Raw genomic sequence first — 57240 nt, 5'->3', positions numbered from 1 at the left:
GGAAAGCATAAATTTAATTGTTTTATTGGAAAAGATGGAACGCGTAAGGCGCTCCTATTTAAAAGTTTTGTAGAGTAGGAGGATCCATATGAAGCATGAAGTATCTCCCGTGTCATTAATGGGATTAGAAGATTTTGCAGGAAAGCGAAATGAAGCAGGTAAAGCACATATTGATACTGTTTCAGATATTTCGATTGAACTTGGTGTAAAGCTTGGAAAGTCATCTATTACGCTCGGGGATGTGAAGCAGTTAAAAGTTGGCGATGTTCTGGAAGTAGAGAAAAACTTAGGACATAAAGTAGATGTGTATTTAAGTAATATGAAAGTCGGCATTGGTGAAGCAATTGTAATGGACGAGAAATTCGGTATTATCATTTCTGAAATTGAAGCTGATAAGAAACAAGCGGCGCTTATGAAAGCGCAAAGTCAAATGCAAGATAAAGAGTAGAGGAGGAGTCATATGTCGTATATGACGACCTTATTTCAAGTCGTTTTATTGTTTGGTGCGCTCGGTTACGGTGCATATTATATGACGAAAAAGACGCGCAAACAGCAGTTTTTTAAGCAGGGTGAAAATGGCCATATTCAAGTAAAAGACGGCGTGTATTTAAATCATCAAACGAGTGCCTTTTTATTTGAAGTGGACGGAAAGCAAGTGTTCACTGTTATTAGTAATAACGGTGTGCAGTCTGTGCAATTAACCGGAACAGGAAATCAGTTTCAACAAGCACTAGAAGACGCGGTGAAGACTGAAACGAAAAAAGTAGAGGATCCATCATGAGAATAAAGAAACAGTTATCATTATTAGCCGTTATTTTCGTATTTTCTATCGTTTTTTCAATTATTTTTGTAAATCCAGCGTATGCGGCCCCGAACGGTTTTATTAATTTTGAAAATGGAAAAGAGTTTACGAGTAATTCAAGTGTACAACTATTTGCGCTCGTTACCCTTTTATCATTATCTTCTTCTATCGTTCTATTATTTACACATTTTACTTATTTTATGATCGTTCTTGGGATTACACGTCAAGGACTTGGGGTAATGAATTTACCGCCAAACCAAGTGCTTGTTGGACTTGCATTATTTTTATCACTCTTTACGATGCAGCCTGTACTTGGGCAACTGAAGAGCGATGTGTGGGATCCGATGACGAAAGAGAAAATAACAGTAAGTCAAGCTGCGGAAACGACAGCTCCTATTATGAAAGAATATATGTCGAAGCATACGTATAAGCATGATTTAAAAATGATGCTGAAAGTACGCGGAGAACAGTTGCCGAAAGATTTAAAGGATCTTTCATTATTTACGCTTGTGCCATCCTTTACGTTAACGCAAATTCAAAAAGGTTTACTTACAGGGATGTTCATTTATTTAGCGTTTGTTTTTATAGATTTAATTATTAGTACGCTTTTAATGTACCTCGGGATGATGATGGTACCGCCGATGATTTTAAGTTTACCATTTAAAATACTCGTTTTCGTATATTTAGGTGGATATACAAAAATCGTCGATATTATGTTTAAGACGGTCGCCTGAAGCGTTTGATGCTATGTGATAGGAGTCATATAAATGAATACGTCACCAATTATAGATATTTTCCAAACCTTTTTTTATAAAGGGGTTATGATTTTAATGCCGATTGCCGTTGTAAGTCTGATTGTCGTTATTATTATCGCGGTTATTATGGCAATGATGCAAATTCAAGAGCAAACGCTGACGTTTTTACCGAAAATGGCGAGTATTGTGCTCGTTATTATCATTTTAGGTCCGTGGATGTTCCAAGAGTTAACGATGCTTATTTTAGATTTATTTGATAAAATCCCATCGCTATTGCGTTCGTACTAAGATAGGTGAACTGAAATGAATATGGAATTATGGGCGGCGACGTTTTTTGCGTTTTGTCGCATTACTTCATTTTTATATTTTCTACCGTTTTTCTCAGGTCGATCAATTCCGGCGATGGCAAAGGTTACATTTGGACTCGCTCTTTCGATTACAGTGGCCGATCAAGTGGATGTCTCTCACGTAAAGACAGTTTGGGATGTAGCAGCTTATGCAGCAACGCAAATTGTAATTGGTTTATCACTTTCAAAAATTGTAGAAATGCTGTGGAACATTCCGAAAATGGCAGGGCATATTTTAGACTTTGATATCGGTTTATCACAAGCAAGTTTGTTTGATGTAAATGCAGGCTCACAGTCTACTTTACTATCAACCATTTTTGATATATTTTTTCTCATTATTTTCATTTCACTTGGCGGCATTAATTATTTCGTTGCCACGATTTTAAAGTCGTTTCAATATACAGAGGCGATTTCAAAATTGCTGACGACTAGTTTTTTAGATAGTCTACTCGCAACGTTATTATTTGCGATAACATCAGCGGTTGAAATTGCTTTGCCACTTATGGGCAGTCTATTCATTATTAATTTCGTCCTTATTTTAATCGCAAAAAATGCACCGCAATTAAACGTTTTTATGAATGCGTACGTAATTAAAATTACGTGTGGGATTTTGTTTATTGCGATGAGTGTACCGATGCTCGGTTATGTGTTTAAAAATATGACAGACGTATTACTGGAAGAGTATACGAAACTATTTAACTTTTTCTTAACGAAGTAGGGGGACGCGCATGGCAAAGGATAATAAAACAGAAAAGGCCACCCCGCAGAAGCGTAAAAAATCGCGTGAAGAAGGGAATATCGCCCGGAGTAAAGATTTAAATAATTTATTTTCCATTCTCGTATTAGCAGTTGTCGTTTACTTTTTCGGAGATTGGCTAGGGTTTGAGATTGCGAATTCCGTAGCGGTGCTGTTTGATCAAATTGGAAAAAATACAGATTCGACTGAGTATTTTTATTTAATGGGGATGTTACTACTAAAAGTATCAGCTCCGATATTAATACTCGTATACGCTTTTCATTTATTCAATTATATGATTCAAGTCGGCTTCCTATTTTCTTCTAAAGTCATTAAACCGAAAGCATCACGTATTAATCCAAAAAACTATTTTACGAGACTGTTTAGTCGTAAAAGTTTAGTAGATATTTTGAAATCATTATTTTATATGGGATTAATCGGTTACGTTGCTTACGTTCTTTTTAAAAAGAATTTAGAGAAAATCGTGAGCATGATTGGATTTAATTGGACTGCGTCACTTACTGAAATTATAAGTCAAATTAAATTTATCTTTTTAGCAATTTTAATTATTTTAATCGTTCTTTCTATTATTGATTTCATTTATCAAAGATGGGAGTACGAGCAAGATATTAAGATGAAAAAAGAAGAAGTAAAAAGGGAGCATAAAGATAATGAAGGGGACCCGCAAGTAAAGGGGAAACGAAAAAACTTTATGCATGCCATCTTGCAAGGGACAATCGCGAAGAAGATGGATGGTGCAACGTTTATTGTGAACAACCCGACGCATATTTCAGTGGTGCTTCGTTACAATAAACAAGTTGATGCGGCGCCTATTGTCGTTGCAAAAGGGGAAGATGAGCTCGCATTATATATACGAACACTTGCCCGTGAACAAGAAATACCAATGGTGGAAAACCGTCCGCTCGCTCGTTCTTTATATTATCAAGTCGAGGAAGATGAGACGATTCCAGAAGATTTATATGTAGCTGTAATTGAAGTTATGCGCTATTTAATTCAAACGAATGAACTTGAAGTATAATAGCGCGTTTGGAGGGGATCTCTTTGTTTAAGATGGATTCTGCAAGAACCTATTTTTCTATCTTTTTAGCAGCGTCATTCGTTGTGGCGCTCTTAATTCCACTTCCACCATTTATACTTGATATCGTTATTGTTTTTCTACTAAGTATGTCAGTGCTTATTTATATGCGAGCTACAAGTATTAACGAGTGGGATGAGTTAAAGTCATTTCCGACGATGTTGTTATTAATCGGGATTTTCCGCGTATCGATTAACGTTTCGACGACGCGAGCGATTTTGACAGATGGAAATGCCGGTCATGTTATTGAAGAGTTCGGCCAGTTCGTAATTGGCGGAAACTTATTAATTGGTATCGTTATTTTTACAGTATTAATCATATTCCAGTTTATCGTTGCAAACGGTGCATCTCGTACAGCTGAAGTAGCAGCTCGTTTTACACTTGATTCTTTACCAGGGAAACAAATGTCTATCGATGCTGATTTAAACCAGCGTATTATTTCAGAAAAAGATGCACAGGCAAAACGTAAAAAGTTAAATATGGAAACAGAGTTTTACGGAGCGATGGATGGTGCCGGGAAGTTCATTAAAGGGGACGTTATTTTCGGGATTGTCATTTTATTCGTAAACATTATTTTCGGTTTAATTGTTGGAATGATGCAGCAAGGAATGAGCTTTGCAGATGCGGCTCTTCATTATACACAGTTAACTGTCGGTGACGGAATCGTAAACCAAATCGGTTCGTTAATGCTTGCAATTTCAACAGGTATTATCGTAACGCGTGTATTTGACGGTTCACCGGATACAGTAACAGAAGGTATCTTTAAAGAGTTATTAGCGCATGAAGTCGTTGTTTATGCACTCGGTGGTTTATTTATCGCAATGGGTATTTTTACTCCGTTACCGTTTCTACCGTTCGCTCTCGTTGGTGGAACAATTATCTTCTTAGGCATTCGTAATAAAAATCGAATAAAGAAAGAAAAAGAAGACGAGCTTCAAAAAGAAATAGAAATGATTCAAGGCGAAGATGAGCAACTGCAACAAGTGGAAGATTCATTCGGAGTATTTACGGATAAATATCCGATTATTGTAGAACTTGGTTTAGATTTAGCTGCACTTGTAAAGCAAAAAATTAACGGGGAAACAGCTCGTGATAAAGTTGTTCTTATGAGGAAGTCGATTATTACTGACCTCGGTATTAACGTTCCTGGAATTAACTTTAAAGATAATACGAGTTTTAGGCCACGCGGACGTTACATTATTCGTATTAAAGGTGCGAAGGCGGCTGAAGGTGTTTTAAAATCAGGTTATTTATTAGCACTGAAAACACCGAACGTAATGGCTGATTTAGATGCAGAGCCAGCGAAAGATCCAATTTTCGGTGAAGATGGATATTGGATTTTAGAGCATATGGTACAAGATGCACAAATGAAAGGCTATCAAGTGTTAGAGCCACTTAGCATATTAATTACACATTTAGATGTTGTCGTTAGACGTAATCTTCATGAATTAATTCAGCGTCAACATGTGAAAGATCTAATTAACTCGCTTGAAAATGATAATGGCGTTCTCTTAGAAGAGATTAAGAAGAAAGAAATTGATTTATCACTCGTTCAAAATGTTATTAAACAGCTTCTAAAAGAAGGTATTTCTATTCGTGATTTACCAACAATTATTGAAGGTATTATTGACGGAAAAGAAATTTATCAAAACCATGTTGATGGTGTGACATCATTTGTTCGTGAATGTATTTCAAAAGTTATTTGTGAAAATGCGAAAAATCCAGACGGGAAAATTTATGCAGCGCTCTTCTCTGATTCAATCGAGTTAGATGCAGATGTTGTGAATAATCCATATCAAGGTTACTTATTAAACTGGGATTTAGATTTAGAAACACGTGTCGTTGAGCAAGTGCAACGCGTCTTTAAGCAAGCACGTTTAATGGGAAGAGAGCCAGTGTTATTAACACGTAGAAAAGATTTTAGATTTGCGATTGTAAGACTGCTAGAACGTTATCAAGTGGAAGCACAAGTACTGTGTATTAGCGAATTAGCACCAGAAATCGTTGTAGATCAAATTGCCTATATTGAATAGTAGGGGGTGAAGTAATGGAAAGTACAGAAAAGAAAGAAGCGTTAATGCGAATAAAAGCAGCTTCGAAAAATGAATTGTATCGAAAGTTATTTGACCAATATGGTACAGATTATTATTACGTTGTCGATGAAAGTGTAAAACGAAATATACCGTTTTTTTGGAAAAAGGATTATGAAATGTTAGTTGCTTTTCCAGAAGAAAAACAGGAAGAAGTGAATGAAGGTACAGCTCAATTTCATGAACAGTTAATGGATGTTGTGAATGATCCTTCAGAACAAATTGTGAAGGTGAATGGAATTCAATCAGTACTGCACAATTTAGAAAACGTAACGACTTCTATGTCATATGCGGCGATGCAAACAGGAAATAGTGAAGAATGGGCAAGAAAAAAAGAGAAACTATTAAAGCTGTTTGAAAAAGGAATCGTCGTTGTGAAACAGACGGAAGAAACGAAAGTAACGAAAAAGAAAAAAGTTGTGAAACAAGTCGTTTCGGTAAAGAAAGAAGAAGTAGTTCCAAAGAAAGAAAATCAAGAATCTGTACCGTTTATTATTCAAAAAGTAATTCGGATGCTAGAACAAAACGATGTGGAACAATATTTCATTTATGCATATGCTGAAAAGTTAAAAATAAAGTTTGAAAATGCAACGATGATTACGGAAGAAGAGGTTATCAGGTACATATTGGAAGATATGAAATCTCATTTCAATACGGAAAACGTCTTTGAAAAAGAAGTACAAACAATTGCATTAATAGGTCCAACTGGTGTTGGTAAAACGACGACACTTGCGAAAATGGCATGGCAATTTCACGGTAAGAAAAAAACAGTTGGTTTTATAACGACAGATCATTCTCGCATAGGGACAGTGCAGCAATTGCAAGATAACGTAAAGACAATTGGATCTGAAGTAATTGCTGTGCGTGATGAAGCTGCAATGACAAGAGCGCTTACGTATTTTAAAGAAGAAGCGCGCGTCGATTATATTTTAATTGATACAGCCGGAAAAAATTATCGTACGACAGAAACAGTGGAAGAAATGATTGAAACGATGGGACAAGTAGAGCCAGATTATATTTGTTTAACGTTATCAGCTTCGATGAAAAGTAAAGATATGATTGAAATCATTACAAACTTTAAAGATATTCATATAGATGGTATTGTGTTTACAAAATTTGATGAAACAGCAAGTAGTGGTGAATTGTTGAAAATTCCAGCAGTATCATCAGCTCCTATTGTATTAATGACAGATGGCCAAGACATAAGGAAAAATATACATATCGCTACAGCTGAACATTTAGCGAAACAAATGTTACAAACATCGTAGAAAAGAGGTGAAGAATAAGGCGCTTGCCTTATTCAAACGAATATGAACGGTCTTTATATAGGTTCTATGGGTATGATGAACTACATGCAGCGAATTAATGTTCATTCGAATAACGTTGCAAATGCTCAAACGACAGGATTTAAAGCAGAAAATATGACGTCTAAAGTATTTGATGTACAAGACACATATCGCCGCGGAGATGGGGCGGTAACAAATATCGGTTCGGTCGATTATGCTGTAGTACCAGCTGCAACACATGTGAATTTAGTACAAGGAAATATACAAATGACAAATAGCGCTACAGATTTCTTTTTAGATGACGGCGCAGCCGGCACAACATCATTTTTCGTTACTTCTAAAAATGATGAAACGTTTTTAACGAGAGATGGTAGTTTCACATTAAATAGTGATCGTTATTTACAAACATCTTCAGGTGCTTTCGTAATGGGAGAGAATAATGAACGTATTCGTATTCCAGAAGGAGCAAAGGTCGCTGTACAAGCAGATGGTACATTGTATGATGAGGTAACACAAAATAATATTGCCCGCTTACAAACGAAAACCGTAGACGCAGAAACAAACGCTCGTCTTGTGCAAAGAGAAAACAAAAGTCTGACACTAGCAGAAGGAAACATCGCTGATTTGCCGAACGGAACAGGGATAGTAAAAAATCATATGCTAGAAAATTCAAATGTTGATATGACGAAAGAGATGGCCGATCTTATGACGGATCAAAAGATGATTCAAGCATCACAGCGCATTATGACTTCATTTGATAAAATTTATGAAAAAGAAGCGAATGAAATATTGAGATAAAGGACTTCCAAAAGTGGGAGTCTTTTTTTATCCCGCTATTTGCCGGGCTGCCCGTAAAAGTCCGATTGGTGAGGGCTGATTAAAGTTTCACTTTATTATTGCTTTTATTACAGTTACATCATAAAATGATAATGATTATCAATATCATTTCATCTGTTTTCATAAGAATGGAATTTCATAATGATAGCAACATTTGTTTAACTAGGTAAATTAAAAATAAGGGGAAGGTGTGTATGTATGTCTACAAAGAGACAACTTTGCATTGGATTATGTTTAATTTCTAGAAAGAAAGAGGAAGATAGTGTATTTGATTCAGGAATTAACGAACAAGTAGAGCTGGCGAAACAGGCAGAAAAGGCTAAGTTAGATTTTGTTTTTAAAGCAGATTATTTAGTGGCGCATCCGGATTTAATTGCTCGGAATAAAGGGAATGTAATTTTAGATCCGACATTATTATTTACCGCTATTGCCTACGCAACAGAAAAAATTGGAGTCGTTACAACCGCTTCAACTTCATTTTATCCACCATATATATTAGCGAGGCAATTACAATCTTTGAATTGGATTAGTAACGGCCGAGTAGGGTGGAATATTGTCACGTCTATTGACGGTGCTGAAAACTTTGGTGAGACAAGGATGCCACCATCTGAGGAACGATACACGAAAGCGGCCGAATGTACAGAGTTAGTAAGAAAACTTTGGAGGAGCCATCCTTATGAAGTTTTGAAAATAGATAATACTGAAGTTATTAGAGAGATGGCCAAGCCAATTGAACATAGCGGTGAATATTTTGAGGTAAAAGGTCCACTGAATATTCCGCAGCATATTTCAGGAGAGATGCCATTATTTCAAGCTGGTGCTTCAGAGTCTGGTCGGAACTTTGCTGCTTCTGTTGCGGATGCGATTTTCGCTGCAACGCCAGATGTGGAGTCAGGTATTGAACTTCGTCAAGATTTAAGAAGAAGAGCAGAAAAATATGGCCGTAATCAAGATGATATACGTGTATTGCCTGGTTTATATTTCTTTATAGGTGATACATATGAAGAAGCGCTAGAGATGCATAAGAAGGCTCATCAACACCTCACAAAAGAGAAGAGATATACGTTACTTGAAATGGTTCTCGGATTAGACGCTAGAGGGATTCCGCTAGAAAGTAAAATTACAGAAGAGATGCTGCCAAGTCAGGAGCGAACTGTTCGCAGTAAAACACATGCCGAATTATTACGGAACTTTATTATTAAAAACGAACCCACCGTTGAACAAATATTAGAACGACCAGAAGTTGTTGGTTCTGCTCACTGGGTTGCAATTGGTACACCAAAAGATGTATTTCAGCAAATTATGGAAAGGTTTGAAGGAGGAGCGTTAGATGGATTTATTGCTATTCCAGGAGGACCCCCAAAGTCACTAAATCTATTCTTTAGTGAAGTTATTCCTTTATTTGTGAAGACCGGTGTATTTAGAGAAGAGTATACGGGTTCTACTTTACGTGAACATCTGGAGGAGAACTTATCAAATACTTTGCAGTTAAAATAAGTAGAATAGTATGTAGAAAAAGCCTTTCGTAAGAAGGCTTTTTTATTTTTGGTATAAATTTCAGAAGTATCAATTGACTTTGTAGGTCTGATTTTTTATATTAGTAGGTATACTAATAACTACTAATATATATGTATCGTTTTGAGATGAGAGTTATATAGAATGTGAGGGATTACTGATGGATGAAATTATAAAGGAATTACAAAAGTTAGGTTTTTCCCAGTATGAATGTAAAGCGTATATTGGCCTATTGAAACATTCCCCAGTAACTGGATATGAAGTGAGTAAACAAACAGGGGTACCTCGTTCGATGATTTATGAAGTGCTCGGTAAATTAATGGATAAAGGAGCAGTGCATATCGTTCCGTCAGAACCTGTGAAATATGTACCAGTACCAGCTACCGAATTAATGAATCGAATGCGAAAAGATTTTGAGAAGTCCTTTGAATTTTTAGACGAGAAATTAAATTGTTTAGAGCAAGAACGACAAATAGATGTAATTTCGCATATTCGCTCAAACGATCGTGTTTTAAAAGAAATTTGCAATATAATTAATAGGGCAAAGGAAGAGTTATGGATTTCTGTATGGGAAGATCAAGTGCATGAAATTGAGCCATATATTCATCAAAAGGAAGCGGAAGGTGTACATATATTTTCAATCTTATTTGGAGCTCCAGAAACAAAAATAGGCGCGACGTTTCACCATAATTATATGACGCCCCACGTTGTTGAAAAGAGAATGGGTGGTCATTTAACTGTAATCGCGCGTGACGGGGAAGAAGTATTAATTGCGAACTTCTCAAATGATAGCACTTCATGGGCCGTTACAACGTACGATCCAGCTTTAGTTCTCGTTGCTACAGAGTATGTTCGGCACGATATTATGGTGGAAGAGATTACGAAGGAATTTGGAGCTGATAAATTAGATACGTTGTGGCGTGAAAATATAGATTTAGTTCATGTCGTAACAGGAAAACGAATTTTGGAAGGAATGGAGGATGATAGAGATGAGTAAAGCTCAGGCACATGTAGCTTTGCAGAGCGATGATACATTCCAGCAAGGAGTAAAAGATTGTTTACCAACTGTCTTTGGTTACTTGAGTATAGGTATAGCAGCTGGTGTGATTGCAAAAACAGCAGGTTTTTCTATCATTGAAATTGCATTTATGTCCACTTTAATTTATGCAGGTTCTGCCCAATTTATATTAGCTGGTATGTATGCAGCCGGTGCTCCTGCTTCCGCAATTATTTTCACTGTATTTTTTGTTAATTTACGCCATTTATTAATGAGCGCAGCGCTTGCACCGTACTTTACGAAAATTCCTCTATTTAAAAACTTAATCATCGGTTCGCAAATTACAGATGAAACTTTCGGCGTTGCAGTGCAGCATGCTGCGCAAAAAGGATATTTAGGTGAAAGATGGATGATCGGGCTAAATGTAACAGCGTATTTAAATTGGATTCTTGCTACTATTATTGGTGGGCTGTTTGGTGAGTGGATACCAGATCCACATACATACGGGATGGATTATGCATTACCAGCGATGTTTATCGGATTATTTGTTCTTCAGCTAATAAGTAGTAAACCAAAACTAGTAATTCATTTAAGTGTAGCAATTGTAGCGATTATTATCGCATACGTTTCACACTTATTTATGCCAGATAGTGTAGCGGTTATTATCGCAACATTACTAGCTGCGACGATTGGAGTGGTGATTGAAAAATGGAAATGAGATTAGATGTATTAGTACTTTTACTAGCAGCAGGAGCTGTCACGCTTGTACCACGTATTCTGCCTCTTCTCGTATTTAGCAAACTACAAATTCCAGACTGGGGTTTAAGATGGTTAAATTACATACCAATTGCGATATTAGCAGCCCTTTTAGCACAAGTATTATTTATGCATGAGACGATGCAGTGGGATTACCTTATCGCAGCAATTCCAACATTTCTGGTCGCAATTTATACGCGTAGCTTATTAGGTACAGTATTAACTGGAGTGATTGTGATTATTTTGTTACGTTTCTTTTTCTAAAAAGGATTCAGCTCATATTATAGCGAAAGATGTAATAACATAAATTGTATAGGGGTGGTGTTATGATACTTTTAACGATAGGAGCAATATTGTTAACGTTGTTTATTTTCTTTATTATCGGCTTCATTACATTTATGATGTTTGTTGATAAGGCGACACCTCAAATTTATTATACACCTTGTGAATCAGTGACAGTGAAAGCTAAAGGTAAAAATAGAAGGAAGAAAAGTTGAATGTTAGCTTTTCTTCCTTCTCCTATTACATCCCCGAAAGAACTAACAACAATAACCCAAATAAAAAACTAGTCAAGGAAAGAAAACTGATACATATCGAGAATACACGATTATTTCTCCATTCGCGCCAGAAAGCGATAAATCCTAAAATACAAAGGAAAAACCAAATGGGCAGGAATATGAATTGGCTAACTTTCTCAGGAAGTAACGTATAAAAAGTTGTTACATATAAAATCCAATTTGTAAAAAATAAAATACAAACGATAATAGATTGTAAGTGGGGGCGTTTGAAAAACTCCCCTTTTTTTACGGTTATAAAAATGATAGTTAGCGCTGTGAAAAAGGCAATGAATATGAAAAGAAGTAAGAGTAATGTAAGTGTCATTTAGAACTCCTTAATAAGGTTCTTGCAAGAAATGAATCTATTATATTGTATGCCTGCTTTGTAGAGTTCTCGCTATATTTTTCAGTGTACGGATTTAGAAATCCATGTTCACCGTGTAGTTGTTGTATTTCTAGTAAAGGATTGTTTTGTTGCTGCAATGTTTGAATTAAAGAGGATACTGAAAAATTAGATTCTTTTTCAGGGAAGATAAGTAAGGCAGCGCATGTTGGTTTCATATGAATATAGTCACGTATGCGGGAACCGTAACATCCGATAATAAAATCTAGTTTCGGATTGTTACTACATAGCCATGAGATGGTAGCTCCAACACTAAAGCCGATAAGTCCGATATGTGTGTAACTAGTAGAAAGATTAGTAATGAATTCTTCAATTTGCTTTTTTCCATCATCAAATCCAATATGAGTCACAAAATGATGGTATGATTTCTCTTCATCACTATAATGAAATGCATGTTGCGATTGTAGAAGGTTAGGACAGAATACATCTATATGAGATGAAGTGAAGTGGTGGGTAACGTGATGCATATGGTCGTTCATGCCATATATTTCATGAACAATAACGAGAGCTAATTTTTTCTTCATAGTTACAATGTACCTCTACGAAACTTAAATTCTTGCTCAACACGGCAGATGCGCAGGTGGAAGTTTTCATACCATTGCTCACGACCTCTTTTTTTCGCTTCTTTATGTAAGGCGTTCTTCTTCCAATTTTCAATTGCTTCAAGTGATTCCCAATAAGAAATTGTGATTCCAAGTCCTGAATGATCTCGTGCACTTTCTACATCTAAAAATCCAGGTTGCTGCTTTGCAAGTTCTTCCATTTTTTCGGCAACAGTACTATAATCTGTTGTATCATTTGATAAATTAGAAGTGAATATAACTGCATAATAATGGCTCATTTTTTGTGAAGTATTTTTCATATACATTCCCCCTTTAATAAATAGTTTAGCATGTAATAAAAAGAAAAGAAGCCATGGCTCTTTATTAATATTTCGTTCGTCCATTGTTATTAAAATGAAGTAAGAAGTTTCTATATTGATGTTCAGAATTTAATTGTTATTAAATCTTAAAATCTCTATATAAAAATGTATAAATTAGTAATTTATCACATATTTTGTTAACAAATCGCTTGATTTATATTAGAATAATATGTATAAAGTATATTTGTATAATATGTTAATAAACTTTATTGAAGGAGGTGACCTCTTTGCACAGTAGGATAAAAGAAAATAAAAAGGTATTAAACGTATGTGCAGTTGTTATGATTTTATTCTTGATATTATCTCAATTACAATTTTTAAGTCCAATTGATACGGCAACGGCAGCAGTTACGGATGAGCAAGGTTTTGATACACCAACCTATCAATCTATTCATAAAGGTGATATGTATTCTACCGGAAATGTGAATTTAGGTATTAAGGCCACTGAAGATCAGAAGAAAACGGCATTGTATTCCGATATTACGTATACTTACGGAACAACACCGAATGGTTATATACGTGAATTAATTGATGTGGATGATGATCCAACAACTACAAATTCATCTAAGGCATATATTCCTGTTCCAGAAGATGCTGAAATTGAATGGGCTGGATTATACTGGAGTTCTACACGTTACGAATTAACGCAACAACAGTATGCAGCACCAGTTAAGTTTACTACACCGGCAGGGAAGAACTTTCAAGTACAACCAACTAATACGTATTACGGAAGTGGCTTGCTTTATGGTTTCGGTATTGATGGTACTTATTATTCTAACTATGCAGATGTTACAAAGCTTTTACAGTCCTCTAATTCAAAAGGAGGAAGCTATACTTTAGCAAATATCCCTTATCCAAATACAAAACTTGCGTATAATTCTGGATATTATTCTTTTGCTGGTTGGTACATGTTAGTAATTACAAAAGATAAGTCAAAAACAAGAAAAGCGTTTACTGTTTATGATGGTGGATTGAAAAGAGCTACTGGATCTGGTGAAAAAGAATTCACCATGAAAAACTTTATGGCTTCAAAAACTGGAGATTTAGATCCGAAAGTTTCTGTTTTCGCTGTTCAAGGTGATAGATATTGGACAGGTGATAGACTGTTTGTCCACACAGATAACGCTTGGAAGGAAATTACTGATAAGCTGAATCCAGCAGGTAATATATTTAATTCCACTATTTCTGAATATGAGGAACATATGCGAGATAAGTATCCAGGTACATTTAACCCAGATTATAAAAATAATTTAGGGATTGATGCAGATTTAATTAAGCTACCGACAGGATATATTAAACCAAATCAAAAGGAAATACGTTTAAAAGCTGCTACATCTGGTGATGATTACGTACTAAATACATTGGCCTTTGCAGTAAATGCAACAGCGCCAGAGCTTGTAATCGATAAGGAAGTAATAGATGCAAAAGAAAAATATGAGCCAGGTGATGAAGTTACATATCGTTTACGGGTGAAAAACATTGAACCGAATTCGAGTTCTGTTGATACAAAAATTGCAGATGTTTTAGATTCGCGTCTAGAATTTGTATCAAATTCGGTGAAAATCATTTCTGGTCCGAATGCCGGAAATCAAGCAGAGCAGGTTGACTATGATGCAAAGACAAGAAAGTTAACAATAAGAATTGGTGAGGGAGCAAATGCTACGAAAGGTGGAATCTATACGGATAAAACACCTGAGACAACCGTTGAATTTAAAGCGAAATTAAGGGGAGAAAAGGTAGAAACAGAAGTCCCTAATATCGCTGTCGTTCAAGGGATTGATGAGTTAACAGGAAGTAAGGTTGAAGCCAACGATTCTAATAAAGTAGTAGTTAAAGTATTACCAGAACGAGAAGAGAAGCCTGGGAAGTTAGTTGCTACTAAACTAGCTAAAGATATAAACGGTGGTACGCTGAAAGTTGGCGACCGGTTAGAGTATACAATTCATGCTAAAAATAGTGTGCCAGATTCTATCTTAAAATCAGTTAAGATTACGGATAAACTTCCTGAAGGAGTAGAATATGTTCCGAACACGTTAAAGATAAACGGGAAGGAACAAACGGATGTTGAAGATGAAGATCATGCACATCTAAAAGATGGAACGATTTATGCTCATTTCGGCGACCTTAAAGGCGAGGAAGAGAAAGTAATCACGTTTGAAGTTGTTGTAAAACCGGAGATGGCAAATAAGAAAATCAAAAATATAGCAATTGTTGAGACGGATAGTTCGAAAGATAAGGAGAAGCCAGAAGTTGAAACACCGGTTGATCCGTTGTCTGGACAACTAGAATCGAAGAAAGAGATTATTGATATGAGGCAAGAAAAATTTCATGTCAATGATGAATTCGAGTATCAAATTAAAGTTCGAAATAAGGTGGAAAATGGGCTTATTAAAGATATGCGTCTAACGGATAAACTTCCTGAAGGTATAGAGTATATTGCTGGTAGTATGAAATTGAATGGGAATTTACTGACAGATGCAGTTGACGAAGATGAAGGATCGTATGGGGATAATACAATTAAAGTAAACTTTGGTGACGTACTTGATACAGAAGAAAGAATTGTAACTTTTAAAGTGAAAGTTACGCAAGACGCATTAAAAACGAAAGAAATCGAGAACATAGCGGTTGTTGAGGGGAAAACACCAGATAATGAAGATTTACCACCACAAAAACCGAATGTAAAAACAAATGTAGAAGCAAAGGAACCACAGGTAAGAAAGATGGTTTCGGACGCGGATGAAAAAGAAGTGGAAAAGGCAACATTACAAAGTTTAGGCGAAGAGTTTACATGGCATGTAAACTATAATTTTGGTAATGATGTTATGAACCTTGAAAAGGTTGTATTGCAGGATAATCTAGAAGATATTTTAACTATCAGACAAGTACAACTTGTAAACAGTGATGGAGAAGAAATAGAAGTTATACCGCAAATTGATGAACAGTTAAAGAAGGTAAGTATTGAGTTACCAAAGCGGGATGGAAATTATAAGTATCTTGTAAATCAATCTTATACAATGCACATTAATTCAAAGCTAAATGTTAATGTAAATGCAGATATACTAGCGAAATACAATGCAAAGAATGGCATTCCAAATAAAGCAGAGTTACTGTTTGACCAGAAGAAATACGTATCAAACGAAGTGTTTGTAGTACCGCCAGCATTAGAGAAATTTGAGATTGAAAAAGTAGATGCGAACAATGAAAATCTCAAATTGGAAGGCGCAGTATTTGAAGTGATTAGTAAAGATGGAAGCATAGTATGTAAATTAATAACCGATAAAGATGGTTTGGCAACTTCTATTCCATTAATAGCTGGCAAATATACATTAAAAGAAGTACAAGCACCAAAAGGATATATGCTGATGAGAGAGCCAGTAGAAATAGAAGTGAAGTCTGGAATCGATTCACAAAAAATAAGAGTAGTAAATAAGAAGAGTGAATTTGTTATTCCAGAGACTGGCGGAATAGGGACAATTATTTATTATGCAATTGGTGGAATATTGATGTTTGTTACATTATTCCTCTTTATTAGAAAGAGAAATAATGAGAGATAGAAATAACAAAAGCAATGCAAATGATAGGGAGTGGACAACAATGAAAAAGATTTTTAGTTTATTTTTAATCTGTATGTTAGCTTTTTCAACGTTATCTAACATGATTGTTAGTGCGGAATCTAGAAGTACAGGTACTTTAACGATTCACAAGTTTGAACAAAGTAAAGATTCTAAAACAACTACAGAAGGTAATGGGAAAGAAGGACAACCTGTTCCAGAAGATGCAAAACCTTTAGAAGGTGTAACTTTTGAAATTAAACGAATTAAGTCATTTGAAAAAATTTCAAATGATGGAACTGTTATAAAAGAAGAAGCAAAGCCAGTAAAAGACGCTGCAATTACAAAGGTAACAAATGCAAAAGGGGAAGCTGTTTTTACAGATCTTCCACTAGGACGTTATGAAGTAAAAGCTATTAAAGGTCCAGAACATATTGAATTGGATACGACTACTTTTATAGTTGATATTCCAATGACAAGTACAAACGGTAAAGAATTAAATTATGATGTTCATATTTATCCTAAAAATGAAACAAAACGTGGTTCAGTAGAATTCGTAAAGAAAGGTGAAGGAGGTAAAGTATTAAAAGATGCAGAGTTCCATTTATTCAAAAAGAATAAAGATGGAACAAGTACACAAGTTAAGACACCAAGCTCATTAGTGACAGGGGAAGATGGTAAAATTCGTGTTGATTCTCTAGAATATGGGGATTATTATTATTTTATTGAGCATAAGGCTCCAACAGATTATTTAACTAGTAAAGAGGAGCGTCCTTTCTCTATTAAGGAATCTGGTAAAGTAGTTAAGCTGGACGATATAAAGAACTATAAAGAACCTACTATTACTAAAAGTATAAATAATGGTTCAAAAGTAGCCGGAATTAATAAAGAAACAGATTATACGTATGATATTAAAACGTTACTTCCAGAAGATATTAAATCATATAAAAAATATGTCGTAACAGATATTTTAGATGATCGTTTGGAAATAAATGGTCAACCGATTGTTATGGTTGACGGAAAGAAAGTTGAAGAAGGTAGTGTAAAAGTAGTTGTAGAAGGCCAAAAAGTAACAGCTACGATTGAAGATTTTTCAAAAATAAATGGAAAAGAGCTTCATTTACAAATTACTGCACAAATTAAAGGTGATGCTCAACCTGGAATGAAAATTCCGAACAAAGCAGTACTTGATTTTGTAAACAAAGATGATATTTCATCAGAAAAAGACGGAAAACCATCTAATGAAGTAGTAGTTACACCGACAGTAGGGAATATTAAAATTGAAAAAGTTGATGGTAAAGATAAGGCACTTAAATTAGAAGGTGCGAAGTTCCAATTACAAGATAAAAAAGGTAATGTTATAAAAATTAATGGGAAAGAAATGACCGATGTAACGGATGCAAATGGTATTATTACATGGAGTGAAATACCGTACGGTGAATACCAAATTGTTGAAACAGAAGCACCAAAGTATAAAGATAAAGACGGTGCAGTCGAGCACTATCAAAAGTTAAGAGATCCGATTGATATTACAATTGATGAAAAACATCAAAAAGTAGAGCTGCAAGTTGAAAATAATAAGAGTGGTTGGATTATTCCAGCAACAGGTGGAATGGGAACAATTTTCTTCACAGTAGTTGGTCTTTTATTAATGGCGGTAGCAGCATTTATTTTCTTTAGAAAGAAACCTGTTAAGAATGCTTAATTGATTCTTTATATAATTGAGTTTAGAAAAGAGGAAAGGCATATTGCTTTCCTCTTTTCCACATTTTATCCGTAGTGAAAGAGGATGTTATGAAAAGAAATATTATTTTTGGAAGTATTTTTTTACTAGGATTAAGTATATTTCTATATCCGACTGTAAGTAATTGGTTTGCAACGAGAACGCATTATTCAGAAGTAAGTATGTATGATGAAGCAGTGAAGAAGTTGGAGAAAGAAGAGATTAATCGTAAAGAAACAGAAGCACAAGAATACAATAAGAAGGTTCAAAATACGACGCAAACATTTTCGGATCAGTTTCATGAAAATGGTGCGGAGAAAAAAAGTTCTCATGTAGACATGCTAAATATTGGCGATGTTATAGGATATATCGAAATTCCGAAAATAGATGTGAACCTTCCCATTTATCAAGGAACGACGGAAGAAGTGCTGAGCCGTGGCATTGGACAATTAAATGAATCCTCATTACCAGTAGGTGGAGAAAATACACATACAGTTTTAACGGGACATCGAGGTTTACCTTCAGCACTTATGTTTACTCATTTAGACAAAATTGAAAAGAAAGATATGTTTTATATTCATTCGTTAGATAAAGTACTTGCTTATAAGGTAGATCAAATAAAAATCGTATTACCAAATGAAACAGAAGATTTATTAGTTGCACAAGGGCAAGATTATGCAACATTAATTACGTGTACCCCTTATGGAGTGAACACGCACAGGCTACTAGTGAGAGGGCATCGAGTTCCCTATGATACGGTAGAAAAAGAAATGATTACAAAACCTTTCATTTTAGAAAATTGGATGATTATTATTCCTATTGTTATTATTTGTATCATCCTTTTAATAATCTATTTGAAAAAGAGAAAATAGTATGTATTGTGTGGTGAGTGTGTGAGAAGGGGATTAATAAGTTTAGTATTGTTCTTTGCAGGTTTATCTCTATTTCTATATCCATTGGTTGCTAATTATATAAATAATTATGTATATAAAACAAGGGTAATAAGTTATGAACAAAGGGTTGGTGATTTAAAAGTAGAAGATGTAAATGAGAAGTTTCAGAAGATGGAAACATATAATAGTTTGCTAGGAAGAACTACTTTCAAAATGAGTGATCCATTTGTTCAGGGTGCTGAAGTAAATAAGGAATCGTTATATTTTATAAATCAAGATGAGATATTTGGTACGATTTCCATCCCAAAAATAAATGAGGAGTTGCCAATTTATTTAGGGGCGAGTCAAGAAAAATTAAGTAAAGGGATAGGACAAATTGAAGGGACTTCATTACCAATTGGCGGGAAAGATACACATGCTGTTTTAGCAGGGCATCGAGGTTATCACGGGGCAACGATGTTTCGCCATCTTGATAGGTTAAGTGATGGAGACTTATTCTATGTAAAGGTATTTGGAAAGCTACAAGTGTATAAAGTAATTGGCCGTGAGATTATTGATCCAAATCAAGTTGAAAAATTAAATGTGGTAAAAGGAAAAGATAAAGTTACATTGCTTACGTGTGAACCATATACATCAAGTAAATATCGTTTGTTAATATATGGAGAGAGAGTAGAAACGGACAAAAATGAGATGGAACGACAAAACAAAAGTATAGTAGAAGTTAGGGGTAAGGAAACGAAAGATTTATTTGAGAAACTGGCTTTTGGCATAGTAGGCTTTACTGTTATTTGTATTGGGCTGTACGGTTTACTAAAAAGGAAAAAATAGTGATGAAATATATATAATAAAAGAAAAATGCCACTTCAAAAAAATTGAAGTGGCATTTCTTATATTTCCTCTAAGCTATTAACTGGAACAGTTAATTCGCGTCCTGGGTTTTTCACTTCATATATGCGGGCGGTTTCATTGCTTTCGTCGACGTGTTGAATCATAACAGGCATGCCTTGAAAACTAACATTAGCTTGCTCCGCGGACACAGAAAGCTCTTTTGCACGTTGAATATTCATTTATATTCCTCCCATCATTATTATCTTTGCTAAAAAAGAGGAATAATATACCATTTCGAGACATTCTTAAAATTTTTGTATTATTTGTAATGTTTCTTTAATAAATGAAGAGAAGATGGAATCAGGATAGCCATCTATCGCTTGAACTGCTTCTTTTGCTTCTTTCAGAGCAGCTGGTTTATCTTGAAGTTCTATATAGCAAAGGGCACGATAAGATCCAGCTGTTAATAGCCATGATTGATCAAGTGGATGACTCATATAATCCGGTATGATAGCACGATCTAATACTTCTAAAGCTTCCTTGTAATGTTTTAAACCATACAAAGATTTTCCTTTTTCAAGATAATACAGTCCATCGTCTTGGAAAATTGGATCATTTTTTAGTTTTTCTCGAAATTGTTCTAGATGTTCTAATGCGATTGTATATTCATTCGTAACAGTGTTATAGTAATAAGCTTTTAATATATGTATATTTGCAGCTGATAAAGTATCTTCTGTAAAAATGGCAAATTGCTCCGATTTTTTTATGTAATATAAATATCGTTCTTTATCAGTTGTAATGATTTTTTGATAAGATAAAATACGATAAAATTCATCTGTTTTATAATACACTTGATGTTTTTTTGAAAAGGCAAGTGCATCTAAAATGACTCCCTCACATTTTCTATAATCGCCAAAAGCGAGTAAAATAATTGCTTCTTTTAAGGATAATTGTATATGTGTAATAAGATCCATTTCTAAATTCTTCGATTTATAGTCATCACGAATTTTGGTAATCAGCTGTAAACATTCTTTATATTTTTTACGCTTGAAGAGCATATAGTAAAACAGTAGTTTCGTTTCAGTACTTTCTCGATATAAAGTATATTTTTCAAATATAGAAACAGCTGTTTCAACGTAATATTCAATATTATAATCGTTCACAATAGCCGCTCCAGTTATGAACTGTTTATATAAACGTGCTGTATTTAAAGTAGAAGGTAAATCTTTTTGAACGATAGGTAGTAAAGTCTCATATACTTCATCACATTTATTCTTTATGAGTCGCTCCATTTTTTGAATGAGTTTTACAATTTCTACATCATCTTCTTCTAATAAAAAACTCGTTTCACATTCAAGTTTTTCAGCAATATATTGTAATGTTTTCATGGAAGGTGTAGCTTTTCCATTTTCAATTTGACTAAGCATACTTTTGGTTAGTTCTGAACCTGCTAGTTCGGTTTGCGTAAGCTTTTTTTCTTTTCGTAATGCTTTAATTTTTTCTCCGAGAGTAGTCATATTGTAGCTCCTTTATGAATGAAAAGTTAAATACAATTTAACTTTTTGTTGTAAAAGTTGGAAAGTTGATTATATAATAAGTTTAACACAATTTAACTTTTAAAGGGAGAGTGTCATCATGGGGGATATAAGTATAAGACAAAATGATTCAAGAATGAAGGTTGCAACGAGAAATATTATTTTAATGATGATTGGAAAAATGGCGTCTTTGTTAGGGGCGGGTATTTATACGTTTGCAATGGGATTATACGTATTAAAGACAACGGGTTCAGGAATGGGGTTTGCTACTACGCTCGTTTGCGGATCACTTCCAAGGATGATCTGTGGCCCAATTGCAGGTGCTGTAGCAGACCGTGTGAATCGAAAATGGCTTGTCATTGGTACTGATTTATTAAGTAGTGTAACGATGCTTATTATGTTTATTCTTGCTACTATATTTGGACCATCACTTCTGTTTATTTATGTTTCAGCGGCATTATTATCAATTTGTGCAAGTTTTTATTCTGTAGCATTAACTTCGTCTATTCCGAGTTTAGTAAATGAGGAACGTATTCAAAAAGCGAGTGCTTTAAATCAAACGGCGGCTTCTTTATCAAATATTTTAGGGCCGATTATTGGCGGAGTTGTATTTGGTTTCTTTTCAATTAAGTCGTTCTTTTTGTTAAATAGTATTACGTTCTTTTTAGCGGTGATTTTGCAATTATTTATTGTATTTGATTTATATCAAAAAGAAGTGGTTGAGAGTAAAGAGCGTTTCTTGGCAAGTATAAAAGAAGGTTTTTCTTATGTAAAACGACAGCATGAAATATATGGTTTAATGAAAATGGCATTGTGGGTGAATTTTTTTGCGTGTGGGCTAACCGTTGCACTTCCATACATTATCATACATACATTGCATTTATCTTCAAAGCAACTCGGTGCTGTAGAGGGAATGTTAGCGGTCGGGATGCTAATTGGTGCGATTGCTTTATCAGTGCGTAAAGAAGTGAATAATCCGTTTCGTTCTATTTACAGTGGACTGTTTTTGTTTGCGGGTTTGAGTTTATGTACAGTCTTTCCATTGTTAGTTACTATTCCAAAGGTGGCAAGTTTTATTTACTATATTGTTTTTATGATGTTAACGGGTATATCAATTATGATTGTAAATATTCCGATGCAAGTACATATGCAAAAGACGACAGATCCAAGTTATTTAGGGCGTGTATTTGGTCTACTTGAAACAATTGCTACTGCAATCGCGCCGCTTGGTATGATTGTATATGGACTATTATTAGATATGTTGCCAACTAGCGTTGTTGTGATGACGATAGGCGGAGGTCTATTGTTAGTTGTGTTAGTTGGAGTAAAGCAGCATATGGCGAAAAAACAAGTGGATGTGTCGGCTTAAAAGAAAATTTTTATAATATATAAATGACTAAATTAGTATTTTAGTTTTTGAAACTCTTTTTCATGTATGTTACAGTAAAGTGAGCTTGCAAAGAAAAGGAGACAACATCATGAAAAAATTAAGTTTTGTTATGTTTTTTCTGCTAGTCGTAATGGCAGGGTGTAGCAATTATGACACATATATTGAAACAGGTATGCAATCATTGAAAGATAAAAAATATAGTGATGCAACGATGTGGTTTGACAAAGCAGAAAAAGAGAAAGCAGGAAATGAAGCGAAATCATATAAAGAAGTTGCCGAGGTAATGGATCACGGAGCAACAGCATTAAAAGATGGTAGGTATTTAGAAGCGAAAGCTATTGCAAATGAAGTGTTACAAAAGAAAAAAGACGAGGCACTTGAAAATGCTGTGACATCAAATGCAGAGGATATGCTTCAAAAAGCAAAAGATGTGGAAGAGAAAGTAAATGAAAGAGTGGCAAAGCGTAGAAAGGTAGAAGAAGAAGGAATCGATAAAATTATTAAGGCTGTCGATAGTATAGATGAAGTGAAAGAAAAAGAGAAGAAAGTATCAGAAGCATTAGATAAGGCTGAAGAGGCGCAAGCAAAAATTGAGGCAAAGAAAAATAAATAGATTTATAGTTTAAAGGGCTGTCGTGTATAACGACAGCCTTTTAATTTTTTGTTGCAAATGAATGGATGCTCTGTAGTAAAAAAGAAATGATTTTAGAATTCCATCTGTCCTCATGATGAATTGTATAAATATTACGCTGAAATTCAAATTTTGGGATTGGTATATAGCATAGCTCATTTCGTTGTATTTCTTGCTCAATAGCAAGTTTAGAAATAAAGGCAATTCCATTACCATATTTTAAAATTTGTTTCATCGTTTCTAATGAGTCTAATTCAATTTCAGATTGAAATGTAATGTTATGTGCTAACGTCCATTGTGTAAGTAAATCTCTCGTTGTAGATGGGTTACGATGCAATAGTATACGTTCCTTTTCGATATTTTGTAAGGAGATATTTTCTTTCTTTGAAAAATGATGTTCTTTGGAAAAGGCAAGAACAAGTGTATCAGGTATTATATTCGTTTGTTTTAAAAGTGGTTCATCAAATGGAGCAGCGGAAATTACCCCAAGATCGATTTCATGATTTTGTAGCATCATTCGAATTTCAGGAGCTGTTTTAACGAGTAGCGTTATTTTTATATTGGGAAATTCACATTGAAATTGATGAACGACTTCTGGCAAAAGATAAGTGGCTGGTACATAACTAGCGCCGATTGTTATAGCTCCTTTATTAAAATCTTTAAACTCTTGTGTGACACGTCTAGCTTCTTTCATAAGTGCATCTATTTTGCAAGCATAATGGTGCAACGCCTCACCAGCCTCTGTTAAGAAATACCTTCCAGAACGTAATTCGAATAAAGACACGCCGAGTTCCTCTTCTAAGCTTTTTATATGAAATGTAATAGTAGGTTGTTTAACACCAAGTTTTTCTGCAACAATCGTAAGTTTTTTGTATTTCTTAATAAGCACTACAATTTCTAATTTTAAGAGATTCATGATAAGTGGGCCCCTTTTTCTTTTAACTATAGAAAAAATCTATAGAAATAAATAGTTTATTAGAAGTTTTTTAATTAAATCTTTACAGTACATTAACATTCAGTATAAATCTTCCATATAGAATGAAAGCAGGTTAAGAATGAGGGGAGAGAGGTGAAGCAATGGATATTAAAATTCATGGATTAGAAAAGACATTTGGAAAAACACAGGCGTTAAAGCCGTTGCAGATTGTAATGAAACAAGGGGAATTCACCACACTTTTAGGACCTTCGGGATGCGGGAAAACGACTTTACTTAGAATGATTGCAGGACTTGAAGAGCCTGATAAAGGAGAAATATATTTTGGAGATAAGTGCATGTATTCTTCTGCAAAAAAGATAAAAACATCTCCTCACGAGCGTAATATTGGTATGGTATTTCAAGATTTTGCTTTATGGCCGCATATGACTGTTTTTGAAAATGTTGCATTTGGCTTAAGGGCTACAAAGCAAACGAATCATTTACGAGAAAAAGTAGATGATGCGATAAAGCGAGTTCGCTTGCAAGGTATGGAGAAAAGGTATCCACATGAACTTTCTGGTGGACAGCAGCAACGCGTGGCATTCGCTAGAGCAATTGTAACAAAACCTCATTTTATTTTGTTTGATGAACCGCTAAGTGCACTCGATGCAATTTTGCGAGAAGAAATGAGAATAGAACTTATGGATATCGTTCATTCTATTGGTTTAACGGCACTGTATGTCACTCACGATCAAACAGAAGCAATGTCAATGTCAGATCAAATTATTGTCATGAAACAAGGAGAAGTATTACAAAAAGGAACACCGGAAGATATTTACGTGAAACCATCTCATGAATTTGTTGCTAAATTTGTCGGTAAGGCGAATTGGCTTGTAGAGGGTAAAAAAATGATTCGTCCAGAGCATGTGAGTTGGATAAAAAATGATGTGTGTGAAATGTATACAGGTGAAGTTCAGCACGTTACATATGTAGGAGAACGTTATGAAGTGAAAGTAAACATGGGAGCATTCGGAATATGGACAGCTTATCACAATAGTAAGCTAAGTATTGGGAAACCAGTATCGTTATATGTACCAAAAAAATGTATTCATCATATAGGAGGAGAATGGTATGAAGAAATTCAGTTCGCTTAAGTCTTTATTTGTATGTACTTTATTATTTTCTGCTGTAGTAACAGGTTGTAGTTCAAAGACAGGTAATGCAGATGCAAAAAGTAAAAATACGAATGAAAAGAAAATTGTTGTATATAGTGCAGGACCAAAAGGATTAGCAGAAAAAATTCAAAAGGAATTTGAAAAGAAAACTGGTATAAAAGTGGAAATATTTCAAGGGACAACTGGAAAAATTTTGGCGAGAATGGAAGCTGAAAAGAAAAATCCAGTCGTTGACGTTGTCGTACTCGCTTCTTTACCAGCGATGGAAGGGTTAAAGAAAGATGGTCAAACGTTAGCATATAAAGAAGCGAAACAAGCTGATAAGCTTCGTCCAGAATGGTCAGATGATAAAGGGAATTATTTTGGGTATAGTGCTTCAGCATTAGGAATTGTATACAATACAAAAAATGTGAAGACAGCACCTGAAGATTGGAGCGATATAACAAAAGGAGAATGGAAAGGGAAAGTGAATCTTCCAGATCCAGCACTTTCAGGTTCAGCTTTAGATTTTGTAACAGGATACGTGAAAAAGAATGGACAAGATGGATGGAATTTATTTGAGCAGCTTAAGAAAAATGAAGTTACAGTAGCAGGAGCAAACCAGGAAGCGTTAGACCCAGTTGTAACAGGTGCAAAAGATATGGTAATTGCGGGTGTTGATTATATGACGTACAGCGCAAAAGCAAAGGGTGAACCTGTTGATATCGTATATCCAAAAAGCGGAACAGTTATTAGTCCACGTGCAGCGGGGATTATGAAGGATAGTAAAAATGTAGAAGGCGCAAAAGAGTTTATTGATTATTTATTATCCGATGATGTACAAAAACAAGTTTCTAAAGCGTATTTATTGCCTGGTAGAACAGATATAAAAGCTGAAAATAGACCAAATGTAGAAGAGATTCCAGTATTAAATATTGATTGGAAAACAGTTGAGAAAGAGCAAGATGAAATAGGAAAACAATTTAAGAAAGTATTTCAATAAGATGGTGATTGCATGGTAAATCGATTCGTATCAGTAAGACAAGTTGGAATGACGGTAGCGTTATTACTTGTGGCAATGTTAATCGTCATTCCACTTTTTCTCATTTTATTTTCTAGTGTATATGAAAATAGCAATTGGAACTTTTTAAAGCCTTTTGAAGTGATGCAGAGTGGTGGATTAGCTGGGATTTTTCTAAATTCGATGCTTCTAGGTGTACTCGTTGTAATAGGAGCTACAATATTTGCATTTCCATTGGCGTTTATTATGAGCAAAACAGATGTAGGAAAGTATAGTAAGTTAGATATTGTTTTTATGATCCCATTTATGACGCCGCCGTATATTGGATCGATGGGCTGGATTTTGTTCATGCAACCTAACGGCTATTTTGAACAATTTTTTCCGATGCTAAAGACGATTTCATCATCGTTTTTTAGTTTAGGAGGTATGGTCTTAATTATGAGTCTGCATTTATTCCCATTCCTTTATTTCATGTTGAAAAACACGTTACTTCAGATTGGGAGTAGTAAAGAAGAAGCTGCAGCAGTTCATGGCGGAAGTTTTTTCTATCGTTTAAGAAAAATAATATTGCCGTTATTAGTATCAAGTTATGTAATGGGTGCTTTACTCATTTTCGTAAAGACGATTGCTGAATTTGGAACACCGGCTACATTCGGACGTAGAATAGGATTTCACGTATTAACATCAGAAATTCATAAATTTATTTCGAGTTGGCCAATTGATTTTAGTAGTGCAACAGCATTATCTTCTTTATTACTTAGTGCTTGTATGCTCATTTGGTATATGCAAAATGTATTGAATCGAAAGTATTCATATGCAATGGTTAGTGGAAAAGGTGTGAAATCTAAAAGGTATACATTGTCTATATTTACACGCGTTGTAGCGTGGGGTTATGTAATTGGTTTGTTAATCGTATCAATTGGAATTCCATACTTTTCTATACTTATTGCTTCCTTGTCAAAATTAAGAGGCGGCGGATTACATGTAAATAACTTAACAACAAGCCATTATGAGGCATTGTTTACGATGGGGTCTCCGGGATTAGAGGCTTTATGGAATAGTTTTCTTTTTTCGCTCGTAACAGCGATTATTGCGGTAATTATTGGAGTCTTTTTGGCACTTATGATTCGAAAGGGGAAAAAATCCTCTGAAAAGTGGCTTGATATGTGTGGTATGTTACCGAATATGGTACCAGGAATCGTTATGGTGGTAGGTCTTATTTTGTTTTGGAATTCACCATATATGCCCATGTCAATTTACAATACACCAGTCATGGTTATTGTAACGTATGTTGTTCTTTTTTTACCTTACACAGTGCAGTATGTAAAATCATCACTCGGACAAATTGATGATTCCCTTGTACAGGCTGGAAGTATTTTTTCTGGAAATTATATTTATATTTTTAGAAAAATAATATTGCCCCTTATTATCCCGGGTATTCTTGCTGGATGGGCGATGACATTTACAATTTCGATAAGAGAGTTAGTAGCATCGCTTCTCGTATTACCTCCATCAGTAGAAACGTCAGCAACATTTATTTTTGCTCAATTTGAACAGGGTGAAGTATCTATAGGAATGGCGATGGCCGTTGTTTCTGTTGGACTTACAACAATATGCTTATTACTGCTGCAACATATGGAGCAAAAGCGAAAAGGGGTAGCATGATGAGGGTAGAAGTATGGGGAGGAGCAGGAGAATACGGTCGCTCCTGCTATTTTGTAAAAAATAAAGAGACGAAAATAGTATTTGATTGTGGTATTAATCGGTCATATGAGAATAGTTACCCAAAAATAGAGAGAGAAGTTGTTCCATTTTTAGATGCGGTATTTTTATCACATATTCATGAAGATCATACGATGGGTTTACCTTTATTGGCGAAGTATGGATATAAGAAAAAAATTTGGACAACTCGTTATACGAAGGAGCAACTCCCAACTTATTACAAAAAATGGAAAAAATATAATGTGACGCAAGGGTGGAATGTACCTTATAACGACCAAAATATGAAAGAGTTAAATTATGTATGTATTGATGAGATTAGTAATCCAAATGAGTGGATACAGGTTACTCCTACATTGCGGTTTCAATGGGGATATAGTGGGCATGTATTAGGAGCTGTTTGGTTTTTAGTTGCTATGTGTAATACATACGTATTTTATTCAGGGGACTATTCAGCAGAGTCTAATATACTACGAGCCAATTTACCTGAGAAATTACGTGGCGATATAAAAGTTGCAATCGTAGATGCTGCGTATCATACTGATGATGTTTCGCAACATGAACGAGTAAACGAACTATGTGCAGAAATTGAACGAGTTGCGGGGAAGAACGGAATAGCATTACTACCATTGCCACCGCTTGGTAGGGCGCAAGATATCGTATTGTATTTATATGGAAAATATAAAGAACTGCCCATTATAGTAGATCAAGAAATTTTGGATGGTTTTGAAGAGATGTTCGTATATAAAGATTGGCTCAAAAATAATGAAGAACTTGAAGGGCTTATGGAGAGTTTAAAAAGAAACATAATCGTTATGGATCATGACATCGGAACGCAAAATAGTTATGGAATAGTTGTAATGAGTGATGCGAATATGCAAACGAAAAGAGCACAGTTATATTATGAACAACTTCGGAATGAAAAACGGAATTCCATTATTTTTACTGGGCATATTGCTAAAGGGAGTTTTGCAGAAAAAGTTTTGAAAGAACGTGTAGGTAAAGAATGTAGGGTGAAAAGAGTTCCTTATAAAGTTCATCAAAGTATAAGTGACGTTAAGGCAATGTTAAATACACTATTACCAGAACATACAGTGCTAGTACACGCTTTGAAAGAGGATACGGATCGATTACAGAAAAAGCTTAGCATAGCAGGATATGAAAATGTGTATTCACTTACTATGGAACGTATAGAAGTTATTTAAAATGTAAAGGGGATCGGTATATGAAAAAGGTATTTGTATTCGCAAGCATTTTCTTTTGTTGTTTCCTTTATAACGTTAAGGAAGGCTTTGCTGCCAGTCCGATGAAACCTAGTTTTGAAGTGAAATTATTATTAAAGCCAGAACAAGTATTAGGTTATAACAAAGAGATGAACGAAGAGGTGCTAGAACATTTCCAGGTTGGTACAAAATATGAAAGAATACAAGTGCAATTTTTAGATACTGCGAATAAAAGTTTAAGTGATGAAGGTTGGTTTGCTAGAATTCGAAAGAAAGAATTTAGTAAAGATTTCGAACTAACATATAAAAAAAGATATCCTATTCAAAATGGTGTAATTCAAGATGCACTAGAAATAGCTAAAAAAGATGGATTTGATAGTAAAACTGATAGTTATGAGGCGGAAGTAGATTGGGGATTTGAGAAGAAAACGTTAAGTATTTCAAATAAAAAAAGTTATAGCGCTAAAGGATATGGAGTACTTGATTTACCAACCGAACGAGCCGCTCAAAACATGTTAATAGAAAAGTTACCAGGGAAAATGAACAAATGGTTGTATACGAATTGGGGAGAAGAAATGCTCAAGAACTCTCGTATTTACGGTCCTGTATTAATGAAACGGTATACAGGGGAGTTTGAAAATATAAAAACGAATATTGAAGTTTGGCCATTAAGTAATACAGGGAAAATAGAAGATGATTTCGTAATAGAAGTGTCGTTTAAAACAAATGAGGAAAGTATTGCAACAAAACAAAGAGAATTATTAATGGAGAGTATAGAGAAAAAAGGCTGGTTGTTACCGAAAGATAGTTTGAAGACAGAGCTTATTTTTCAGTAAATTAGAAAAAAGGAATCCGTATGGCGTGGATTCCTTTTTCTAATATATGAGTATTAAGCTAAGTCAGCTGACACGAACATATCACTATTTTGAAGATTTTTAGAGCGTAAACTATAAGCAACTACCTTCTTTTTATATTGTTTTACAACATCAACATGCTCTTCATGACTGTAAATATAAAATGTGAAATCTTTTTTACCACGTTTTGCATTGATAATTAAAGGAGTGCCTTCATTATGGGGTGGTGCATAATAGCGATCTAAAAATAAACCTTCGTTAAAATCATGAATAATTTTGGATTTCTGTTCGCCTTCTACGTTATTTCCGTGAATTGTAATAGTCACATTCTCTTCTTCAAGTTTTGGATGTGTTTCGTACTTGCTAATAATGGATTCAATAACAGTGTTAGGAAGGCTAGAAACGATAATTTTAAATGCCCCAAATACAACTAACATTACAATAAACCAAGTCGTCATAGTATATGATCCCCTTTATCCCGCTATTTGCGGTCAGTAAAAGCCCGATTGGTGCGGGCTAGTAATCAGTGGGGATGGACAAAAAACCACTGATTAAAGCTTCACCTTATTCTATTAAATAATATAACTCATATGGTAATAGTACATATGGTGAAGTTTTGTATAATTTGTGAAAAATACGCCATTTTCATGAACGAAATGTTAGAAAAATCAATTTTGTTACAAAAAGTTGAAATCGAAGTATTTTAAAAGAAAAAGGTTTATAATAAAAATATAACTAATAATAACATTACTAATTATAAGGAAGTGTAACTATGAGTACTGTAGCAATCGTGTATGGTATTATTCTTTCTACAATTATCGTTTTATTTTTCGTTGGGGTTTCACGTTATATTCATAAATGGAAAGAATGCGTTGCGAAATTAAATCACATTGAAGAAGAACTTAGTGATTTAATGTTACATCATGGTAAGTAAATATTCATTTTTTAACTAAATAATGTGAAGAATATCACAAAACGTGCTTTCCTACTGAAGGCATGTTTTTTTGTATAAATAATCTAATTATTACTTAAAAAGGGAAAATCATTCAGTATAATATATTTATTTTAGGGGGAGTATTATGAGAGGGTTAAAAGTTGTTGGAATTATAGCTGGAATTACTGTAGTAGGCTGTATAGCGTTCTTTTCAGTGAAGGAATATGTCAATTCCAAAGAAGACTCTAATTATGTGCTAAATTACATAAAAGAACATAAGGATGATAAAACAACTTCTTTAATTGTTAAAAGAAATGGTGAAACATTGACATCAATAAATGAAAATGAAAAATTACCACTAGCAAGTATGTCGAAAATCGTCATAGCAATTGAATATGCTAAGCAAGTAGCTGAAGGAAAAATAAGAAAAGACGAGCAAATTTCATTGAAAGAATTAGAAAAATACTATGTGAAAAATACTGATGGTGGTGCACACCCTGCATGGCTAGATGATGTAAAAGATAAAGAGTTAGTGAGGGATGGAAAAACTTCTTTAGAAGAAGTAGTGAAAGGAATGATTCATTATAGTTCGAATGCGAACGCATCATATTTATTGGACAAGCTTGGAACAGCACGGGTGAATGAAAGTTTGAAAGAGTTAGGCTTAAATAGTCACGATGAATTTTATCCAGTGTATACAGGGGCATTATATATGAGGGGCTATGTTGAAAAAGAATTGCATATTCCTCAAAATAAAGCATTGGACAAGCTACGTAATATGTCTAATGATGAATATGTTAAGCATGTATGGCAAATACATGAATGGATGAAAGACGAGAAAGAATGGAAAAAACGCGAGATATCGTTAAAAGTCGATATGGACTCTCAGCGTATTTGGTCAGATCGGTTTGTAGGTGCAAATGCGAAGGATTACATGAGTTTAATGGAAAAGATAAATAGCAGAAATTATTTTACACCACAAATGCAAAGTGAGGTTGAGAATATATTTAAAGGAACCGTAGGAGAGGGTATGTTCGAATTTGCTGGACAGAAAGGTGGCTCTACGGCATTTGTATTAACAAATAGTTTCTATGGTACTGATAAAAAAGGGAATAAGATGGAGATTGTCTTTATGATGAACAATTTGAGTGAAAAAGCATTTGAAAAACTGCTAAGTAATATGGATTACTTTATTCGAGATATTGTCGTAAGCGAGGAGTTCAGAAATAAATTATAATGAAATAATTTTATTATGTAAACAAAAGAGCGCTTATGAAAGGTGCTCTTTTTTAATACAGGATTTTCCAATGTTATTATTGAATATTGATTTAGAATCAGAAAGGAAGTTGAATAATGACCACAATATATTTCGTTCGCCATGCTCACTCTACATATACAAAAGAAGAAAGAGAACGTCCTTTATCTGATAAAGGACATCATAATACAGAGGGTGTAACACACTTATTAAAAGATGAAAATATTGATGTTGTGATCTCTAGCCCGTACAAAAGAGCGATCCAAACTGTACAAGGAATTGCCAATACATATAATTTATCAATTCAAATAGAAGAAGATTTGCGTGAAAGATTATTGAGTACAGAGCTAGTAGCAGATTTTAATGTTGCTATGCAGAATGTGTGGAAAGATTGGAGTTTTGCATACGAAGGCGGGGAATCGAATGATGTAGCACAAAGGCGCGCTGTAATATGTATGCAAAATATATTAAAAAAATATGAAGGTAAGAATATTGTAATAGGTACGCATGGGAATATTATGGTATTAATAATGAATTATTTTAATTCAAAATATGATTTTGGGTTTTGGAAAACACTTCATATGCCTGATGTGTATAAATTAACTTTGGATAAAAATCGTTTCATTTCTGCCGAAAGAATAGAGAAAACAGGGCATCGATTAAATATTTTGTAAAAGTTTATCAAAAAAAGAGGAAAGAGAGAAGTTATTGTAGAAGTATGACTTTGTAACATAAAAAATATATGTTAAAGGAGGCTGTTTACATGTTTGAGAAAGAGAAAAAAGGGCTTATTGAAGTTCAAAACGTATATGAAATTGCACCAGAAGATGGAACAATTATTGGTACGGCAACGGAAGAAGAAATGGAAATTGCTGCTGAACTAGAGTTACAGTACTATGCTCATTCTCGTTTGTTAGAAGCAAATATTCAGTTAGACGGTTCCTCCTATAAAGAGTTACTTCAGGAGTTTCAGGAGTACGAAAGAAAATCAATGAGCTTTTGGCGAGCGATACATAAACGTTTAGCTGTGCCATGGGCATGGGTACTACGTATTGATGTTGCGAATGGCCCTATATATGTAAGCAATGGAAGTTCATATTACGAAGAAGTCGATGATGAAGAAGATTATGAATAGATAAGTAAGGAAGCAGCTTTAGTTGCTTCCTTTTTTTATTTGTAAGGAATGACTTGCTTCAATAATAATATCTGGTCGATTATTTTCTATACCGTGACTAGCATGTTCGGCAAGAATATATTCGCTGTTAGTTGAGAGATGTAATTGTTCATGAATTAGTTCTTGCCACATTGCTTCAAGTTGTGTGGCTTCTGCTTTTGGCATGCCGCCCTTAGTCAACTGAGTAATAGAATATTGAGGATCTCTACCGATAACGATTAATGATGTTTCTAATGTTTTGTATAGCTCTTTTATTGAGCGAGCGCAGTTTTTCCACTCCGATAGTTCAGAAGCTGTCGCCTTATATAATGAAGGCGAGGTAGAAAATTCAATTTGCTGTTCTAATTGATCGGTGAGCATAGGTTTTAGTTCATTATAAAGTGTATCTCCATCCATTTTAGAGTACATATTATATTTGTGAAACCAAACATCATCAGAATCAGTTTGATCAGAAATCGGTAAATAAAGTTCATCTAATCGGTGTAAGTTCATGGAAGTAGAATCAACTAAAATAAGTGCTTGCAGCTTATCTTCATGTAACATCGCAAAATGTTGTGCACATAATCCTCCATAGGAATGGCCGATTAAAATGATTGGCTCGTGAATGCCTAGTTTGTTTAGTAGCATATGTAGTTCTTTTGTAACTTGTCTTGCTGTACGCGACTGATTTCCTAGTTCGCTTTTTCCGTAACCTGGGCGATGGTATGAAACGACTGTAAATTGCTCTGAAAGCTTTTCTATAATAGGGAGCCAATCGTAAAATGAACAAGTCATTCCAGTCTGAATGACTACAGTTTGTTTACTACTTCCTTTTATATATACTTCAATGTTTTGTCCTAATACTTCTACAAATTTATAAATAATAATTCCTCCTAAGCTTGAAATAATTTTTGACAAGCAAAAACGATACACCAAACACCTATACCGAGTAGGACAGATGTACTAAGTGAAAATGAATTTTTCAAACCAATATAAACGATAAATAATAGTAGTGCTGATGCGGGGAATCCATATAATACCCCTAAAGCAAATTGGCTCAATTCTTGTTTATTCCCGCCTTCGAAAGAAATCCAAAATAGACTAAGTAAACTCACGAGAGGAAGGGCAGCAATAAAGCCGCCTATCGTACTGTAATGTTTAGCGACTTCAGTAATAACGCCGATAATAAGTGCCGAAACGATTACTTTAACGAGGAAATGCATATTTTGCCTCCTTCGCTAATAACGAAAAGGCTTTTTCAATTAATTGTTGTTCTTCTTTTGATAACTGAGATTCTAATATTTTTATCTTTTCTTTATCTAGTAAAGTATGCTTTTCTAATCCTTCAATACCTTCTATCGTTAATGTAAGGTTTACAACTCTTTCATCTTGTTTGTTTCTTTCTTTTATAATAAATCCTTTTTGAATAAGGCGCTTTACGTGTTCAGATGCTGTGTTATGAGAGAGACTAAGCTCAGTAGCGACTTTTCCAATTGTTATATCTTTCTCACGAGAAACGATTTGTAAAATACGAATAGCTTGATGGGAAAGATTGTCTTCATATTCGTATCGTAAGTGATAATAAATACTCTCCCAATGTTGATTGATGTCTTTCATAATGATAAATCCCCCTATTTTTATATCGTATAGTAAGATATATTCGTTACTTTAGAAATAAAATCCTTTTATTTGGATAAAAAATGTTGAAAAAGTTTATTTTTATTGAAATATAAGGTAATCTATGTGTAAAGGTATACATTTAGCAAGAGAGAGGATGATAGCTGTGAATACATTCAAATGGATGAGTCATGAACAGATGTATGTAGATGAAATACATGTTGAAAAATGTGGTCCTCTTTCAGTCGGCGTATATGGGGGAAATCAAAAAAGTGATGCATATGAACGAGGAGATGCGGTACTTGCTTGGTGGGATCCTGAATTACAATTTGAATTTGTTATGATTTTTGATACACACCATAAAACAAAAAATATTGATTATATAATAGAAGCAATTTCAGAAAGAAAAGAGAAACTAAAAAAGTTGTTTTCCTACCCGATACACTTAGCTTTTCATCATACACATATGTACTTATTAGCGTTATTTACAGATGAATTGTTTATTGAAAAATGTGATCAAGATGATGAGGAACTTGCATGCTTAATTTGTTTACGAAAAGGCGAATTTTTATATTGGCTATCAGTTGGTGATTGTTTCGCATATTTATTCCATTCTGAGAAAACGAAGAATGGTAAAGGGCGATTAAATAAACGGAAGAATTACGAATATATCGGTAGGAAAAATATTTTTGCGGCAAATACACCTTGCTTTACGTCAGGTGTAAGAGGATTAGAAAAAGGAATGAATCATATTGTCATGGCGACGGACGGTATTTTAGAATGTGATAAACAAAGGTTTGATGATGATCAATCATTAGTAGAAATATTGCACGACGGAAGTTGCTTACAGATTGAACCAGTATTAACAAATGTACTGCAGTGGAAAGGTAGAGATTGTGCCACTATTATTGGATGGTCTATTGATACTGAAAATAAACGATGCGCTAATTAATATAAAAGGAGTTCAAGGTTTTTTATCCTTGAACTCCTTTTTGTTAAGCGATATGGATGTGATACGTTTTTAACCATTCATTTACTTGAAGCATGTATTCCATAGCACTTCTTGCTTCAAAAATGTTAATTTCTTTATTGCTTTCATCGGCAATGGCAAGTAATGTAGAATGATTAATAAGTGAGAAAATAGGATTGTTTTTATTACTGCACATGTCGAGTGATAAATGACGGATTGTTTGCAGATAATGTGGATCTTGTGAAGTTGGATAAGCACTTTTTCTTCTATTACGTACATCATCAGGTAAAGCAGGTTGCAGTGCTCTACGTAAAATACCTTTTTCAATATTATCAATGCTTTTTATGTTGAAAGGAACGTTCCATAAATATTCAACTAATCGATAATCGCAAAACGGTACACGAACTTCAAACCCTACAGCCATGCTCATACGGTCTTTACGATCAAGTAAGAACGGGAGAAATCTCGTTAAAAATAAATAAAACATTTGACGTTGTTTTGCGGATTTTTTACTTTCGCCTTCAAGAGTAGGTACTTCAAGTATCGCTTCTTGGAATCGTGCATCAATATAGTTTTCTAGGTTGCATTGGTTATTTACTTCATTTAGTAGAAGAGGAGAAGTATTCTTCCAATTTGTTAGCCACGGAAACTTATCTACATATAGTAGTTCTTCTTGGTGAAACCAAGGATACCCACCGAATACTTCATCAGCAGATTCTCCAGATAAAGCTACAGTTGCATCTTTTTTCATTTCGCAAAATAGTAAATATAGTGAAGTTTCCATTTCGCCAGCACTCGGTAAATCTTTTGCGCGAAGGGGAACGAATAAGTGATTTGCTAATTCTTCAGCATTTACAATAATGTCATGATGCGATGTCCCTACATGTTCAGAAACGCGTTTTACCCAAGGAGCGTCTAAACCAGTGCGAGCAAATGTCAGCTCGAAATCTTTTGCGCTATTTACAAAGTCAACGGAATACGTATGAAGTGTTTTATTTTCAGCAGCAAATTCTTTACCCGCAAGTGCAGTAATACCGCTAGAGTCTAATCCGCCTGATAACATACAAACGAGCGGAACATCGGCAATTAATTGTCTTTTTACTGTATCTTGTAAAATAGATAAAATATGCGAAGATGTATCTTCTATAGAGTCTGTATGGATCTTACTTTCTAAATTCCAATACTTCGTAACTACTTTTTTATCACGTGTAAATGTTATAGAATGTCCAGCACGTACTTCTTGAATATGCTTAAACACACCGCATCCTGGAGTGCGAAATAAGCCTAATCCAAATATTTCATTTATTCCATCCGCATCAATTTCAGCAGGGACAGATGGATGCGCTAATAATGCTTTAATTTCAGAGCCGAAAATAATACTGCCATTTCTTTCTGTAAAAAAGAGCGGTTTTACCCCTAAATGATCACGTGCTAGAAATAATTGTTGCTTCTGATCGTCCCATAAGGCGAAAGCGAAAATTCCATTTAAATGTTGTACGCAGTCTTCTTTCCATTCTAAATAAGCATGTAGTAGTACCTCTGTATCTGAATGAGTTTCAAATGTATGACCACATTTTTGAAGTTGCTTTCTAAGTTCACGGAAATTATAAATTTCTCCATTATAAGTAAGTGCATACGTACAATCACCAGCACGAAATGTTTTTGGCTGCGTGCCTCCTTTAGGATCAATTACGATTAATCGGCGGTGTGCAAAAGCTGCGCGAGGTGAAAACCAAAATCCTTCAGCATCAGGACCACGATGCTGAATACTATTTGCCATCTTTTCTAAAATAACATGTTCATTTGAAAGGTCTTCCTTCCAATCTACCCAACCTGTAATTCCACACATACACATCTCATCTCCTAATTTAAAATGTTGAAAAGTAGATTAATGAAATAAAGTGAAACTTTAATCATTGGGGGGTGTCCAGCCCCCAATGATTATTAGTTGAACCAATCGGGCTTTTACGGGCAGTTATCCCTCACCTAAGATCCTCGCATTCGCACAATTTTGAGGTGGGATTTACTGCCCGTTAATGCGGGGTAAAATGTACACTAAGTTAAAAAACAACTATATAAATAGTGTACTACATGAATTAAATTGTAGACTTGAGAAAATTTTCTTTGAATGCATAGTTATATGAGACAATGGCTTAGGGAAAGTATTCCATAACATACAAAAAATAAAAAAAGATGAGAGAAAATTTTTTGTAAGACGTTATATAGGGTGTAAAAGCTTTTACAAAAAGATAAGGGGAATCGCTACATGAAATCAAATGAGAAAAATTTTATAAAAAGGTTACAACGGCAAAAAGAAGATGCGCTAGAATTTGTTGTCGATACATACTTACCACTCATAAAAGGAATAACGCACAAAGTTCTTCTTTCACTTCAAAATGATGGACTAATAGAGGAATGTGTAAACGATATATTTCTTTCCATTTGGAATAACGCAAATAAATTTCATGGAGAGCCAAGTGACTTTAAAAAATGGATTGCGGCGATTGCGAAATTTAAGTCGATTGATTATTACCGGAAGGCAACTAAAAAAGTAGAAATTATTTCAGATGAGTTTCATATTAGTACAGAAAAGTCAGCGGAAGACGAATTAATCGTTATGGAAGATAGGGAAGAATTATTGAAGCTTATTAATCAATTAGAACCGCTAGATCAAAAGGTGTTCATTATGAAATATCTTCTCGGTATGAAGACAGAAGAAATAGGTGACAAGTTAGGATTAACCAGGGCAGCAATAGATAATCGTGTGTACCGGGGAAAAAAGAAACTACAACAAAATGCTACGAATATTAGTTTTGGAGGTAGTGCAATATGAAAGACATTTATGAACTATTAAATGATATTGATATAGATGAAAAAGAACTTGAGGAAATTGAGGCTTCTGAAATTGAAAAAGAAAAAGTGAAGCGTAATGTAAAACAATCGATACGTACGAAGAAAAAGATGAAAACTTGGAAGAAGGGTGTTGCTGCTGCATCTATTTTAGTAGGATTATCAGTTGCAACACTTGGTATTGGATTTCCTACGTATGCCGGGGGATTACCAATTGTAGGTGACATATTCCGATTTTTAGATAATGGTAGAACAGGGTTATATGAAAATTATAAAGAGTTTTCGACTGAATTGAATATGACGAGAGAGAGTAATGGGGTTAAGGTTACAATTAATGATGCTGTGTTTGATGGGAGAACTGTAACGATAACGTATTCTATTGAAAGTGAAAAAGATTTAGGAGAGCATCCGAGCATATTTGGTTCTCCACAAGTAAGCATGTCTAATGGTGCGGGTGGAAGTTCTAAAACTACGAAAGTAGGAGATAAAAAATATATAGGTATGATTACAACAAGTGATCTTGGTAGTAAAAGAATGGACGTTGCAAATGTTAGATGGAATATGGAATCAATTAATATGTACGAAGAAAAAAAATCAATAAAAGGGAATTGGAATTTTGCTCTTACTTTAAAGGCGATGGATAGTAAGGAAGTAAAGGTTAATAGGGTTTCTGAAAATGAATTAATAAAAGTAAATATAGACAAAATGGAAGTAACCCCGATGTCCTTTATCGTTTTTTACAATCAAGAAGAATCTAAGGCGTTAAGAAGTATATGGGATAGCGCTGATGTGGAATTAGAAATAAAAGATGATTTAGGAAATCGATATGCAGGTCAAGGCAATGGTGGAAGTAGTACAGTAGCGGAACCACATAAAAGTAGTTGGAGTACTACATTCCAAAAATTGAATGGAAATGCAACAAAGCTTATCGTTACGCCTCATGTGAATTTGCGAGTGCATACACCTGAAAATCATGGTGGAGTGGAGTATGTGAATGGAAAAGAGAAGAAAATTGAAGTGCCGAAAAAAGAAGCGAGGAGTAAAGATATAGTGTTAGATGATATTATCATTGATTTAAAGAAATAAAAGAGAGACTGCCTAAAACCGTTAGGCAGTCTTTTTTTCGTTAAGAACTAGTCACAAGTAAAGCATGCGGATGTTGCGTTTTATATTCATCTTTCCACGGAATGTTTAGTTGTTCCCACGATTCGCCGCTATCATTGGATTGAAACACGCCGTTGTTATTTAAAGTGTAAAACGTATGTGGTTCGGCTTCGTTTGTCGCAAACATCGAAATGACCGTACCGATTGCTGATGGTAGTCCTTGCTGTACTTGCTGGAACGGAGTATCTTTCGTTTTACGATAAATATAAGATTCATAAGGTATACGGTGATGAGCGAGATCAGCACTCGGTGCGGCAGAAACGAGAATCGTATTGCAATCATCTGGATCGATAGCCATGCTATATAAATAATGATGTTCAAGTCCTTCACTGCAGGATATCCAGCTGTTTCCACTATTATAACTTTCGAGGTATGCGCGATCAGGTCCGCCCATAAATCCGTCACCACATGATGCGTAAAGGCGATTTGGGGCTTCAGGGTGCATAAGTAATTGATGAGCATCAATAGGAGCACCAAATTTTTTATCAATCCATGTATGGCCTTTATCGTTACTTTGAATAACAGCACCAGCTTCAATTGAAACATGGATTGTATTTGGATTGTTTGGATCCACTGTAATCCAGCGTACGTGATGGGTAAAAGGTCTAGGCGGGAAAGCCCACGTATAAGAAGATAATAATGATTTCATATTTTTAAGTTCAGTCCACGTTTCACCACCATTTTCAGAACGGAATAAAGCGCTCGGTTCTGTGCCGACATAAACGACGCCATATCCGTTAACTTGTTCATTTGAGCTTATCGTTATGGAAGTGATAGAGGAGTGCAAAATACCATCTTCTTTAGGGAAATCAAAGTAACGATAAGAATCTCCAATTGGTCTCCATGAATCCCCGCTATTGTCACTTAACCATAGACCTCGTCCAAATGTTCCGCAATATACACGATTCTTTTGAAATGGATCAACAGCGATACAGGTAGGTTGCATATTTTGTAAGTGATAAGTCGTTTCATAGTTATCATATTGTTCTTTCACTACAACAAGTTCACGCTCCATACAGAGAAATAAACGTTTCATTTTCGTAACCTCCTTAAAAATTCTTTCATTAGTAAACAATATGAAGTTGAAAAAGAAGTAGTCTTATTTTTTGTTGAGAAAAAGGACTTGTTTAAAAAATAGCGAAGTGTGTATACAGAGGAAGTGGACGCTTACGAGCAGTCAATTCGGGATAAAGATGGGGAGTTTGTTTCATACTAACATACAGATATTGCACCTAAAGGAGTATTTGTATGGGACATTCACATGATCACGGTCATTCTAACAATAAAAAGGCGTTACTAATTGCTTTCGTACTAACAACAAGCTTTATGATTGCTGAAGTAATTGGAGGATTTGTAACAAATAGTTTAGCACTACTATCTGATGCGGGGCATATGTTAAGTGATGCGGTATCTTTAGCGTTAAGTTTACTTGCGTTTAAGCTTGGAGAGAAAACAGCAACAGCTGCGAAAACATACGGGTATAAGCGAGTCGAAATGTTAGCAGCATTATGTAACGGTGTCGTTCTTATTGTCATTTCAGTATACATTTTTATTGAAGCAATTCGCCGTTTTAAAGAACCAGTTGAGATTGCTAGTAATGGGATGCTCATTATTGCTGTACTGGGTCTACTTATTAATATTTTATCAGCTTGGATATTAATGAGAGGCGGAGATGTGAAAGGTAATTTAAATTTAAGAAGTGCTTTCTTACACGTATTAGGCGATCTATTAGGATCAGTCGGAGCGATTATTGCAGCGCTATGTATTAAATTTTTCGGATGGACTGCTGCAGATGCGATTGCTAGTATTCTTGTGTCTATTTTAGTCATTATTAGTGGATGGCGTGTAACGCGTGATACAGTCCATATATTAATGGAAGGTGCACCGCAACACATTGATGTTGATGAAGTGAAACATACATTGTTAACGATTGCGATTGTAAAAGAAGTTCATGATTTGCATATATGGTCTGTCACATCTGATTTTCAAGTATTAACTTGCCATTTGATTATTAAAGATAATGAAACGCAAAGTGTATTAAAAGAGGCTACGGATATATTAAAGGAGAAGTTTCATGTCGAACATGTCACCATTCAAGTAGAGATAGATGGTGAATTTAATCATAGTGAGACGACTTGCAAAGTATGAAAGAAAAAGGATAAGAAAATGTGTCATAACATTTTTCGCACGGCATACATATATATAATGTGGCCACAAATACTTTGCAAGGTAAATATTTCATGAAATTACTTTACTTATAAAGAGTCATCTTTTATAATCAAAAGTGGTAATTGATAAAGATTATCATTTTCAATGATCGTAGAAAGGAGTTTTTTAAAAGATGAGTAGTCAACTCCGTTTTGCTGTTGAAAATCGTAAGAGGCATTTAATTGATGAGTTAATTGGAGCAGGTGTGTTTAAAATTCGCGACCGACAATTATACGAGCTGTCTTTGGAGGAATTAGAAAAAGAGTATGAAGATATTGAGGATTACGCAAATATTCAGGCATAGCATATAGATTAGTAAATAAGGAGCTGGTTACATTTTTGTGTAGCCAGCTCCTTATTATTTTATAGAAATTATTTTTTGTATTTCTTTCATGGGACGGAGCCAGTTTTGAGACATCATTTGTTCCATTTGTTTTTCATCTTGCTTTTGAAGTGCTTGAATAATAGAGTGATGTTCTTCAATAGATTGACTTGCTGGAAAAAAGTTTTGAAAAAACAAATATTCAAGTCGTAAAACGTGAAGTTGCATATTCTCTAAAAAAGGTTCAATATATCGGTTTTTAGCAATAGAAGTAATTGTATTGTGAAATTGTATATCTAGTTTTAAAGCTCTTTTTGAGTTTTTTTCCTCTATAGATTGTTGAAAAGAATCATTTATCTCGGACAATAGTTTAATATCAGCATCTGTAATGTTTTGAAGGGCTTGCTTTCCTATAATAGAATGAAGACCAGCCATCGTTTCATAAATGATAGATACGTCGTCTAACTTAATAGGAGCAATTTTCGTTTTTTGCCCGGGCACCATTTCGACTAATCCAGAAAGCTCTAAAATTTGAAGTGCTTCTCTTACAGGTGTTCTACTTACTCCTAGTGCTTCAGCCAATTCCCCATCATTAATTTTTTCATTAGGCTGCAATACACCTTCAATAATCCAATCTTGTAGTTGGGTTAAAACGAGTGACTTTGCGGAAACTCTTCCAGGTTTTTTATAATTTTGAGGAACAGGCATAAATAATTCAATCCTTTCATTGTGTATTTTGTTTTTTTCTACTCATAAGTTTTAGCTTCGGTTTTCCTTCATCTGGCTTTTGGCTTAATATAAGCACCATTACAATGACACAAAAAGCACCTAATAACTGAAAAGATTGAAACGGTACGTGCAAAATAAGTACGGAAGAAATAATAGCTGCGAGCGGCTCTGTACAACCAAATAATGTTGTTTCTTTCGGCGTAAGGTATCTTATGCTATCTAAGTATAAATAAAATGCTATGAGTGTCCCGAAAATGACTACAAATGTAATGAGTGGGAGGGTACTTAGATTTACATAGTTCATAGTGGATAATAAAATGAATTCGTTTGTGGAAATAAAGTGTAAAATCGTTACACCAACCCCCCCAATAATCATACCCCAGCCAACGATAACAGATGAAGACCACTTTTCTAACAACTCTTTTGAATACAAACTATAAAATGCAAGAGATAGCCCAGATAAAATGCCCCAAATGATAGCTGGTGTAGATACAGCTAAGCTATGCATAGAACCGTTTGTTAATAAGAGAAAAGTCCCTACTAATGAGAGTGTAATTGAAATATAATCAATTTTTGATGGACGAACGTTCCATTTGAAAAGTAAGTATACAGTGATAAATATAGGGGCTAAATATTGTAACAAAGTTGCAACAGCAGCGTTGCCTTCTTTAATAGAGGCGAAGTATGTGTACTGTACAGCAAGCATGCCTAAAAGACCGAACAAAATCATTTTACTAGCGTTGGATTTTTGCTTCCAGATGGCAAAGATCTCTTTTCTTCTCGTTCCGAATGATGAAATAATGAGTAAAATAACCCCAGATATAAGCAAACGGATTGTAACTAGCCATTCGGTTGAAACATTTTCATATTGAAAAAGTTGTTGCGCAGCTGTTCCGGACAAGCCCCATAAACAAGCACCAATTATAACCATTATAATTCCTTTTAATCGATTTGGATCCATAAGACATATAATCCTCCTTCCTAAAATATATATTGGATACAATATGCAATATATCACAGAAAGGAACACTAATAAACTGAAACTTCTAATTAGATGAAAAATTATTTGTGCGTGATAAAATATTGTAGAGAGGGTGGTATTGAAATGCTAGCAGGATTTTTGGTTTGTTTATTTGTTGGATTACTTATTATTTTTTTAGGATATCAAATACATGTGAAAAAGCGATTGTTTTTGTTGGCAGGTTACCAGGAAGAAATGTTTGTTGGAGATAAAAATAAATTAGCGAAGCTTTCAGGGGTGTTTTCTTATATAGTCGGAGTTGCTACTATAATATTACCGCTTGGCTTAGAAAAAATAGGTGATGTAGTTGGTATCGTATATGCTATCTTAATTGTTTTGGGTACAATTGTGTTTCTTATTAAAGCAAATATGTTAAATAAGAGTACTACAAAGTGAAAAAGGCTCCATGCTACGGAAGCCTTTTTTTCACTTTGTTATGAAGTATAAGTAAAAGCTGGAATAGGATCAACAAAGATATTCCAATCTTGTTTCATTTCTTTTTCTGTTAATAGACAACTATCTAACGATTGTTCAATTAAAGAACGATTCATGTCGATTCCGATAAATACGAGTTCAGTTATTCGATCTCCATATTGTTCATCCCAGTTTTTCAATACTTCAGGTTCTTCTGTAATAATTTGTTTTCTTTCATCTTCAGGTAATGTCGCTATCCATTCACCAGCACCTTGAATTGTAATAGAGGAACCTGCTTGTGATAGAAGCCCTATCATATTATTACGAGATGCGAGCCAGAAAAATCCTTTCGCTCTTACAACATCTAATGGCCATTTTTCTAGCCAATTCATAAGGCGTTCAGGATGAAAAGGATATTTACGACGGTACACAAAGGAATGAATACCGTATTCTTCCGTTTCAGGTGTATGATGGTCACTATTTAATTCTTGCATCCAGCCAGCCGATTGACTGGCTTCTTCATAATTAAATGAATTTGTGTTTAAAACTTCTTGCAATGGTACTTTGCTAAATGAAGACTCAATAACCTTTGCACTAGGATTTAATTTCTTTAGTAAATGATGGAGTTCTATAACATCTCCTTTTTCTAGTAGGTCTATCTTATTAAGGATAATTACATTTGCAAACTCAATTTGATCTATTAATAAATCAATAACTTCCCGAGTATCATTTTCATCGATAGCTTGTTTTCGGTCTAATAAACTTTCTCCATCTGCAAAATCATCCCAAAATCTATTTGCATCTACAACGGTAACCATTGTATCGAGGTAACAATTTTTCGTTAAATCGATATTAAGTACTTCGTCAGTATAAGTAAATGTTTGAGCAACTGGAATAGGCTCACTTATACCAGAAGATTCAATTACAATATAGTCAATATCACCGTTTTCAACAAGACGATTCACTTCTATCATTAAATCTTCTCGTAGTGTACAACAAATACAGCCATTTTGAATTTCTACTAGTTTTTCCTCCGTACGTGAAAAACCACCTTTTTTTATAAGGGATGCATCAATGTTTACTTCGCTCATATCATTAACGATAACAGCTACTTTTAAGTTGTTCTTATTAGTCAAAATGTGGTGTAGTAAGGTAGTTTTTCCAGCTCCTAAAAACCCACTTAATACAGTGATAGGTACTTTTTTCATAAAATAATCTCTCCTTTAAATCGTAATGATTACGTTTTATATTAAGTGATAAAAAAGAAAAAATCAATAATAAATCATAATGATTACGATTTATGAATAGGAATAGACTATAAAATTTGTGTTTAAATAGTATGAAGCATTTGGACAAGCACACGTTTAAATATAAACAAAATGGAGGCAAGAAAGTTGGTCTTTAATAGAGTTTCAAAAGAATTAGTAGGATTATCTCTTATTGCTATGTTTCTTTTTTTATTATTTTTTGTGGATTTTACAGGTCTAGTAAATTTGCACAAAAGTATGCCACAAGAATGGTTGAACATAAATACGGTGTTTTTAAGTGTTATTTTTGAGGCAATTCCCTTTCTCTTATTAGGAGTAATTGTTTCTTCTCTCATTCAAGTGTTTGTGACAGAAGATATGATTGGAAAAATAATGCCGAGGTCTCCAATTGTTGCAATGATTCCAGCTGTATTTATCGGAATTATTTTTCCAATGTGTGAATGTGTCATTATACCAATTGTAAGAAGGCTTATTCAAAAAGGACTCCCAGTTCATGTAGGAATTGTCATTTTACTAAGTGCACCTATTATGAATCCAGTTGTTCTTTTATCCACCATATATGCGTTTCAAAAAAATGATGTTATTGTATATGCGCGTTTTGGGATAACGATTCTTGTCGCTCTATTTATCGGTCTAATTGTGTATTATTACTACCATGGGAAAAATGTTTTAAAAGAAGTAAAGATTTCGGTGCAGAAAAGACAAAAAAAGAGTTGGATAGATGTTGTAAATCACACTGTAGATGAATTTTTTGATACTGGTAAGTATTTATTAATTGGTGCTTTTATAGCGAGCGTATTTCAAACGTTTTTTGATCGGAATGTACTCGATACAGTAGCACATAACGAAGTAATTGCTCCAATTATTATGATGGGATTTGGTTATATTTTATCAATTTGCTCTGCAGCCGATGCTTTTATAGCGGCATCTTTTGGACATGTTTTCTCGGTAAAGGCACTTCTCGCATTTCTTGTGTTTGGGCCGATGCTTGATATGAAAAATACGTTAATGCTATTTGCATATTTTCAAAAGAGATTTGTATTCTTTTTGATGGGAATTGTCATTTTATCTGTGTATACCATCCTGCAAATCATAATGTTATAGGGGGTGAAAAAGAATGAAGAAAGAGGAGCAGAAGGCATATCATCGCTATATTCGTGGAATTATTTTAATTGGTTTAGCAATGCTCTTATTTAAACTACTTGTAACAGGGAATATTTATAATTTTATCGCTCCAAAAATGATTAAATTTACGTATATAGCTTTTGTAGTAATTTTAATTCTGGGTACTGTACAAGTGTGGGGAGATGGAAGAGAAAAACAGCATGATTGTAATTGTTGTAAACATCATACAACATCAAAATCAGGGATAAAAAGTTTCTTTGTATATGTTTTATTTGTTGTTCCGATAGTTAGTGCTTTTCTCTTTGGAAGTGTAACAATTGACGGAAGTTTAGCAGGAAAAAGGGGTATGAATCAAAATGTACAGGCGAGCAGTCTGGAAAGGAACGAAAAAGAGGGGGCACAGGTTAATTTTGATGGGCGAGAAGTGTTAGTTAATCCAGATGAAACATCAAATTTATCAACGACTTATGAAACGGAAGAGCAAGTAGTAAAAAGTAAGTTAGGGCAGCGCAAAATACAAGTAAAGGATAAGGATTATGTTCAAACGATGAATGTAATTGGTCAAAATGTTAATGGGTTTAAAGGGAAAGAAATTACATTCTTAGGGTTTATATATAAGGATAAAGATGTGACGGGTAATAAAGCAGTAGTGGCTCGATATGGCATAACATGTTGTATTGCGGATGCATCAGTCTGGGGGATGATTGTTACCGGACAAAACGTTGAAAAAATTCCAGAAGAAACATGGGTGAAAATAACAGGATTATTAGATGAAACGACATATAAAGGAACAGTCTTTCCACTTGTAAAAGTACACCAAATCGAGAAAATAAATAAGCCAACTGACCCATATGTATATGATGCTTTACCTCAATAGAAAAGAATAAATTCTTCATATTTTCATGAAATAGAATCATAATCATGGCGATAAAAAAATAAAGATAAGAGTAATTTGGTTTGTTAAAAATATGTGCAAAAGGAGTTATGCGATGAACTGGGTTACTCATAAACCATCATTTGAATTTGAAAAATATAGTCCTATTATTCGGATGCAATCTGCGTGGAGTGGGCATTTAGATTTTGCATATGACTTAGTACGATTTGAAAAACCAGAAACTTTAGTTGAGTTAGGTACACATTTAGGTGCTTCCTTTTTTAGTTTTTGTCAGGGGGTAAAAGATGGAGGGTTATCGACTAAATGCTTTGCTGTAGATACTTGGGCTGGAGATGGGCATACAGGTCCATATGGAGAAGGGGTTTTTCAAATAGTAGAAAAAGTGGTGAGCGATAACTACCTTAATATAGGAAATTTAATTCGATCTACTTTTGATGAGGCTGTAGAGCAGTTTCAAGATGAAACGATAAATCTTTTGCATATTGATGGCTATCATACGTATGAAGCTGTTTCTCATGATTATAAAACGTGGTTACCTAAAGTCGCGAAAAACGGTATTGTATTATTTCATGATATTGAAGTTAGAAGTGGTGATTTTGGCGTGTATAAGTTTTGGGATGAAGTAAAAGCGAAGCACCCTCATTTTCAATATGCGCATTCATATGGACTTGGAGTGTTATTTCCGAAGGGTTGTAGTGATAAGTTTGAGGAAATACTTAAAAATAAAGAAGAAATACAAAATATGTATAAATAAAGGTAGGGCATGCATCATTTTAATGATGCATGCCCTGTTTTTGTGTGGGAAATAATGGTGCGAATTAAAAAGTGAAGGTAGTTGTAAAAAGTTTTGTGGCAGCAAATATTAAAAAAGTTAGTATGGGATTGTTCTTTTTAAATAAAGTGAAGCCTTAATACGCTCATGTCGATCCGGGATTTTACAATAGTTAATTTCTTGCTTAAGTACTTTGCACACACGGAATGTTAAGGCGGGGGGGCTTATTGGTCGAAAATATTGGAATAAATAAAAATACAACATTTTTTATATTTTTCATTGCGAAAAACGCAATCTACTTTTACAATAGAAAGGGTTGTGCATATATTATACTGGAAAAATAAATCGAAATAATATGAAAATTTTGTTTTGTCTTCGCTAATTGTATACTACATACACGTAAGACGACATACGTCATGTTATCGACTTGTAAGGAGAGAAAAAAATGAAAAGTGTAAGATTACCATCGATGCCAGAAATCATAGTTCTTTTATTACTATTTCTTGCTGTTGTCTTTTCCTTCCAAACGTTTTTTAATCTCCCAATTCAATTAGCGCTATTTATTTCATGGTTTTTAGTAATTGCGCTTGGATTAAGATTAGGATTTCGTTATCAAGAATTGCAAGATGCAATTACGAAAGGGATTTCTAACGGATTAGAAGCAATACTGATTTTAGTTGCAGTAGGTGCTTTAATTGGAACATGGATTGCTGGTGGGGTAGTACCAACATTAATCTATTATGGATTAGAATTTATTCACCCTAGCATATTCCTATTAGCAACATTAATTATTTGTTCGATAACTTCTATCGCAACAGGAACATCTTGGGGAACAGTAGGAACAGCAGGTATTGCTATGATGGCGATTGGTGAAGGACTTGGTTTACCACTTCCGCTTGTTGCTGGTGCAGTTCTTTCAGGAGCTTATTTCGGCGACAAATTATCACCACTTTCTGATAGCACAGTTCTTGCAGCTTCTATGGCGAAAGTAGATGTTATTGCTCACGTTCGAGCTATGCTCGTATTAGATGTTCCAGCTTATATTATTACTAGTATTATGTTTACTGTAGCTGGTTGGATGTATGGCGGCGATAATGTAGATTTGAATCGAGTAGAGTTTTTAAAAGAAGCTTTATTAAAACAATTTGATATTAAAATATGGATGCTTATTCCAGCGGTCATTGTTATTGTTCTATTAGCGATGAAAAAACCGTCTATGCCAACAATTGCAATGGGAGCTTTAATTGGTGCAATTTGGGCAACTCTTTTCCAAGGGATGAACTTTGGAGAGGCGATTGGAACAGCTTATAACGGATTCTCAATTCAATCTGGTGTTGAGTTTGTTGATAAGTTATTAAACCGTGGTGGAATTAACGGCATGCTTGGCTCAGTAGCCGTTATTATTTTCGGTTTAGGATTTGGTGGATTACTTGAAAAATTAGGTGTTTTAAAAGTAATCGTATCAAAATTCGAGAAGAAATTAAATTCTGCAGGTAATGTAACATTGTCTACATTAATTGTGGCATTCTTAGCTAATATATTTGGTTGTGCGATGTATGTATCACTAATTTTAACACCAAAAATTATGGAAGATAGCTATGATAAATTAAAAATAGACCGTCGTGTATTAGCGCGTAACTCAGAAGTAGGTGGAACGTTAACTTCAGGTATGGTTCCATGGTCTGATAATGGTATTTTTATGGCTGGTATTTTAGGTGTAGCAACGTTCTCATACGTTCCGTTTATGTGGTTAAGCTTCGTATCGTTAATTTTAGCAGTTATTTACGGATATACAGGCAAATTCATCTGGTATGTAGATGATGCAGATAAAGGAAAGCAAGCATCATAAAATAAAAATCACCTTCTACAATATGTGGAAGGTGATTTTTTTATTTTGTAATAGCATTTGCTGAAGTTATTTCATTCTCATATTTAGTAATCTTTTGTTGTATCTTTTTTAAGTTTTGTTCAGTATCTTGAATGAGCTGTAAGACATTGATCTCCTGTTGTTTCATTAATTCTAACCTTTGAAGGATGGTAGATTTCCCCTCCATTGACCAGTCGATAAATTGTTTTATTTTTTGAATTGGCATACCAGTGTTTTTTAAACATAAAATCATCTCTAAATATTTCAGTGCTTCTTCATCAAAAACTCGATCTCCTTTTTCATTTCTTCGAAGAAAAGGGAACAGTCCTTGTTTATCGTAATAACGTATTTGAGAAATAGTTAAGTGTTGCATTTTGGCGACTTGTCCAATTGTATAATACATATCATTCATCCTTCTATTACCAAGGTATAATGCCATCTTTATTTAGTATTTTACCATTATAGTTTGTTTCACTTAATGCATATTTAATAATAATTTTAGCACTTTCATTGGTTGTATGGCCACCAGGGGAATTTCCATTAAGATCAGTAGTTGTAAAACCAGGAGTTACCCCAAAAACTTCTGGTCCGTTAGTACTAAATTCTTTACTAAAAGCTAATGTTAAAGCATTAATAGCTGTTTTTGAAGAATTATATCCTAATGCATTAATTGGATGTGTTTCACCATTAGCAAACATTGTTAGTGAAGCCATGTCAGTTGTTACATTTAGTATTTTACTGTTGCTTGACTTCTTTAATAATGGTAAAAAGGCTTGCATCATTTGGAATGTGCCAAAAAAGTTAACTTCAAATCCTTGGCGTAAAGTTTCAATATTTAATTTACTAGGTAGCGTATTGAAGTCTAGCGCTATGCCTGCGTTATTAATTAATAAATGTAAGTGGTCAGTCGTTTCGTAGATTTTCTTTATTGCTTTTTGAATGGATTGTGAACTTGAAATATCTACTTGAATATAGGAAACGTTTGAAACATTTAAAGATTCCGCGGCTTGTTGTCCAAGTTGTTGATTACGAGCACCTAAAAATACGTGATAATCTTTTTCTGCTAATTGACGAACAAGTTCATATCCAATTCCTTTATTCGCACCTGTTATAAAAGCATATTTTTTCATATTGAATTCCTCCAGTAGTGTTATAGTAGGTTACAATGGAAAGGATACAGCCTAAACTTAAGTTTAGGTCAAGAGGAATTTTTTTAAATAAATATAGAATATCTATTTTTAAGAGTGAGAATCCTTATCATTTGATTGGAAGTCTGTTAATATAAGAAATGTAGGTATTATATTTTCAAGGGGATGAAAAAATGGAGTACAGAATTGAAAGAGATACATTGGGAGAAATAAAAGTTCCAGCTGATAAATTATGGGCAGCGCAAACACAGCGTAGTAAAGAAAACTTTCCAATTGGAACAGAGCAAATGCCACTAGAAATTGTAAAAGCATTTGCGATTTTAAAGAAGAGTGCAGCACTTAGCAATCAAAAATTAGGAAAGTTATCAGAAGAAAAAGCAGTAGCAATTGTAGAAGCTGCTGATGAAGTGATTGCAGGGAAGTGGAATGAACACTTTCCACTTGTCGTATGGCAAACAGGTAGTGGTACACAATCGAATATGAATGTGAACGAAGTAATTGCAAATCGCGGAAATCAAATTTTAAAAGAAAAGGGATCTGACGTACATATTCATCCGAATGATGATGTGAATATGTCTCAAAGTTCAAATGACACATTTCCAACAGCGCTTCATGTAGCCTGTGTAATTGCGATAGAAAATCACGTATTACCAGCAATTACGAAGTTAAAAGAAACTTTAGCAGAAAAAGTAACTGCATTTGAACATATTATTAAAATCGGTCGTACACATTTACAAGATGCAACGCCGTTAACATTAGGGCAAGAAATTAGCGGATGGCACCGTATGCTTGAAAAAACAGAGCGTATGATTGCAGAGAGCAATACATATATGAAAGAGTTAGCAATTGGTGGTACTGCGGTTGGAACAGGTATTAATGCTCATCCTAAATTTGGTGAGATGGTATCAGAGGAAATTAGCCAAATTACAGGTAAACAATTTGTCTCTGCACCAAATAAGTTCCATGCATTAACGAGCCATGATGAAGTTGTGTATACTCATGGTGCATTAAAAGCATTAGCTGCGGATCTAATGAAGATAGCTAACGATGTACGTTGGCTTGCAAGTGGTCCACGTAGTGGTCTTGGGGAAATTATTATTCCTGCTAATGAACCAGGAAGCTCTATTATGCCAGGTAAAGTAAATCCAACGCAAAGTGAAGCGTTAACGATGGTTGTAGCGCAAGTGATGGGGAATGACACAACAATTGGATTTGCTGCGAGCCAAGGTAACTTTGAGTTAAACGTGTTTAAACCTGTTATTGCTTATAATTTCTTACAATCAGCGCACTTATTAGCAGATGCAATTATTTCGTTTAATGACAATTGTGCAGTTGGTATTGAAGCAGATGAAGAAGTAATTAATGAAAATGTGAATCGTTCATTAATGCTTGTAACAGCGCTAAACCCGCATATCGGATATGAAAATGCAGCGAAAATTGCGAAGCATGCTCATAAAGAAGGATTAACTTTAAAAGAAGCAGCATTACAATCTGGACTACTAACAGAAGAGCAATTTGATGAAATTGTAGATCCGACGAAAATGATTGCTCCAAAAGAGTAATAGAAAAAGCCAAGGTTCTTCGTATAGAATCTTGGCTTTTTTGATGTTCATTTTTATGTTTCATCTACTTGCAATCCAGCAAGCTTCAAAATATATTATTTGTTAGCAGGCATATTCATTACTTTCATCTGTGGGCAGTTTTCTTTTAAGAGTGAAATGAACTTTTCTTCTTCTTGGGGTACAAAAACTGTTACTGAGTCAAATAAATTGTAATGGATTTCTAATTGCTGTCTAGTCCATTTTTTTGAATGAAGTTTTTTACCGGAGTATTTAACGTGACGAATGTCTTCAAATGGAATTTCAGTATGAAATATGAAACCGTGTTTTACAATAAGAGATGATGCAGTTATATTGTAGTGAGAAAAATAGAATGAAGAAAGATTCACGACATTTAATAGCATCATGAGAGTGAAAAAAATAGAATGTTCATTTTGGAAGAATAACGAAACGAAAAAAATAATTATAAATAATGTAATGAAAATGACGTGGAATGGATTTTTTTTCGCTTTAAACTTCAAGTTAGTCACCTCGGTATACTTGTTCTTTAACTAAATTAAATCATAATATTGTGATGAAACGTGTGAATATGCAGAATTGCATATTCTTTCGACTCACTATTCGTGTACAATTTCTTGATAGGGATAAATTTAAATGAAGTGTTGTAATCGTGGAGAGACAAGAAGTGACTTACAAGAATAGAAATGTAGTGCTAGTTATAATTAGTTGTATGATGCTTCTGGGTAGTTGTGCTAATAAATTTGTTGAGGACAGAAACAGAAAGCATGTATTTGTACAAACAAGTAAGGTTTTAGTAGAGACTGTAAATAGAATATTTAAAAGGTAAAAGGTGTTTTCGTATACGGAAACACCTTTTTTGTAGTTAAAATTGAATGCTGAAGTTTTGGAATGAACTTTTCTCCAATGTCCATAGTCATTAATCGTATATGCATTCTGTACAATTTGTTTAACAGTAAACCAAGGGTCTTGAAGAATAGTTATGTTCTATTTCACATCCTATAATGATTCGTTCGTGACATATATTCGCTTTTCGTTGTTTTAAATCCTGTTTAAAGTTTTTTGAATAGATGTTTTTGAAAAAAGTTTATAAAATAGGCAGACGAAATATTGAAATGTCTGTTTTTTGTGTGTTAAGATGAGGGAGTGTTAATAAACGATGTTATAATTTGTTTGTTTTATAGATAAACATTATGAAGGGGTGTTTAGTGTGAGTGATATTTCAGAGAAGTTTTGGGATGCGTCAATAGAGGAGTTAAAGAAAGGGTATGTGTTTGATGAGGAAACAGAGGAGTACATTTGCTTAGCTTGTGGTGAAACGTTTATTAAAGGGGTTATTTATCAAGATAATCAAGTTTTGTATGAAGCAGAAAAGTTCGTCCAATTGCATATTCAAAACGAGCATACATCAATGTTCGATTATTTATTAAATATGGATAAGAAATTTACAGGGTTAACGGATTTGCAAAAGAAAATGGTTCAGTTTTTCCATATGGGACTGAATGATAAAGAAATTGTAAAAGAGATGGACGGCGGAAGTACATCAACAATTCGTAATCATCGATTTACACTGCGAGAGAAAATGAAGCAGGCGAAAGTATTTTTAGCGCTAATGGAATTATCAGAAGAAAAATCGAAAGTACAAACAAAATTTGTACCAATTCATAGAACAGCAACGATGGTGGATGATCGCTACAATATTACGGAAGAAGAAAATGATGAAATATTAAAATTACATTTTCCGGATGGGTTAGATGGACCGCTTTCTAAATTTCCGAAGAAGCAAAAGCGTAAATTAATTATATTGCGTCATTTAGTGAAGAAGTTTGATAGTAATAAAAAGTATACTGAGAAAGAAGTAAATACAGTGATAGAAAATGTATACCCTGATTTCGTAACTTTAAGAAGATATTTAATCGAATATGGATTTTTAGATCGAACAGCCGATGGAAGTCAATATTGGGTGAAGTTATAATCATGCGAAAGGAAAATGAATAGAAGCAGAGTATTATAACAACTATACAAAGAGATAGATATTGAAAAAAGATTTTTAATAAAAGGAGAAATGAAATTTGAAACCACCTGCAGATAACAATAAAGAAGGTGCGGAGTCACATAAGTTGGAAAGTGAGAGTAAACCGATTTGGAAATCGATGTCTATGTTTTTAGTACCGTTATTATTAAGTAATGTACTACAATCAGTTGGACAATTATTTGGTATGGTAGTAGTAGGAAGATGGCTTGGTGTGAATGATTTAGCAGCTATATCAGCATTCTTTCCGCTGTTCTTTTTACTTGTTTCATTTGTAATTGGAATTGGTTCGGGTAGTTCTATTTTAATTGGTCAGGCGTTTGGTGCTAAAAATGAAGATCGTTTAAAAGCTATCGTTGGTACGACGCTTACATTTACTTTTATTATTGGAGTTGTGTTAGCGATAGTAGGTAGTATTTTTGCGATGGATATTATGCGTCTTATGGGAACACCAAATAATATTATTGAAATAAGTGTACATTATGCAAGAATTTTATTTATATCGATGCCAGTATTATTTTTATATTTTGCATATACAACATTTATGAGAGGTACAGGAGATTCTAAAACGCCATTTTACTTTTTGATTGTAAGTACAGCGCTAAATATGATTTTATTGCCAGTTCTTATTTTTGGTTGGTTAGGGGCTCCAAAATTAGATGTTTATGGGGCAGCCTATGCTTCTGTTATATCTACTGTTATTACGTTTATTGTCATGCTTGTGTATTTAAAAAAGAAAAATCATCCACTACAACTAGATGGCACAGTAAGAAAATATCTTCGAATGGACTGGGGCTTATTAAAGTTATTGTTACGACTCGGTATACCAGCGAGTATTAACATGATATTGGTTTCATTATCTGAGATTGCCGTAATCGCGTTTGTAAATCGCTACGGTTCGGATGCAACAGCTGCTTACGGCGTTGTGAATCAAGTTGCAAGTTATGTGCAAATGCCAGCTGTTAGTCTTGGTATTACAGTTTCCATTTTCGCGGCACAATCGATTGGTGCGAATCAATTTGATCGATTGCAGAAAGTGGTGAAGGCCGGAATTATTATGAACTATGTCATTGGTGGTGTGTTAATATCTCTTATTTACTTATTCTCAAGAGACATTTTATCGCTATTTTTAACGAGTCAAACTACAATTGAAATTGCTCATAGCTTAGTTATGATTACATTATGGAGTTATTTAATTTTCGGTCATGCACAAATTATTAGTGCGACAATGCGAGCGAGTGGTACAGTACTTTGGCCAACTGTTATTGGTGTTGTCTCAATTTGGTTAGTTGAAGTACCCGTAGCATATTATCTTTCTTACCATACAAGTCTTGGAATAGAAGGGATCTGGATCGGATACCCAGCGGCATTTATTGTCAGCT

The 57240-nt window shown here is 34.4% G+C and carries 62 protein-coding genes (2 of these 62 running past the window's edge); 44 read left to right on the top strand and 18 right to left on the bottom strand.

Annotation, left to right across the window (positions count from 1 at the left end; all coding sequences use genetic code 11):
* The 15 genes from fliM to COK05_RS15505 form a co-directional block, all read left to right on the top strand.
* On the top strand, positions 1–78 hold the end of the coding sequence (gene fliM, locus COK05_RS15575; RefSeq protein ID WP_098613295.1) for a flagellar motor switch protein FliM. Its footprint begins 909 nt before the window's first position; only the last 78 of its 987 coding nucleotides appear in the window; the start codon falls outside the window, past its left edge; the stop codon is at positions 76–78.
* A gap of 10 nt (positions 79–88) precedes the next feature.
* Positions 89–448, top strand: a complete 360-nt coding sequence (fliN, locus tag COK05_RS15570) for a flagellar motor switch protein FliN (RefSeq protein ID WP_000680010.1) — start codon at positions 89–91, stop codon at positions 446–448.
* A 12-nt stretch (positions 449–460) separates the two neighbouring features.
* Positions 461–781, top strand: coding sequence for a hypothetical protein (locus tag COK05_RS15565; protein WP_000121178.1), 321 nt, complete (start codon positions 461–463; stop codon positions 779–781).
* Entirely contained in the window at positions 778–1536 is a 759-nt protein-coding gene (locus COK05_RS15560; protein ID WP_098613294.1) for a flagellar type III secretion system pore protein FliP, read from the top strand. The genes COK05_RS15565 and COK05_RS15560 overlap by 4 nt, the downstream gene beginning before the upstream one ends.
* A 33-nt stretch (positions 1537–1569) precedes the next feature.
* Complete coding sequence (locus COK05_RS15555; protein ID WP_001098080.1) at positions 1570–1845, top strand: flagellar biosynthetic protein FliQ; 276 nt, start codon at positions 1570–1572, stop codon at positions 1843–1845.
* 15 nt (positions 1846–1860) lie between these two features.
* Positions 1861–2622, top strand: a complete 762-nt coding sequence (locus COK05_RS15550) for a flagellar biosynthetic protein FliR (protein WP_098613293.1) — start codon at positions 1861–1863, stop codon at positions 2620–2622.
* A gap of 10 nt (positions 2623–2632) precedes the next feature.
* The gene (gene flhB, locus COK05_RS15545) at positions 2633–3679 is read left to right on the top strand and encodes a flagellar type III secretion system protein FlhB (RefSeq protein WP_098613292.1); all 1047 of its coding nucleotides are present in this window, start codon (positions 2633–2635) and stop codon (positions 3677–3679) included.
* A 23-nt stretch (positions 3680–3702) separates the two neighbouring features.
* Positions 3703–5769, top strand: coding sequence for a flagellar biosynthesis protein FlhA (gene flhA / locus COK05_RS15540; protein WP_098613291.1), 2067 nt, complete (start codon positions 3703–3705; stop codon positions 5767–5769).
* 14 nt (positions 5770–5783) lie between these two features.
* The gene (locus COK05_RS15535; RefSeq protein ID WP_098613290.1) at positions 5784–7094 is read left to right on the top strand and encodes an ATP-binding cassette domain-containing protein; all 1311 of its coding nucleotides are present in this window, start codon (positions 5784–5786) and stop codon (positions 7092–7094) included.
* 42 nt (positions 7095–7136) lie between these two features.
* Positions 7137–7910, top strand: a complete 774-nt coding sequence (locus COK05_RS15530; protein WP_098613289.1) for a flagellar basal-body rod protein FlgG — start codon at positions 7137–7139, stop codon at positions 7908–7910.
* A gap of 237 nt (positions 7911–8147) precedes the next feature.
* Positions 8148–9446, top strand: coding sequence for an NtaA/DmoA family FMN-dependent monooxygenase (locus COK05_RS15525; protein ID WP_098613288.1), 1299 nt, complete (start codon positions 8148–8150; stop codon positions 9444–9446).
* A gap of 178 nt (positions 9447–9624) precedes the next feature.
* Complete coding sequence (locus tag COK05_RS15520) at positions 9625–10461, top strand: TrmB family transcriptional regulator (protein ID WP_098613287.1); 837 nt, start codon at positions 9625–9627, stop codon at positions 10459–10461.
* Positions 10454–11179 (top strand): AzlC family ABC transporter permease, encoded by a 726-nt coding sequence (locus COK05_RS15515; protein ID WP_098613286.1) that lies wholly within the window; start codon positions 10454–10456, stop codon positions 11177–11179. Before COK05_RS15520 ends, COK05_RS15515 begins: the two co-directional genes overlap by 8 nt.
* Positions 11170–11481: an AzlD domain-containing protein gene (locus tag COK05_RS15510; protein WP_098613285.1), complete on the top strand. Its 312-nt coding sequence runs from the start codon at positions 11170–11172 to the stop codon at positions 11479–11481. Before COK05_RS15515 ends, COK05_RS15510 begins: the two co-directional genes overlap by 10 nt.
* A gap of 62 nt (positions 11482–11543) precedes the next feature.
* Positions 11544–11714, top strand: a complete 171-nt coding sequence (locus COK05_RS15505) for a DUF3951 domain-containing protein (protein ID WP_016717085.1) — start codon at positions 11544–11546, stop codon at positions 11712–11714.
* 25 nt (positions 11715–11739) lie between these two features.
* Here the strand turns inward: COK05_RS15505 and COK05_RS15500 are convergent, their stop codons facing one another.
* From COK05_RS15500 to COK05_RS15490, 3 genes are read right to left on the bottom strand one after another with little or no spacing between them, the layout of a single operon-like run.
* Positions 11740–12099, bottom strand: coding sequence for a hypothetical protein (locus tag COK05_RS15500; protein WP_098613284.1), 360 nt, complete (start codon positions 12097–12099; stop codon positions 11740–11742).
* Positions 12096–12701 carry a dienelactone hydrolase family protein gene (locus COK05_RS15495; protein WP_098613283.1) on the bottom strand — a complete coding sequence of 202 codons (606 nt, stop codon included), beginning with the start codon at positions 12699–12701 and terminating at the stop codon, positions 12096–12098. The genes COK05_RS15500 and COK05_RS15495 overlap by 4 nt, the downstream gene beginning before the upstream one ends.
* Positions 12702–12703: 2 nt before the next feature.
* Positions 12704–13039 carry an antibiotic biosynthesis monooxygenase family protein gene (locus COK05_RS15490; RefSeq protein WP_098613282.1) on the bottom strand — a complete coding sequence of 112 codons (336 nt, stop codon included), beginning with the start codon at positions 13037–13039 and terminating at the stop codon, positions 12704–12706.
* Positions 13040–13326: 287 nt separating this feature from the next.
* Between COK05_RS15490 and COK05_RS15485 the strand changes: the two genes are divergently transcribed.
* The 4 genes from COK05_RS15485 (at position 13327) to COK05_RS15470 (ending at position 20094) form a co-directional block, all read left to right on the top strand.
* Positions 13327–16653, top strand: coding sequence for an isopeptide-forming domain-containing fimbrial protein (locus COK05_RS15485; RefSeq protein ID WP_098613281.1), 3327 nt, complete (start codon positions 13327–13329; stop codon positions 16651–16653).
* Positions 16654–16693: 40 nt separating this feature from the next.
* Positions 16694–18355: a SpaH/EbpB family LPXTG-anchored major pilin gene (locus COK05_RS15480; RefSeq protein ID WP_098613326.1), complete on the top strand. Its 1662-nt coding sequence runs from the start codon at positions 16694–16696 to the stop codon at positions 18353–18355.
* 89 nt (positions 18356–18444) lie between these two features.
* A complete protein-coding gene (locus COK05_RS15475) occupies positions 18445–19245 on the top strand; it encodes a class C sortase (RefSeq protein ID WP_098613280.1) in 801 nt (266 codons plus the stop codon).
* Positions 19246–19266: 21 nt separating this feature from the next.
* Positions 19267–20094 (top strand): class C sortase, encoded by an 828-nt coding sequence (locus COK05_RS15470; protein WP_098613325.1) that lies wholly within the window; start codon positions 19267–19269, stop codon positions 20092–20094.
* Positions 20095–20153: 59 nt separating this feature from the next.
* Here COK05_RS15470 and COK05_RS15465 read toward each other — a convergent pair whose 3' ends face one another.
* Both COK05_RS15465 and COK05_RS15460 read right to left on the bottom strand, forming a co-directional pair.
* The gene (locus COK05_RS15465) at positions 20154–20333 is read right to left on the bottom strand and encodes an H-type small acid-soluble spore protein (RefSeq protein ID WP_001025740.1); all 180 of its coding nucleotides are present in this window, start codon (positions 20331–20333) and stop codon (positions 20154–20156) included.
* 66 nt (positions 20334–20399) lie between these two features.
* Positions 20400–21611, bottom strand: a complete 1212-nt coding sequence (locus tag COK05_RS15460; protein WP_098613279.1) for a helix-turn-helix domain-containing protein — start codon at positions 21609–21611, stop codon at positions 20400–20402.
* Between the two features lie 118 nt (positions 21612–21729).
* Here COK05_RS15460 and COK05_RS15455 point away from each other — a divergent pair, with 118 nt between their 5' ends.
* Together COK05_RS15455 and COK05_RS15450 are read left to right on the top strand one after the other, a co-directional pair.
* On the top strand, positions 21730–22998 hold the full coding sequence (locus COK05_RS15455; RefSeq protein ID WP_098613278.1) for an MFS transporter: 1269 nt from the start codon (positions 21730–21732) through the stop codon (positions 22996–22998).
* 109 nt (positions 22999–23107) lie between these two features.
* The gene (locus tag COK05_RS15450) at positions 23108–23632 is read left to right on the top strand and encodes a DUF4398 domain-containing protein (protein ID WP_098613277.1); all 525 of its coding nucleotides are present in this window, start codon (positions 23108–23110) and stop codon (positions 23630–23632) included.
* A 40-nt stretch (positions 23633–23672) separates the two neighbouring features.
* Here COK05_RS15450 and COK05_RS15445 read toward each other — a convergent pair whose 3' ends face one another.
* Entirely contained in the window at positions 23673–24566 is an 894-nt protein-coding gene (locus tag COK05_RS15445) for a LysR family transcriptional regulator (protein ID WP_098613276.1), read from the bottom strand.
* Positions 24567–24727: 161 nt separating this feature from the next.
* Between COK05_RS15445 and COK05_RS15440 the strand changes: the two genes are divergently transcribed.
* Genes COK05_RS15440 through COK05_RS15420 form a run of 5 tightly spaced genes read left to right on the top strand, consistent with a single transcriptional unit; the run spans position 24728 to position 30519 of the window.
* On the top strand, positions 24728–25720 hold the full coding sequence (locus COK05_RS15440) for an ABC transporter ATP-binding protein (protein WP_098613275.1): 993 nt from the start codon (positions 24728–24730) through the stop codon (positions 25718–25720).
* Entirely contained in the window at positions 25698–26723 is a 1026-nt protein-coding gene (locus tag COK05_RS15435; RefSeq protein ID WP_098613274.1) for an ABC transporter substrate-binding protein, read from the top strand. Before COK05_RS15440 ends, COK05_RS15435 begins: the two co-directional genes overlap by 23 nt.
* A gap of 12 nt (positions 26724–26735) precedes the next feature.
* Positions 26736–28406 (top strand): ABC transporter permease, encoded by a 1671-nt coding sequence (locus COK05_RS15430; RefSeq protein ID WP_098613273.1) that lies wholly within the window; start codon positions 26736–26738, stop codon positions 28404–28406.
* The gene (locus tag COK05_RS15425; RefSeq protein ID WP_141539118.1) at positions 28403–29665 is read left to right on the top strand and encodes an MBL fold metallo-hydrolase; all 1263 of its coding nucleotides are present in this window, start codon (positions 28403–28405) and stop codon (positions 29663–29665) included. Before COK05_RS15430 ends, COK05_RS15425 begins: the two co-directional genes overlap by 4 nt.
* Before the next feature lie 20 nt (positions 29666–29685).
* Positions 29686–30519 (top strand): hypothetical protein, encoded by an 834-nt coding sequence (locus COK05_RS15420; protein WP_098613271.1) that lies wholly within the window; start codon positions 29686–29688, stop codon positions 30517–30519.
* A 53-nt stretch (positions 30520–30572) separates the two neighbouring features.
* On the opposite strand, the gene COK05_RS15415 is transcribed toward COK05_RS15420, so the two are convergent.
* Complete coding sequence (locus COK05_RS15415) at positions 30573–30995, bottom strand: YfmQ family protein (protein WP_000214589.1); 423 nt, start codon at positions 30993–30995, stop codon at positions 30573–30575.
* A gap of 132 nt (positions 30996–31127) precedes the next feature.
* On the opposite strand from COK05_RS15415, the gene COK05_RS15410 reads away from it, so the two are divergent.
* The 5 genes from COK05_RS15410 to COK05_RS15390 all read left to right on the top strand — a co-directional run bounded on the left by COK05_RS15410 (position 31128) and on the right by COK05_RS15390 (position 33861).
* Positions 31128–31244: a hypothetical protein gene (locus tag COK05_RS15410; protein ID WP_002075341.1), complete on the top strand. Its 117-nt coding sequence runs from the start codon at positions 31128–31130 to the stop codon at positions 31242–31244.
* A 65-nt stretch (positions 31245–31309) separates the two neighbouring features.
* Positions 31310–31471: a hypothetical protein gene (locus COK05_RS15405; RefSeq protein ID WP_016088490.1), complete on the top strand. Its 162-nt coding sequence runs from the start codon at positions 31310–31312 to the stop codon at positions 31469–31471.
* A gap of 145 nt (positions 31472–31616) precedes the next feature.
* Positions 31617–32708 carry a serine hydrolase gene (locus COK05_RS15400; protein WP_098613270.1) on the top strand — a complete coding sequence of 364 codons (1092 nt, stop codon included), beginning with the start codon at positions 31617–31619 and terminating at the stop codon, positions 32706–32708.
* A gap of 116 nt (positions 32709–32824) precedes the next feature.
* Entirely contained in the window at positions 32825–33400 is a 576-nt protein-coding gene (locus COK05_RS15395) for a histidine phosphatase family protein (protein ID WP_098613269.1), read from the top strand.
* A gap of 89 nt (positions 33401–33489) precedes the next feature.
* Positions 33490–33861: a hypothetical protein gene (locus tag COK05_RS15390; RefSeq protein ID WP_098613268.1), complete on the top strand. Its 372-nt coding sequence runs from the start codon at positions 33490–33492 to the stop codon at positions 33859–33861.
* 18 nt (positions 33862–33879) lie between these two features.
* On the opposite strand, the gene COK05_RS15385 is transcribed toward COK05_RS15390, so the two are convergent.
* The 3 genes from COK05_RS15385 to COK05_RS15375 are packed head-to-tail and all read right to left on the bottom strand — an operon-like array spanning position 33880 to position 35496.
* Positions 33880–34812: an alpha/beta fold hydrolase gene (locus tag COK05_RS15385; protein ID WP_141539112.1), complete on the bottom strand. Its 933-nt coding sequence runs from the start codon at positions 34810–34812 to the stop codon at positions 33880–33882.
* The gene (locus COK05_RS15380) at positions 34773–35102 is read right to left on the bottom strand and encodes a DUF3147 family protein (protein ID WP_098613266.1); all 330 of its coding nucleotides are present in this window, start codon (positions 35100–35102) and stop codon (positions 34773–34775) included. The genes COK05_RS15385 and COK05_RS15380 overlap by 40 nt, the downstream gene beginning before the upstream one ends.
* Positions 35086–35496, bottom strand: a complete 411-nt coding sequence (locus COK05_RS15375; RefSeq protein WP_098613265.1) for a MarR family winged helix-turn-helix transcriptional regulator — start codon at positions 35494–35496, stop codon at positions 35086–35088. Before COK05_RS15375 ends, COK05_RS15380 begins: the two co-directional genes overlap by 17 nt.
* 124 nt (positions 35497–35620) lie before the next feature.
* Between COK05_RS15375 and COK05_RS15370 the strand changes: the two genes are divergently transcribed.
* A complete protein-coding gene (locus tag COK05_RS15370; protein WP_098613264.1) occupies positions 35621–36448 on the top strand; it encodes a protein phosphatase 2C domain-containing protein in 828 nt (275 codons plus the stop codon).
* Positions 36449–36491: 43 nt separating this feature from the next.
* On the opposite strand, the gene asnB is transcribed toward COK05_RS15370, so the two are convergent.
* Positions 36492–38315, bottom strand: a complete 1824-nt coding sequence (gene asnB, locus COK05_RS15365) for an asparagine synthase (glutamine-hydrolyzing) (protein ID WP_098613263.1) — start codon at positions 38313–38315, stop codon at positions 36492–36494.
* Positions 38316–38732: 417 nt separating this feature from the next.
* On the opposite strand from asnB, the gene COK05_RS15360 reads away from it, so the two are divergent.
* Together COK05_RS15360 and COK05_RS15355 are read left to right on the top strand one after the other, a co-directional pair.
* Positions 38733–39299 carry a sigma-70 family RNA polymerase sigma factor gene (locus COK05_RS15360; protein WP_098613262.1) on the top strand — a complete coding sequence of 189 codons (567 nt, stop codon included), beginning with the start codon at positions 38733–38735 and terminating at the stop codon, positions 39297–39299.
* Entirely contained in the window at positions 39296–40402 is a 1107-nt protein-coding gene (locus COK05_RS15355; RefSeq protein WP_098613261.1) for a DUF4179 domain-containing protein, read from the top strand. Before COK05_RS15360 ends, COK05_RS15355 begins: the two co-directional genes overlap by 4 nt.
* 40 nt (positions 40403–40442) lie before the next feature.
* Here the strand turns inward: COK05_RS15355 and COK05_RS15350 are convergent, their stop codons facing one another.
* Complete coding sequence (locus COK05_RS15350) at positions 40443–41516, bottom strand: WD40/YVTN/BNR-like repeat-containing protein (protein ID WP_098613260.1); 1074 nt, start codon at positions 41514–41516, stop codon at positions 40443–40445.
* 212 nt (positions 41517–41728) lie between these two features.
* Here COK05_RS15350 and COK05_RS15345 point away from each other — a divergent pair, with 212 nt between their 5' ends.
* Entirely contained in the window at positions 41729–42628 is a 900-nt protein-coding gene (locus COK05_RS15345) for a cation diffusion facilitator family transporter (RefSeq protein ID WP_098613259.1), read from the top strand.
* A 193-nt stretch (positions 42629–42821) separates the two neighbouring features.
* Positions 42822–42992, top strand: a complete 171-nt coding sequence (gene fbpA, locus COK05_RS15340) for a Fur-regulated basic protein FbpA (protein WP_000098300.1) — start codon at positions 42822–42824, stop codon at positions 42990–42992.
* Positions 42993–43046: 54 nt separating this feature from the next.
* Here fbpA and COK05_RS15335 read toward each other — a convergent pair whose 3' ends face one another.
* Together COK05_RS15335 and COK05_RS15330 are read right to left on the bottom strand one after the other, a co-directional pair.
* The gene (locus tag COK05_RS15335) at positions 43047–43718 is read right to left on the bottom strand and encodes a GntR family transcriptional regulator (RefSeq protein WP_098613258.1); all 672 of its coding nucleotides are present in this window, start codon (positions 43716–43718) and stop codon (positions 43047–43049) included.
* A gap of 16 nt (positions 43719–43734) precedes the next feature.
* On the bottom strand, positions 43735–44700 hold the full coding sequence (locus tag COK05_RS15330; RefSeq protein ID WP_098613257.1) for a DMT family transporter: 966 nt from the start codon (positions 44698–44700) through the stop codon (positions 43735–43737).
* A 144-nt stretch (positions 44701–44844) separates the two neighbouring features.
* Between COK05_RS15330 and COK05_RS15325 the strand changes: the two genes are divergently transcribed.
* Positions 44845–45156, top strand: a complete 312-nt coding sequence (locus COK05_RS15325) for a DUF3784 domain-containing protein (RefSeq protein ID WP_098613256.1) — start codon at positions 44845–44847, stop codon at positions 45154–45156.
* A gap of 38 nt (positions 45157–45194) precedes the next feature.
* On the opposite strand, the gene COK05_RS15320 is transcribed toward COK05_RS15325, so the two are convergent.
* A complete protein-coding gene (locus tag COK05_RS15320; protein ID WP_098613255.1) occupies positions 45195–46382 on the bottom strand; it encodes a GTP-binding protein in 1188 nt (395 codons plus the stop codon).
* 171 nt (positions 46383–46553) lie between these two features.
* Here COK05_RS15320 and COK05_RS15315 point away from each other — a divergent pair, with 171 nt between their 5' ends.
* The 4 genes from COK05_RS15315 (at position 46554) to nhaC (ending at position 51083) form a co-directional block, all read left to right on the top strand.
* A complete protein-coding gene (locus COK05_RS15315; RefSeq protein WP_176539447.1) occupies positions 46554–47546 on the top strand; it encodes a permease in 993 nt (330 codons plus the stop codon).
* Positions 47547–47559: 13 nt separating this feature from the next.
* Positions 47560–48444: a TIGR03943 family putative permease subunit gene (locus COK05_RS15310; RefSeq protein ID WP_098613253.1), complete on the top strand. Its 885-nt coding sequence runs from the start codon at positions 47560–47562 to the stop codon at positions 48442–48444.
* 112 nt (positions 48445–48556) lie between these two features.
* The gene (locus COK05_RS15305; RefSeq protein ID WP_098613252.1) at positions 48557–49216 is read left to right on the top strand and encodes a class I SAM-dependent methyltransferase; all 660 of its coding nucleotides are present in this window, start codon (positions 48557–48559) and stop codon (positions 49214–49216) included.
* 463 nt (positions 49217–49679) lie between these two features.
* On the top strand, positions 49680–51083 hold the full coding sequence (gene nhaC, locus COK05_RS15300; protein WP_098613251.1) for a Na+/H+ antiporter NhaC: 1404 nt from the start codon (positions 49680–49682) through the stop codon (positions 51081–51083).
* A gap of 40 nt (positions 51084–51123) precedes the next feature.
* On the opposite strand, the gene COK05_RS15295 is transcribed toward nhaC, so the two are convergent.
* Positions 51124–51504 carry a MerR family transcriptional regulator gene (locus COK05_RS15295; RefSeq protein ID WP_098613250.1) on the bottom strand — a complete coding sequence of 127 codons (381 nt, stop codon included), beginning with the start codon at positions 51502–51504 and terminating at the stop codon, positions 51124–51126.
* A gap of 16 nt (positions 51505–51520) precedes the next feature.
* Complete coding sequence (locus COK05_RS15290; protein WP_098613249.1) at positions 51521–52231, bottom strand: SDR family NAD(P)-dependent oxidoreductase; 711 nt, start codon at positions 52229–52231, stop codon at positions 51521–51523.
* A 191-nt stretch (positions 52232–52422) separates the two neighbouring features.
* Here COK05_RS15290 and fumC point away from each other — a divergent pair, with 191 nt between their 5' ends.
* Positions 52423–53811, top strand: a complete 1389-nt coding sequence (fumC, locus tag COK05_RS15285) for a class II fumarate hydratase (protein ID WP_098613248.1) — start codon at positions 52423–52425, stop codon at positions 53809–53811.
* 95 nt (positions 53812–53906) lie between these two features.
* On the opposite strand, the gene COK05_RS15280 is transcribed toward fumC, so the two are convergent.
* Positions 53907–54329 carry a PH domain-containing protein gene (locus COK05_RS15280; protein ID WP_098613247.1) on the bottom strand — a complete coding sequence of 141 codons (423 nt, stop codon included), beginning with the start codon at positions 54327–54329 and terminating at the stop codon, positions 53907–53909.
* Between the two features lie 707 nt (positions 54330–55036).
* Between COK05_RS15280 and COK05_RS15265 the strand changes: the two genes are divergently transcribed.
* Entirely contained in the window at positions 55037–55801 is a 765-nt protein-coding gene (locus COK05_RS15265; RefSeq protein ID WP_098613245.1) for a DUF2087 domain-containing protein, read from the top strand.
* Positions 55802–55898: 97 nt separating this feature from the next.
* Positions 55899–57240, top strand: the 5' portion of a protein-coding gene (locus COK05_RS15260; protein ID WP_098613244.1) for an MATE family efflux transporter. The gene runs 68 nt beyond the window's last position; 1342 of the gene's 1410 nt are visible here — the first part of the coding sequence; its start codon is at positions 55899–55901; its stop codon lies beyond the right edge, outside the window.

The organism is Bacillus cereus (genome assembly GCF_002567495.1).
GTDB lineage: Bacteria > Bacillota > Bacilli > Bacillales > Bacillaceae_G > Bacillus_A > Bacillus_A cereus_AQ.
This window is presented reverse-complemented; position numbering and strand designations above follow the sequence as displayed.

Bases quoted from the DNA above. Each gene is read 5' to 3' on its own strand.
- COK05_RS15370 (WP_098613264.1), top strand. From the start codon at position 35,621: ATGTGTAAAGGTATACATTTAGCAAGAGAGAGGATGATAGCTGTGAAT.
- flhB (WP_098613292.1), top strand. From the start codon at position 2,633: ATGGCAAAGGATAATAAAACAGAAAAGGCCACCCCGCAGAAGCGTAAA.
- COK05_RS15455 (WP_098613278.1), top strand. From the start codon at position 21,730: ATGGGGGATATAAGTATAAGACAAAATGATTCAAGAATGAAGGTTGCA.
- COK05_RS15390 (WP_098613268.1), top strand. From the start codon at position 33,490: ATGTTTGAGAAAGAGAAAAAAGGGCTTATTGAAGTTCAAAACGTATAT.
- COK05_RS15495 (WP_098613283.1), bottom strand. From the start codon at position 12,701: ATGAAGAAAAAATTAGCTCTCGTTATTGTTCATGAAATATATGGCATG.
- COK05_RS15550 (WP_098613293.1), top strand. From the start codon at position 1,861: ATGAATATGGAATTATGGGCGGCGACGTTTTTTGCGTTTTGTCGCATT.
- COK05_RS15530 (WP_098613289.1), top strand. From the start codon at position 7,137: ATGAACGGTCTTTATATAGGTTCTATGGGTATGATGAACTACATGCAG.
- nhaC (WP_098613251.1), top strand. From the start codon at position 49,680: ATGAAAAGTGTAAGATTACCATCGATGCCAGAAATCATAGTTCTTTTA.
- COK05_RS15500 (WP_098613284.1), bottom strand. From the start codon at position 12,099: ATGACACTTACATTACTCTTACTTCTTTTCATATTCATTGCCTTTTTC.
- COK05_RS15380 (WP_098613266.1), bottom strand. From the start codon at position 35,102: ATGCATTTCCTCGTTAAAGTAATCGTTTCGGCACTTATTATCGGCGTT.
- COK05_RS15505 (WP_016717085.1), top strand. From the start codon at position 11,544: ATGATACTTTTAACGATAGGAGCAATATTGTTAACGTTGTTTATTTTC.
- COK05_RS15420 (WP_098613271.1), top strand. From the start codon at position 29,686: ATGAAAAAGGTATTTGTATTCGCAAGCATTTTCTTTTGTTGTTTCCTT.
- COK05_RS15310 (WP_098613253.1), top strand. From the start codon at position 47,560: ATGAAGAAAGAGGAGCAGAAGGCATATCATCGCTATATTCGTGGAATT.
- COK05_RS15375 (WP_098613265.1), bottom strand. From the start codon at position 35,496: ATGAAAGACATCAATCAACATTGGGAGAGTATTTATTATCACTTACGA.
- COK05_RS15445 (WP_098613276.1), bottom strand. From the start codon at position 24,566: ATGAATCTCTTAAAATTAGAAATTGTAGTGCTTATTAAGAAATACAAA.
- COK05_RS15355 (WP_098613261.1), top strand. From the start codon at position 39,296: ATGAAAGACATTTATGAACTATTAAATGATATTGATATAGATGAAAAA.
- COK05_RS15525 (WP_098613288.1), top strand. From the start codon at position 8,148: ATGTCTACAAAGAGACAACTTTGCATTGGATTATGTTTAATTTCTAGA.
- COK05_RS15360 (WP_098613262.1), top strand. From the start codon at position 38,733: ATGAAATCAAATGAGAAAAATTTTATAAAAAGGTTACAACGGCAAAAA.
- COK05_RS15430 (WP_098613273.1), top strand. From the start codon at position 26,736: ATGGTAAATCGATTCGTATCAGTAAGACAAGTTGGAATGACGGTAGCG.
- COK05_RS15510 (WP_098613285.1), top strand. From the start codon at position 11,170: ATGGAAATGAGATTAGATGTATTAGTACTTTTACTAGCAGCAGGAGCT.
- COK05_RS15290 (WP_098613249.1), bottom strand. From the start codon at position 52,231: ATGAAAAAATATGCTTTTATAACAGGTGCGAATAAAGGAATTGGATAT.
- COK05_RS15475 (WP_098613280.1), top strand. From the start codon at position 18,445: ATGAAAAGAAATATTATTTTTGGAAGTATTTTTTTACTAGGATTAAGT.
- asnB (WP_098613263.1), bottom strand. From the start codon at position 38,315: ATGTGTGGAATTACAGGTTGGGTAGATTGGAAGGAAGACCTTTCAAAT.
- COK05_RS15415 (WP_000214589.1), bottom strand. From the start codon at position 30,995: ATGACGACTTGGTTTATTGTAATGTTAGTTGTATTTGGGGCATTTAAA.
- COK05_RS15435 (WP_098613274.1), top strand. From the start codon at position 25,698: ATGAAGAAATTCAGTTCGCTTAAGTCTTTATTTGTATGTACTTTATTA.
- fumC (WP_098613248.1), top strand. From the start codon at position 52,423: ATGGAGTACAGAATTGAAAGAGATACATTGGGAGAAATAAAAGTTCCA.
- COK05_RS15350 (WP_098613260.1), bottom strand. From the start codon at position 41,516: ATGAAACGTTTATTTCTCTGTATGGAGCGTGAACTTGTTGTAGTGAAA.
- COK05_RS15440 (WP_098613275.1), top strand. From the start codon at position 24,728: ATGGATATTAAAATTCATGGATTAGAAAAGACATTTGGAAAAACACAG.
- COK05_RS15320 (WP_098613255.1), bottom strand. From the start codon at position 46,382: ATGAAAAAAGTACCTATCACTGTATTAAGTGGGTTTTTAGGAGCTGGA.
- COK05_RS15330 (WP_098613257.1), bottom strand. From the start codon at position 44,700: ATGGATCCAAATCGATTAAAAGGAATTATAATGGTTATAATTGGTGCT.
- COK05_RS15480 (WP_098613326.1), top strand. From the start codon at position 16,694: ATGAAAAAGATTTTTAGTTTATTTTTAATCTGTATGTTAGCTTTTTCA.
- COK05_RS15490 (WP_098613282.1), bottom strand. From the start codon at position 13,039: ATGAAAAATACTTCACAAAAAATGAGCCATTATTATGCAGTTATATTC.
- COK05_RS15410 (WP_002075341.1), top strand. From the start codon at position 31,128: ATGGTAATAGTACATATGGTGAAGTTTTGTATAATTTGTGAAAAATAC.
- COK05_RS15395 (WP_098613269.1), top strand. From the start codon at position 32,825: ATGACCACAATATATTTCGTTCGCCATGCTCACTCTACATATACAAAA.
- COK05_RS15345 (WP_098613259.1), top strand. From the start codon at position 41,729: ATGGGACATTCACATGATCACGGTCATTCTAACAATAAAAAGGCGTTA.
- COK05_RS15305 (WP_098613252.1), top strand. From the start codon at position 48,557: ATGAACTGGGTTACTCATAAACCATCATTTGAATTTGAAAAATATAGT.
- COK05_RS15535 (WP_098613290.1), top strand. From the start codon at position 5,784: ATGGAAAGTACAGAAAAGAAAGAAGCGTTAATGCGAATAAAAGCAGCT.
- COK05_RS15565 (WP_000121178.1), top strand. From the start codon at position 461: ATGTCGTATATGACGACCTTATTTCAAGTCGTTTTATTGTTTGGTGCG.
- COK05_RS15405 (WP_016088490.1), top strand. From the start codon at position 31,310: ATGAGTACTGTAGCAATCGTGTATGGTATTATTCTTTCTACAATTATC.
- COK05_RS15560 (WP_098613294.1), top strand. From the start codon at position 778: ATGAGAATAAAGAAACAGTTATCATTATTAGCCGTTATTTTCGTATTT.
- COK05_RS15325 (WP_098613256.1), top strand. From the start codon at position 44,845: ATGCTAGCAGGATTTTTGGTTTGTTTATTTGTTGGATTACTTATTATT.
- COK05_RS15425 (WP_141539118.1), top strand. From the start codon at position 28,403: ATGATGAGGGTAGAAGTATGGGGAGGAGCAGGAGAATACGGTCGCTCC.
- COK05_RS15460 (WP_098613279.1), bottom strand. From the start codon at position 21,611: ATGACTACTCTCGGAGAAAAAATTAAAGCATTACGAAAAGAAAAAAAG.
- COK05_RS15335 (WP_098613258.1), bottom strand. From the start codon at position 43,718: ATGCCTGTTCCTCAAAATTATAAAAAACCTGGAAGAGTTTCCGCAAAG.
- COK05_RS15315 (WP_176539447.1), top strand. From the start codon at position 46,554: ATGGAGGCAAGAAAGTTGGTCTTTAATAGAGTTTCAAAAGAATTAGTA.
- COK05_RS15465 (WP_001025740.1), bottom strand. From the start codon at position 20,333: ATGAATATTCAACGTGCAAAAGAGCTTTCTGTGTCCGCGGAGCAAGCT.
- COK05_RS15450 (WP_098613277.1), top strand. From the start codon at position 23,108: ATGAAAAAATTAAGTTTTGTTATGTTTTTTCTGCTAGTCGTAATGGCA.
- COK05_RS15295 (WP_098613250.1), bottom strand. From the start codon at position 51,504: ATGTATTATACAATTGGACAAGTCGCCAAAATGCAACACTTAACTATT.
- COK05_RS15555 (WP_001098080.1), top strand. From the start codon at position 1,570: ATGAATACGTCACCAATTATAGATATTTTCCAAACCTTTTTTTATAAA.
- fbpA (WP_000098300.1), top strand. From the start codon at position 42,822: ATGAGTAGTCAACTCCGTTTTGCTGTTGAAAATCGTAAGAGGCATTTA.
- COK05_RS15400 (WP_098613270.1), top strand. From the start codon at position 31,617: ATGAGAGGGTTAAAAGTTGTTGGAATTATAGCTGGAATTACTGTAGTA.
- fliN (WP_000680010.1), top strand. From the start codon at position 89: ATGAAGCATGAAGTATCTCCCGTGTCATTAATGGGATTAGAAGATTTT.
- COK05_RS15515 (WP_098613286.1), top strand. From the start codon at position 10,454: ATGAGTAAAGCTCAGGCACATGTAGCTTTGCAGAGCGATGATACATTC.
- COK05_RS15520 (WP_098613287.1), top strand. From the start codon at position 9,625: ATGGATGAAATTATAAAGGAATTACAAAAGTTAGGTTTTTCCCAGTAT.